Annotated in this window: 48 protein-coding genes and 2 pseudogenes (1 of these 50 running past the window's edge); 31 read left to right on the top strand and 19 right to left on the bottom strand. The window is 57.6% G+C overall.

Annotated elements, in window-relative coordinates; all coding sequences use genetic code 11:
• The 4 genes in view from SJQ66_RS11975 to SJQ66_RS11960 are tightly spaced (at most 17 nt apart) and all read right to left on the bottom strand, a layout consistent with a single transcriptional unit that may run on beyond the window.
• Window positions 1-992, bottom strand: the start of a protein-coding gene (locus tag SJQ66_RS11975; protein ID WP_320533707.1) for a Tn3 family transposase. Its footprint begins 2,095 nt before the window's first position; only the first 992 of its 3,087 coding nucleotides appear in the window; its start codon is at window positions 990-992; the stop codon falls past the left edge of the window.
• Window positions 993-1,005: 13 nt separating this feature from the next.
• The gene (locus SJQ66_RS11970) at window positions 1,006-1,647 is read right to left on the bottom strand and encodes a DUF6904 family protein (protein ID WP_320533706.1); all 642 of its coding nucleotides are present in this window, start codon (window positions 1,645-1,647) and stop codon (window positions 1,006-1,008) included.
• Window positions 1,648-1,664: 17 nt separating this feature from the next.
• Window positions 1,665-2,561 (bottom strand): J domain-containing protein, encoded by an 897-nt coding sequence (locus SJQ66_RS11965; RefSeq protein ID WP_320533705.1) that lies wholly within the window; start codon window positions 2,559-2,561, stop codon window positions 1,665-1,667.
• Entirely contained in the window at window positions 2,533-2,775 is a 243-nt protein-coding gene (locus tag SJQ66_RS11960; RefSeq protein WP_320533704.1) for a hypothetical protein, read from the bottom strand. The genes SJQ66_RS11965 and SJQ66_RS11960 overlap by 29 nt, the downstream gene beginning before the upstream one ends.
• A 225-nt stretch (window positions 2,776-3,000) precedes the next feature.
• Between SJQ66_RS11960 and SJQ66_RS11955 the strand changes: the two are divergent.
• Window positions 3,001-3,891, top strand: a pseudogene (locus SJQ66_RS11955) (phage integrase family protein); the annotation flags it as partial.
• Between the two features lie 206 nt (window positions 3,892-4,097).
• Here SJQ66_RS11955 and SJQ66_RS11950 read toward each other — a convergent pair.
• From SJQ66_RS11950 to SJQ66_RS11890, 13 genes and pseudogenes are all read right to left on the bottom strand, one after another.
• Window positions 4,098-4,163, bottom strand: coding sequence for an SEC-C metal-binding domain-containing protein (locus SJQ66_RS11950; protein ID WP_320534411.1), 66 nt, complete (start codon window positions 4,161-4,163; stop codon window positions 4,098-4,100).
• A gap of 195 nt (window positions 4,164-4,358) precedes the next feature.
• Window positions 4,359-5,369, bottom strand: coding sequence for a hypothetical protein (locus SJQ66_RS11945; RefSeq protein WP_320533906.1), 1,011 nt, complete (start codon window positions 5,367-5,369; stop codon window positions 4,359-4,361).
• A gap of 18 nt (window positions 5,370-5,387) precedes the next feature.
• On the bottom strand, window positions 5,388-8,066 hold the full coding sequence (locus SJQ66_RS11940; RefSeq protein WP_320534384.1) for a DEAD/DEAH box helicase: 2,679 nt from the start codon (window positions 8,064-8,066) through the stop codon (window positions 5,388-5,390).
• A gap of 20 nt (window positions 8,067-8,086) precedes the next feature.
• Window positions 8,087-9,748, bottom strand: coding sequence for a site-specific integrase (locus tag SJQ66_RS11935; protein WP_320533907.1), 1,662 nt, complete (start codon window positions 9,746-9,748; stop codon window positions 8,087-8,089).
• Window positions 9,749-9,856: 108 nt separating this feature from the next.
• Window positions 9,857-11,302, bottom strand: a complete 1,446-nt coding sequence (locus tag SJQ66_RS11930) for a hypothetical protein (protein ID WP_320533908.1) — start codon at window positions 11,300-11,302, stop codon at window positions 9,857-9,859.
• Between the two features lie 10 nt (window positions 11,303-11,312).
• Entirely contained in the window at window positions 11,313-12,299 is a 987-nt protein-coding gene (locus tag SJQ66_RS11925) for an ATP-binding protein (protein ID WP_320533909.1), read from the bottom strand.
• A 14-nt stretch (window positions 12,300-12,313) separates the two neighbouring features.
• Window positions 12,314-14,209 carry an integrase gene (locus SJQ66_RS11920; protein WP_320533910.1) on the bottom strand — a complete coding sequence of 632 codons (1,896 nt, stop codon included), beginning with the start codon at window positions 14,207-14,209 and terminating at the stop codon, window positions 12,314-12,316.
• Entirely contained in the window at window positions 14,184-14,831 is a 648-nt protein-coding gene (locus SJQ66_RS11915; protein WP_320533911.1) for a hypothetical protein, read from the bottom strand. Before SJQ66_RS11915 ends, SJQ66_RS11920 begins: the two co-directional genes overlap by 26 nt.
• Window positions 14,832-14,984: 153 nt before the next feature.
• On the bottom strand, window positions 14,985-15,398 hold the full coding sequence (locus SJQ66_RS11910; RefSeq protein ID WP_320534383.1) for a hypothetical protein: 414 nt from the start codon (window positions 15,396-15,398) through the stop codon (window positions 14,985-14,987).
• 111 nt (window positions 15,399-15,509) lie between these two features.
• Window positions 15,510-16,064, bottom strand: a pseudogene (locus tag SJQ66_RS11905) (YagU family protein).
• A 97-nt stretch (window positions 16,065-16,161) separates the two neighbouring features.
• On the bottom strand, window positions 16,162-18,060 hold the full coding sequence (locus SJQ66_RS11900; protein WP_320534382.1) for a site-specific integrase: 1,899 nt from the start codon (window positions 18,058-18,060) through the stop codon (window positions 16,162-16,164).
• Window positions 18,057-19,109, bottom strand: coding sequence for a PDDEXK nuclease domain-containing protein (locus SJQ66_RS11895; protein ID WP_046154652.1), 1,053 nt, complete (start codon window positions 19,107-19,109; stop codon window positions 18,057-18,059). The genes SJQ66_RS11900 and SJQ66_RS11895 overlap by 4 nt, the downstream gene beginning before the upstream one ends.
• A 667-nt stretch (window positions 19,110-19,776) precedes the next feature.
• The gene (locus SJQ66_RS11890; RefSeq protein ID WP_253466516.1) at window positions 19,777-21,129 is read right to left on the bottom strand and encodes a replication initiation protein; all 1,353 of its coding nucleotides are present in this window, start codon (window positions 21,127-21,129) and stop codon (window positions 19,777-19,779) included.
• Window positions 21,130-21,598: 469 nt separating this feature from the next.
• On the opposite strand from SJQ66_RS11890, the gene SJQ66_RS11885 reads away from it, so the two are divergent.
• From SJQ66_RS11885 to SJQ66_RS11870, 4 genes are all read left to right on the top strand, one after another.
• Window positions 21,599-22,396, top strand: coding sequence for a ParA family protein (locus SJQ66_RS11885; protein ID WP_253466514.1), 798 nt, complete (start codon window positions 21,599-21,601; stop codon window positions 22,394-22,396).
• A gap of 2 nt (window positions 22,397-22,398) precedes the next feature.
• Entirely contained in the window at window positions 22,399-23,472 is a 1,074-nt protein-coding gene (locus tag SJQ66_RS11880; RefSeq protein ID WP_320534381.1) for a ParB/RepB/Spo0J family partition protein, read from the top strand.
• Between the two features lie 642 nt (window positions 23,473-24,114).
• Window positions 24,115-24,534 carry an acyl-CoA thioesterase gene (locus SJQ66_RS11875; protein WP_253466510.1) on the top strand — a complete coding sequence of 140 codons (420 nt, stop codon included), beginning with the start codon at window positions 24,115-24,117 and terminating at the stop codon, window positions 24,532-24,534.
• A 9-nt stretch (window positions 24,535-24,543) separates the two neighbouring features.
• Window positions 24,544-26,523: a sensor histidine kinase gene (locus SJQ66_RS11870; protein WP_253466508.1), complete on the top strand. Its 1,980-nt coding sequence runs from the start codon at window positions 24,544-24,546 to the stop codon at window positions 26,521-26,523.
• A 14-nt stretch (window positions 26,524-26,537) separates the two neighbouring features.
• Here SJQ66_RS11870 and SJQ66_RS11865 read toward each other — a convergent pair whose 3' ends face one another.
• Entirely contained in the window at window positions 26,538-27,356 is an 819-nt protein-coding gene (locus SJQ66_RS11865; protein WP_253466506.1) for a helix-turn-helix domain-containing protein, read from the bottom strand.
• 551 nt (window positions 27,357-27,907) lie between these two features.
• On the opposite strand from SJQ66_RS11865, the gene SJQ66_RS11860 reads away from it, so the two are divergent.
• The 25 genes from SJQ66_RS11860 to SJQ66_RS11740 all read left to right on the top strand — a co-directional run bounded on the left by SJQ66_RS11860 (window position 27,908) and on the right by SJQ66_RS11740 (window position 52,881).
• The gene (locus tag SJQ66_RS11860) at window positions 27,908-28,048 is read left to right on the top strand and encodes a hypothetical protein (RefSeq protein ID WP_157685220.1); all 141 of its coding nucleotides are present in this window, start codon (window positions 27,908-27,910) and stop codon (window positions 28,046-28,048) included.
• 331 nt (window positions 28,049-28,379) lie between these two features.
• Window positions 28,380-29,018: a lytic transglycosylase domain-containing protein gene (locus SJQ66_RS11855; RefSeq protein ID WP_320534380.1), complete on the top strand. Its 639-nt coding sequence runs from the start codon at window positions 28,380-28,382 to the stop codon at window positions 29,016-29,018.
• Between the two features lie 11 nt (window positions 29,019-29,029).
• Window positions 29,030-29,368 (top strand): hypothetical protein, encoded by a 339-nt coding sequence (locus SJQ66_RS11850; RefSeq protein WP_320534379.1) that lies wholly within the window; start codon window positions 29,030-29,032, stop codon window positions 29,366-29,368.
• Window positions 29,365-29,802: a VirB3 family type IV secretion system protein gene (locus tag SJQ66_RS11845; RefSeq protein ID WP_244141725.1), complete on the top strand. Its 438-nt coding sequence runs from the start codon at window positions 29,365-29,367 to the stop codon at window positions 29,800-29,802. Before SJQ66_RS11850 ends, SJQ66_RS11845 begins: the two co-directional genes overlap by 4 nt.
• Entirely contained in the window at window positions 29,795-32,236 is a 2,442-nt protein-coding gene (locus tag SJQ66_RS11840) for a VirB4 family type IV secretion/conjugal transfer ATPase (protein ID WP_320534378.1), read from the top strand. The genes SJQ66_RS11845 and SJQ66_RS11840 overlap by 8 nt, the downstream gene beginning before the upstream one ends.
• Window positions 32,193-32,483 carry a hypothetical protein gene (locus SJQ66_RS11835; protein WP_320534377.1) on the top strand — a complete coding sequence of 97 codons (291 nt, stop codon included), beginning with the start codon at window positions 32,193-32,195 and terminating at the stop codon, window positions 32,481-32,483. Before SJQ66_RS11840 ends, SJQ66_RS11835 begins: the two co-directional genes overlap by 44 nt.
• Window positions 32,484-32,511: 28 nt before the next feature.
• Window positions 32,512-33,156 carry a TrbJ/VirB5 family protein gene (locus SJQ66_RS11830; protein WP_320534376.1) on the top strand — a complete coding sequence of 215 codons (645 nt, stop codon included), beginning with the start codon at window positions 32,512-32,514 and terminating at the stop codon, window positions 33,154-33,156.
• Between the two features lie 17 nt (window positions 33,157-33,173).
• Window positions 33,174-34,100 (top strand): TrbL/VirB6 family protein, encoded by a 927-nt coding sequence (locus tag SJQ66_RS11825; RefSeq protein ID WP_320534375.1) that lies wholly within the window; start codon window positions 33,174-33,176, stop codon window positions 34,098-34,100.
• A 26-nt stretch (window positions 34,101-34,126) separates the two neighbouring features.
• Window positions 34,127-34,483, top strand: coding sequence for a hypothetical protein (locus SJQ66_RS11820; RefSeq protein ID WP_320534374.1), 357 nt, complete (start codon window positions 34,127-34,129; stop codon window positions 34,481-34,483).
• Window positions 34,484-34,657: 174 nt separating this feature from the next.
• Window positions 34,658-35,536, top strand: a complete 879-nt coding sequence (locus SJQ66_RS11815; protein WP_320534373.1) for a VirB8 family type IV secretion system protein — start codon at window positions 34,658-34,660, stop codon at window positions 35,534-35,536.
• On the top strand, window positions 35,533-36,372 hold the full coding sequence (locus SJQ66_RS11810; protein ID WP_320534372.1) for a TrbG/VirB9 family P-type conjugative transfer protein: 840 nt from the start codon (window positions 35,533-35,535) through the stop codon (window positions 36,370-36,372). Before SJQ66_RS11815 ends, SJQ66_RS11810 begins: the two co-directional genes overlap by 4 nt.
• On the top strand, window positions 36,362-37,564 hold the full coding sequence (gene virB10, locus SJQ66_RS11805) for a type IV secretion system protein VirB10 (RefSeq protein ID WP_320534371.1): 1,203 nt from the start codon (window positions 36,362-36,364) through the stop codon (window positions 37,562-37,564). The genes SJQ66_RS11810 and virB10 overlap by 11 nt, the downstream gene beginning before the upstream one ends.
• Window positions 37,565-37,591: 27 nt before the next feature.
• A complete protein-coding gene (locus SJQ66_RS11800; protein ID WP_320534370.1) occupies window positions 37,592-38,731 on the top strand; it encodes an ATPase, T2SS/T4P/T4SS family in 1,140 nt (379 codons plus the stop codon).
• The gene (locus tag SJQ66_RS11795; RefSeq protein ID WP_320533853.1) at window positions 38,728-39,417 is read left to right on the top strand and encodes a FadR/GntR family transcriptional regulator; all 690 of its coding nucleotides are present in this window, start codon (window positions 38,728-38,730) and stop codon (window positions 39,415-39,417) included. The genes SJQ66_RS11800 and SJQ66_RS11795 overlap by 4 nt, the downstream gene beginning before the upstream one ends.
• The gene (locus SJQ66_RS11790; protein WP_320533854.1) at window positions 39,414-41,714 is read left to right on the top strand and encodes a type IV secretory system conjugative DNA transfer family protein; all 2,301 of its coding nucleotides are present in this window, start codon (window positions 39,414-39,416) and stop codon (window positions 41,712-41,714) included. The genes SJQ66_RS11795 and SJQ66_RS11790 overlap by 4 nt, the downstream gene beginning before the upstream one ends.
• Window positions 41,707-44,514, top strand: a complete 2,808-nt coding sequence (locus SJQ66_RS11785) for a DUF5710 domain-containing protein (protein ID WP_320534369.1) — start codon at window positions 41,707-41,709, stop codon at window positions 44,512-44,514. Before SJQ66_RS11790 ends, SJQ66_RS11785 begins: the two co-directional genes overlap by 8 nt.
• A gap of 41 nt (window positions 44,515-44,555) precedes the next feature.
• Window positions 44,556-45,290 carry a StbB family protein gene (gene stbB, locus SJQ66_RS11780; protein WP_320534368.1) on the top strand — a complete coding sequence of 245 codons (735 nt, stop codon included), beginning with the start codon at window positions 44,556-44,558 and terminating at the stop codon, window positions 45,288-45,290.
• A complete protein-coding gene (locus tag SJQ66_RS11775; RefSeq protein WP_320534367.1) occupies window positions 45,287-45,787 on the top strand; it encodes a hypothetical protein in 501 nt (166 codons plus the stop codon). The genes stbB and SJQ66_RS11775 overlap by 4 nt, the downstream gene beginning before the upstream one ends.
• A gap of 40 nt (window positions 45,788-45,827) precedes the next feature.
• A complete protein-coding gene (locus SJQ66_RS11770) occupies window positions 45,828-46,460 on the top strand; it encodes a phospholipase D family nuclease (protein ID WP_320533858.1) in 633 nt (210 codons plus the stop codon).
• Between the two features lie 60 nt (window positions 46,461-46,520).
• Entirely contained in the window at window positions 46,521-46,889 is a 369-nt protein-coding gene (locus SJQ66_RS11765; RefSeq protein ID WP_320533859.1) for a hypothetical protein, read from the top strand.
• Between the two features lie 44 nt (window positions 46,890-46,933).
• Window positions 46,934-47,248: a TrbM/KikA/MpfK family conjugal transfer protein gene (locus tag SJQ66_RS11760; protein ID WP_320534366.1), complete on the top strand. Its 315-nt coding sequence runs from the start codon at window positions 46,934-46,936 to the stop codon at window positions 47,246-47,248.
• A gap of 9 nt (window positions 47,249-47,257) precedes the next feature.
• Window positions 47,258-47,659, top strand: coding sequence for a plasmid mobilization protein (locus SJQ66_RS11755; RefSeq protein WP_320533861.1), 402 nt, complete (start codon window positions 47,258-47,260; stop codon window positions 47,657-47,659).
• Window positions 47,649-50,927 carry an LPD7 domain-containing protein gene (locus tag SJQ66_RS11750; protein ID WP_320534365.1) on the top strand — a complete coding sequence of 1,093 codons (3,279 nt, stop codon included), beginning with the start codon at window positions 47,649-47,651 and terminating at the stop codon, window positions 50,925-50,927. The genes SJQ66_RS11755 and SJQ66_RS11750 overlap by 11 nt, the downstream gene beginning before the upstream one ends.
• On the top strand, window positions 50,924-51,676 hold the full coding sequence (locus SJQ66_RS11745; RefSeq protein WP_320534364.1) for a hypothetical protein: 753 nt from the start codon (window positions 50,924-50,926) through the stop codon (window positions 51,674-51,676). Before SJQ66_RS11750 ends, SJQ66_RS11745 begins: the two co-directional genes overlap by 4 nt.
• Before the next feature lie 674 nt (window positions 51,677-52,350).
• Entirely contained in the window at window positions 52,351-52,881 is a 531-nt protein-coding gene (locus tag SJQ66_RS11740) for a hypothetical protein (protein ID WP_320533864.1), read from the top strand.
• Window positions 52,882-52,916: 35 nt separating this feature from the next.
• Here SJQ66_RS11740 and SJQ66_RS11735 read toward each other — a convergent pair whose 3' ends face one another.
• Entirely contained in the window at window positions 52,917-54,893 is a 1,977-nt protein-coding gene (locus tag SJQ66_RS11735; RefSeq protein ID WP_320534363.1) for a ParB/RepB/Spo0J family partition protein, read from the bottom strand.
• Window positions 54,894-56,111: 1,218 nt separating this feature from the next.
• Between SJQ66_RS11735 and SJQ66_RS11725 the strand changes: the two genes are divergently transcribed.
• Window positions 56,112-57,662, top strand: a complete 1,551-nt coding sequence (locus SJQ66_RS11725) for a methyl-accepting chemotaxis protein (protein WP_320534362.1) — start codon at window positions 56,112-56,114, stop codon at window positions 57,660-57,662.
• Window positions 57,663-57,671 lie beyond the last annotated feature (9 nt).

The following is a 57,671-nucleotide window of genomic DNA, read 5'->3' as shown; positions in this document are numbered from 1 at the left end:
CCCGCATCAGACTGCGCCTTGAGCATGGCCTCCTGGGCTGCAGCGCGAGCCCACTTCTCGTACTGGCGAACAAGATGGATGAATGCATCGATCAGGTTGTCGTTGATCTGCCGGAACCGGTGAAACGCAAAGCACAGCAGATAAAGTCTCGCGACCCGCGCCGGCATGCGTCCGAGCTTGTAGACGGTGTAGTACCGGACGAGCGACGCGTAATACCGGCCACTCTCGGTTGAGATGCCGGCGAGCTCGAGAAAGCTTCGGGCAAATTCGTGCAGGCAGGCGAAGGACTGTCGGCGGGCCACTTCCTCGCGCAGTTCACGCCAGCTGAAATCCCGCGGTTCGCGCTTCAGAAGCGTGATCCGGTAGGCGGATTCGTCGGCCTGCAGCAGCGCGTCAATCTGGTGTGCGATGTCTGGCGTGAGCGCCTCATCCAGCAGTGCAGTGATGCGCTGGCGCTCGCTGGTCACGACCCGACCGGTCATGTCCTGCAGGATGGCGTAGGCCGGGGCGACGATGTGTTGCTGGCTCAGGTACTGCAACATCTCGCGCAGGAGGTAGACAGGTTGCGTCGAGCGCATGGCGATACGCTGTGCGCGACGTTCAAGGTCCTCGCGCGCTACGCTGTCGCACAGGCGATATCCGGACAGATCGAGAATGGTGTCCCTCAGGGCTCGCCGTGTGGGACGGGACGGCAGACTGATAGTAGCCGGATCTACCTCGGGAAAGTGCCGCCGCACGACATAGTCCAGATCCTCCCGCACCGCCTCCAGGCTGTAATCGAAGAACTGCCGCTTCGCCCGGAAGTACCCAAGCTGCAGCGTCAGGTGAACGGCAACAGGTGTCGTGCGGGAGTGGACCGCACGCGACTCCGGTTCGTCGAGTTCAAAATACGTCTGACGCTCCTCGCCGGTAAAGCGCGGCACGCCATAGAGATCGTCGATCTCCTGCCGGGTGAGGATCGACAGACGGTGCGAGCGCTCCGGTGCATGCATGGGCGGTTTCTGGTTACCAGTTCGGGTCAGGCCATTCAACGCCTTCCCATCGCTTTAGTTCGCGAGGTGATATCGATTCCGGGGTGTGCCGTCCGTTCGCAGGCGTGGAATAACGGTCGTACATAAAGTCGAAGCTCAGCAGCAGCGAAGCCAGGCGACCCGCCCGCTCGGCCTTCGACCAGGAACAGAACATGGCGCCCCGGCTGTCGAGTTTTTCGAAGATGTCCGCAGTGGGATCGATTCGTAGCCAGTGATCGACCATCGCTTGCCCCTGCGCACCAAAGTCTTCCCGCAATGCCGCCTCGATGACCGCTTCCAGCGAGTAGGTGATGGCCTGATGCCGCCTGGAATGGTCAAGGTATCCGAGTGAGACCCGAAGCATCCGATGCTGCACGAGGAGAACGGGCCAGAGAATCTCCACACCGTAGCGCACGCCCATTTCCTCGTAGCCTTCGGGCGGTTGCAGGATTTCCCGCTGCTGCTCATAAACCTTGCGCACATCATACGCGAGGCCTAGAAATGGCCCTTCTTCCTGCGGGATCAAGGGAGAGCGTTCATTGACGTCATGGACGACCTCGTGCAGCTCGATGAGCGAATGGTAGTCGCCGACGAGCAAAATGCCGGCATGATTTTTCAGCAACTGATAGTCAAGCACAGGCGTCTCCTTCCACATCAAAACGGTGCAAATTCGAACTCTGGCCTGGCGCGTACGAGCTTGCAGCGTTTCAGGTTCCTGACATCTTCGAACGCTGCAAGGTCCTGCTCGAGAGTCCAGATGTTGTTCTGGAATTCCCCGATCTCGCTGGCAAGATCACGCAGGACCGTATCGGGTGATATCGGGCCGAACGGATCCATCCCATACGCATCCCGGAAGGCCGATTCGACGTGAAGGATTTCCTGATCGAGTTCGCGCACCTGACCCCGCAGGATCGTGTTGTAGTGCTTCAGCCGCTCCTCACTCAGGCCGTTGAGCGCGTGCTGGTCAATGTGCTCGAGTTCAAGCTGCAGTTCCAGTAACTGCAGCAGATTGTTTTTCTGGTAGACCTCGTTCACACGCTGCATCAGACAGGTCTTGCGCTCCCGCTCCTGAGGGTCGGTTTCACGATCAGGATGCAACGCGCTGGCCAGTTTGCGGTAAACCTCGCGCAGGGACAGGTTGACCTGCGCCTGCTGCTCCTGTGCCCGCGCCTCGGCGGCCTGCTGTCTGGATGATTTTTTCCGTTTCGCACGCCGGGTATCGCGTTGCACATTCTCGCTTTCCCATTGCGCCTGGGCCTGCTGGAGATGGACCTGCGCACGCTGCAGCAGATCTTCCGGGGAATTCAGGTCTTCATCGTCTCCCAGGTCAACGCCGAACATCGTCTCGATCATGCTCTTCATCCCGTCGACCTCAGCGGCCACCTGACTGTCGTAGCTCTCTGGACTGTATCTGTCGTGGATGATCTTCATCTGCCCTTCGTCGTCTTCGCCGCCTATCAGCTCGCCCGCCAGATCGACAATCACGAGCGCCACCTTGCGGCGTTCAGCCTGGGTCAACTGGTCATGGGCCTGGTCGAGACGGCGCGCCATCCGGTGCCTGCAACTGTGCCGACGTTTTATCGAGGGGCAGAATTTCATCGACATATTGCTTCTGGAAGACTGGCGTCACCGTTTCCCAGTCGCGCAGGCGCTTGCGTCGTTTGCCTATCTGCCCGATCAGTGAGTTGAATGTCTTCCGGGCTTTTGACAGTGCTGACGGAGTGTGGTCGTGCGCAATGCTGATGGACCGCGATGTGCTGGTCATGAGGAGATTTTCGCTGAAGACAATGGAAGGCAATCGCTGCGCACATTTTACCCGACGGCACAGCGTCTGAATCGGTCCGTCGGTCACATGGAGGTGAGCGCTCTCGAATGTCTATCGCTAAGGCTTATTAGCGATAGACTTCTGTTTTATACTAAAACTTCCGTTTTGCAAAACGCGTCTCACCTGGCTGGCACACCATCGCGCTGTCGTATCTATAATCGAAAGATGCCGAACATAGACCCATCCTTCACATTTCCCGATACCCCGTCGTTATCCGTGCTGCGCGCGTGGTACGCTGGCATGGGTTCGCGTGAGGCTGTCGAGCGCTATCAACCTGAAGCGCTCGGGGACGGTACGTCAGCACGCGGCGTAATCGGCCGCATTCGCCGGCAGATCGTCGAATTTGCCCTCAGTCGGCATCGCGAGGATGTGGCCAGACTCTTCCAGTGTCCCGCGGATGAACGTGAGTCTTATCGCAAGGCGGCCAGCCGGGCGCTTGATATACTGCCATCGCTGCAGATCCCACAACCTCAGGTCTCTGACCAGGTCGACGTCTGGCTACCGGCACGGGTTGTAGCAGTCCTGCATCGGCACGGTATCCATACGCTCGCCGATCTGACCGTACGCATCCCCCGCCGGCGGCGCTGGTGGCTTCCGGTGGCCGGACTCGGCGAGCGCAGCGCACGCTGTATCGAAGCATTCTTTGCGGCTCATCCCGCGCTCACCGAGCGGGCGCGCGCACTGGTTGCCGTTACATCCCCCGAGGGTGTGGTGCCGTGGGAAAACATCCTCGTACCACGCGAAGTCGATGGTTCGCGCGGCCTTTTTCGTGCGCCGAAATCCATGTGCGCGCTCGAGGCCGATAACGACTGGCAGGCCATCAACGCGTGGCTCGAACGGCACGAAGCCCGTGACACGCAGCGCGCCTACCGCCGCGAGGCAGAACGGCTGCTGTTGTGGGGCATTGTCGAACGCGGCAAGGCGTTATCGTCACTGACCAGCGAGGATGCGGCGGCCTGGCGTGCCTTCCTGCGCCACCCCGCGCCCCGCGCTCGCTGGGTTGCACCCGCGCGGCCACGATCGTCGCCCGAATGGCGGCCGTTTACGGGGGCACTGTTGTCAAACGAACTAAAGTTGGTACGAAATTGTACTAAAGTCGAGACTTTTTCGATTCGGCAACGCAATCGGAGGGAGTGAGCCTTATGTCACAACGGTTTTCGGTCAATTGACGTAAAGATGAAACTCTTCGGAACAATCGATGATCGCACGGAGCTCGTATGACTTCACTCCACGAGCCACTGGGATTCACTGGGTTCAGTTGGTCACGAGCCACAGCACTTCTTGTACTTCCTCCCCGATCCACATGGGCATGGATCGTTTCTGCCCATCTTCGGTTCGTTCTTCACGGGCACAAGGATGTGCTCGCCCGCCGTCTTCATGAACGTGTCGCGATGCGCGAAACACTCGAAACATCGCGGATGCTGCTGACAGAATGCGGCCCAGAGTTGGGCGAGATGCATAGCGGACGAAGTTCGAAGGCCGAGGAAAGATCATCATATTTGACGGTGACCATGACTTTGTCTTCATCTGGATGCTTTTGCTTTTTGCGGGGACCGCTGCGTCGCAGGCGAGCGTGTGGGCGATTTTTGCGAGGCGGTTGAGCGGATCGCTTTCGGCGTATCTCCACGCGCTTTGCCAGCCGGTTTTGTGGCAGCGATGGATTTGACTACCGCCCTGGGCGTCGCCTCTTTGCCTTTCGAGGTCGATTTTGCGCTCGATGCCGGTTTCTCTGGCGGCGATGGTTTGGCAACCCGGTCCGTTCGCGGGGCGGACTGCCTGCCTGTCCGTTTGCGGGTGACAGGTGGTGCGGCGAGCGGCCCGGTGTCAATCTCGATACCGAAGACGTCGCCCAGGGCCGCGTCCTTGAGGACCTTGCCCGACGCGGGCGCGGTTCCCGCTGCGGACAATCCGGCCCCCGTGCTGCTGATGAGATCGGTGGCATCCACACCCCGCAGCGTGAAGAGCAGTTCGGGCTGCTGGTCGAGCCGTGCGCCTACGCCATACAGCACTGCGGCAACATGCTTGCACATCGACGCCCAGTCCGGGCAGCCGCAATCGAACCGGATTTCTTTCGGTGTCGGAAACAGTCCCGTGCCTAGCTTGCAAATCCGTTCCATTACCGCACCCGAGAGCTTGCCCTGCAGCAGCTCGACCATGGAATCGATCGATGACGTACAGCCGTCGACCAGCGTACGCCAGTGTTGAGGGGTGCACGCGGCGACGTCGACATTGACCGTGTAGAGGCTCGAGCCCATGACCTGCGCATGGACTTTTCCTGAAGTGATCTGCAAATCGACCACCGATCCGTTGCGCACGTAGGTGCGCCCGCGCGGCAAGCGGTTACCGTAGTCGCTGTAGCCCTCCAGATTATCGCACCACGTCTTGCCCCAGAAGGTTTTCGCGATGGCGCCGCGATACGGCGGGATCGGCGACAGTGTCTTGCCGGCCTTGACGGTTTTCGCGACCAGCTTTGCAGCTTTTCGTCGGCGCTCAGCCACCGGAACGTAAGGTTTCCACCCACCGTAATAACCCATTGGACTCACTCTTTGTGATCAGTTTTCCTGAGCGGAATGTATATCGAGCCTGACGAGATCCAGCAACTCCCGATCGCTCATTTCAGTGAGCAGCAGCTCCGCTCCGCCTTCGAGCACATCCGTCACCAACTGTTGTTTCGTTTCGATCAACTGGTCGATCCGATCCTCAACGGTGCCCCGGCAGACGAACTTGTGCACCAGCACGTTGCGGCGCTGGCCGATGCGAAAGGCCCGGTCTGTCGCCTGATTTTCTACGGCCGGATTCCACCAGCGATCGAAATGAATCACGTGGGAAGCCGCAGTCAGATTCAGCCCCGCTCCCCCTGCCTTGAGCGACAGCACAAAGAAGGGCGTCAATTCGTCTTCCTGAAATTGCCTGACCAGTTCGCGCCGCTTGCCGACAGGGGTGCCGCCATGCAGGATCAAACCTTCGCGGCCAAACAGTGATCCCAAAAATGCGGCCAGGGGCTCGGTGGTTTCGCGAAACTGAGTGAATACCAGTACCTTCTCCTGCTTCGCGGCAATCACCTCGACCAGTTCCCGCAGACGCGCAAATTTACCACTGGCCTCAGGCTTCCATGCCGCATCGCCGAGCCACTGGGACGGATGGTTGCATATCTGCTTGAAACGCATCAGGTAGCTCAATACGAGCCCTTTGCGCTCAATGCCTTCTGCCCCGTCGAGCGCAGCGGCCAGGTCATTGACCGCGCGCTCGTACAGCGCGGCCTGAAACGGGCTCAGGTGGCACCAGGCCTTAAGCTCGGTTTTTTCAGGGAGATCGGCAATGACGTTCCTGTCCGTCTTCAGGCGGCGCAGGATGTATGGTCGCACAAGCGAGCGAAGCGGACCGAAGTGTCCGGCTTTCGCGAGACGCTTGCTGAATCCGGCAAAATCCTTCGCCGAGCCCAGCAGGCCCGGATGCGTGAAATCGAAGATGGACCACAAGTCCGAGAGGCGGTTTTCGACAGGGGTGCCGGTCAGGGCGATGCGCGCCTGAGCCTGAAGCTTCTTGACCTGCCGGGTTTGCCTAGCCGCGGGGTTCTTGATGGCCTGTGCTTCGTCGATGATCGCAAGACGCCAACGGATCCTCTCGAGCGCAGGCTGGCGAAGCAGCGCGCCGAAACTGGTGATGACGAGGTCGGTTTGGGCGAGCTTCGCCTCATCGAGGTCGCGCAGGACCTCGGTGGGCGTGACGGAGGGGTGGGCGACTAAGACACGCAGACCGGGCGCAAACCGTTCGGCTTCCCAGGCCCAGTTGGCCAGCAGGGAGGCCGGCGCGACGAGCAGGCTTGGCTGCGGAGCGGGCTGTTCGCGCTTCAGGATCAGGAGCAGCGCGAGGACCTGGATCGTTTTGCCGAGCCCCATGTCGTCTGCCAGACACGCGCCCAGTTCGAGGCGGCTGAGCAGGTAGAGCCACTGCACGCCCGCCTGCTGGTAAGGCCGAAGCTGCGTGCGCAGCCCGGGGCCGGGTTCGACGTGCGCCAGGCCTTGCGGCTGACGCAGGTTCTGAAGGGTTTCGGCCAGCCAGGATCCGGCGACGACTTGTGCCCAGTCGTGCTCTTCCTGCACATCGGCCTCATCGCCCGATACGCCGGCCAGCAGGCGTAGCGCGTCGTTGAATGGCAGCCCCGATTGTGCGGCCCGCCCGAGATCTTCGAAGCGTTGCAGAAGACGGCCGAGCCTATGGGTATCCACCTCGATCCAGCGTCCTCGGATCCACTGTAGACCGTCGGCACCCTTCAGCAGTGTCCGTACTTCGGCGGGGCTTAATAGTTCGCCCTCGAGCGAGACCGCGACGTTGAAATCAAGCAAGGCATCCTTGCCGACGAGCGACGGCGGTTTCGTGCCCACGCTGGCCGTGACGCCCGGCCTCGCGGGACGACCCGTCGTCCACGTACCGGGTAGCCGGACAATGATGCCGGCGGCCTCGAGTGCCGGCAAATCCTGGAGCAGGTGCCAGGCCTCGGTGGGCGTCCAGCGCAACGGATGATAGATCTCGCGCGACTCAAGCAACGCGCGCACCCAGTCGCAGCGTTCGGCCGCCTGCTGAACAGGACCCAGCAGCGAAAGAAGCTGTGCCTTGTTGCGCGCGCCGGAGAATTCCTCGAGCGAGCGCGACAGGGGCTGATGCTGGGTCTTGCCATGCGCCGAGACGCGCGTCGTATAGGTGGCCAGAAAGGCGAAGGGGGCGTCCGGGTCTTTCCGGTTCTCGGCAAGATTGAAGTGAACCCGGCCCACCAGATTCCAGGTGGGGTGACGCGATTTGAGAAATGCCTGAAGCGAGCCACCCGCGCTGGCCAGCTCCTGGCGCAGGGCGTTGCCGATCTCGCGCCACAGTGCCGCGAGCACTTCCGGCGTGAGATATTCGGCGCCCGTCATGGGCGGCGCATCCTCGATCATCTTTCCGATGTCCTTGGCGTTCGGTTCGATGACTGCGATGTTCCCGTCGGTGAGCGTCGTGCATAACACGGTGACGTAACGCATGGCAAAGTCCCGCCACCAGCCCCAGGCGGGGGGCAATGCCCGCCCGATTACTGTGCTGCCGAGATGGAGCAGGCCGTGGCCTGCTCCGGCCTGGAAAGCGCGGTCGAGCGCGATGTCTTCCGGCACGGGGGGCGCATCGGTTTGCGGCATAGCAAGAAGATGACCTGCGGGCGTAACGGTGGGAGCAAGATGATCCGTATTGATCGAAGACATGATGATCGAAGGGGCAGGTTTCACTGCAAATCAGACTGTGTCCGCGGTTTCCCGATGCAACGCCCGAAGGCCTCAGCGAACTGCCGGGAGCGCCTGAGGTCGTCTGCGCGCAGGTACATCGAGGTCGTTGAGATGGACGAATGGCGCAGGTTCTCACGTACGCTCGTCAGCTCCGCGCCGCGACCGAGTGCGTGAGTCGCATGCGTGTGGCGCATCCAGTGCGGACTCGCGCGGCGCAGTTTTTCTGCCAGGAGCGGATGCTCTCCCTCAAGTACGCCAGCGGCTTCCCTAAAAAACCGGCGCATGACGCGCCACAGATGCGCGCCCGTAATACCTGCGTCCTCATGCTCGCCAAGGCCGGCGAGGATTGGAGTGGCCGGGTTCCAGCGCTCCCGTGAGACCGGCAGGCTTCGTTCAAGCAGATATTGATCAAGCGCATCGGTGGCCAGCGGCGGTAACGTCACCCTGCCGGGTTTGCTGCCTTTGCCAATGAGGTGAAGCCAGGGGTCGCCGTGCCCGTCAGGACGGATGTCGCGCAGCACGGCACCGACGAGTTCGCTTGCTCGCAGGCCCGTCGCGTAGCCGAAGTCGAGCAGGAAGCGCAGCCTCCGTGCAGCAGGCGCGGACCAGCCATACGACCATTCGAGACCGTCTGCAATGGCCCGCAGCAGCAGCCACTCGCCTTCGGTGAAGCCGCGCGCAGTGTCGAGCTCGGGGCGCAGGGCTGTACCGCGCACCTTGATGCCGGCAAAGGGGTTGGCCAGTACGTAGCGCTGCTCGATGAGCCATCGATACAGCGCCGAGAGGACCGTGAGTGCGTAGGCGGTCGAGCGCGCCGACAGGCCGCCCGTGAAGGGGCGCCATTCGACAGAATCGCGCGGGCGCGGCGGACCAACCCACCGCTCACGTGGCGAGGGGCGCCGTACAAACGTCCGGTATGCAATCGCGTCATCAGTTGTTAGCGACGAGAACGCGCGGCCCCGCTCAACGAGGGCCCAGAGAATCAGGCGCTCGGCTTCCTTGCGGTAGGCGCGCTGCGTCGTGACGGTCTCGTGCAGCGCGAGCCACGCCTGCACGGCTTCGTAGTCGTTCGTGGCATTGAGCGTGCAGGTCTCGCGCGGGGCGCCGCGCAACGTGCCCTGCGAACCGTCGACTTCATGCGGCAGCCGTAGCTGCTCCCACGGCGCGATACCGGCTGGGTGCGTAAGCGTGATCAATGCGCGGGCACGCTCAGTCAAGGCTGGGCGCGCCGCGAAAAACGCTTCGATGGCCCGAGCGCTGCTCGCTCCGAGCCCCCTGATCCTGGTCCACCACTGGCGCCGGCGGGGAATGCGTACCGTCAGATCCGTGAGTGTGCGGATGCCGTGAGCATGCAGCGCCCGCACTGTGCGCGGCGCAAACCACAGCGCGACGTCGTCAGTCACTTGCGGTTGCGGCAAAGGCAACGAGCCAAGCATCCTGATCGTGCGCTCGACCGTGTCCGCCCGAGCGTGTCGTTGTGTGGTCGTATGCTCGAAGACGGCTGCCAGATCGGGGCGATGCCGGCTATGCGCAAAGGCAATCAGTTGCCGGCGGATGTCGCCTATGAGACCCCTCGACGATTCCCCTGCCGCCCTGCGCCCGCCCAGGTAGCGGGCCATGGCTGCGCGCGAGGACAGGCCTGCGTACCAGGCGCGAAGCATGGCGAGCTCGTCGACATCGGGGAAACCCTGCCCTGCGGGCTCCTGGGGGTGACGCGTTTCGATGGTGTTAACTTTTCATCCAAAAAATGAATAACGCGATAACGTGAATTATCTCACTACATCGATTTCTTCGAAATTTTTTCGAGTGTAACAGGATGGTGTACCGTCCTGAAAAGGCGAGTGCAGGCGCGCCAGTTCTGCCGGTCGCATGAGTAGCGCGTGAAACAGATATTTTTCTCGGGCACGCATGAACCGCACGATGCGCGTCCACGCGCGGGCGGATCTGGCCAGATCGTGCGCCAGCCACGCGGACATCTGCTCCCTCCACTGCTCAGGAGGACATTCAGCGGGACGGTGTGGTGCATGGGCCAGCCACCCGGTCAGGCCCATGGCCGGCATGTGGGGCTCGCGTTCTGGTGCGAATGTGCGCGAGAAGCCGTACCAACTGATTGACCAGCCCAGCGCCGTGGCCAGATCGGCATTCACGTCCTGGGTGTGGATGACCATCGCGCCGTAGCGGTCTGGCAGGGGTAGACGCGTCAGGGCAATCCGGCAGGTATCCCCAAAGAGGTCGCGACCGACATGCTTCAGAACCCGCTCGTATTCCCGAAAATCGTTATCAAAATGCGGCCAGTCGGCGCTGGCCCAGGCAATCACTTCCGCTCCGCTGCCTTCGCCTGGTGACGGAGCAGGTCGGATTTTTTCAACCATGTCGAGCTCGACGCGATACCGCCCGGATAGCTCCACAAGTGAGGGGGGCGGTACATCGTAAAGCCGGTTCAGCATCTGGATGCAGCGGGCTAGTCCTGTCATCCGGATCTCGATGCCTGCAGCCCGTTGACGCGCGACTTTTCCGGTGGCGGGAGCACATGACGGAAACGGCGTGGCGATGACCGGCATCATCGCATCGGCGAGATGGATCTGCCAACGTTTGAAGATTCGGGCCAGTCGGCCTTTGACGGGTACGCAGCGGCCGGCGGGACGATTGAGTTGCCGCACCCAGAACGTGCCGCAGTGGGAGCACGATAAAGGGTGCCTTGTCAGACTGCTGTCGAGCGCATACGGTATGACCGCCGCGCATTTGTGGCAGCCACTGCGCAAGCGGGACCCATGTGTCGGGCATCGTTCGACGAATCGCCACTGAAACCACGCCGCGTGAAACCCCTGTTCAAGACACCCGGGACAATAGCGCAATTCGGTGGCCGCCCATGTCAGTGCCGGGTGGGCCGAGGGCAGACAGAATCCGTTCGGCACGGCCGCCTCCGCAATCTCAAGCAGGCTACAAAGTCGGGAGGGAACAAACCGGTCGGCACGCCGAAAATCCACGCCCCCACTACTGGCTTCACTGGCGCGTACGGCAACGAGGCTTGCCAGCGCGTGCAGCGGCAGCCGGTTGAACAGCGAGAATTTCGACACCCGCATCCACATGGATTCGCCATCGCTGCTCCAGTCGGGACGGGTCGTATAGCGCGCCTGGTCAATATGCGTAGGCAACACCAGCGGTTGCCAGGCGTGATCGCTCCAGTCGGGCGGTATAGCGACCGTGGTAGTCATGACGCGAGGCTCAGCGCGGTGTGATGGCGGACAGTATCGGCCGACCTGCCTTTTGCCCCAGCACATAACGACTTTGTTCGACCATCTCGTTCCAGAAGAGCGTGTCGAACTTCAGGGTTTCGCTGTCGCGGGATGAACCGAGCAGGAGCGCGGCTTCGACCGAGGCGGTGAAGTATTTCATGGGCACATCCACCGGGCCTTCCAGATTCGCCTTGATGTGTGCGTCCTCGAATGCATCCCACAAACGGGTTGCAGATTCTGCCAGACGCAGCCCCGCTGCGTACGCCCTGGGAACGAAGAATCGCGCATAGCTCCAGCCCGAGTTCGCGGGACATTCGCCGCTGTCATAGGTCGCGAGAACGGCCGCACATTCGGCTGCACTGACAATACCCCGAAACGCGAGCTCCTCGACCATGAATCGCGCTACAATCTGCTGCTTGTCCTGCGCCTGGAAGACAGACTTCTGTGCGAGCAACTGCGGTTGCCCCACTAGAAAAGTGAACAGCCGCAACGCGTTGCTCTCCATCTCATCGTGCAGGTCACGCAGCCATTCGTATTCGATTTCACGCAGGTTCTGCGCTTCGTCTGCGAACAGGATGACACGATCGTCCCCCTTGTTCTCGGCCACCTGTCGCAGCTTGTGCAGCAGACGCCCACGCAGTGCCGCCCGGGACGCACCGCTTTGCGCGGGATGCTTGACGGCATGCAACAGTGCCGAAAAGAAGTTGTTCTCGGAGGCCGTTTGTGAGCGCGGGCAGCGCAACACATACACGGAGGTTTTCGGATATCGCCGTTCAAGATCCTGGCGCAGGAATTCGATGGCGTAAGTCTTCCCGATACGGGGGCGACCGTGAATCAGAGCCCCGGTGATGTAGAGAAACAGACATTCATCGATGAGCTTGCGAAAGGCAGCGATGGAGGGCGTGGGAACCCGATACTTGCGCCGGAAAAGCGGATGTTCGTCGTAGGCGATGGGACGGCGAATGTCGTCGGACATGCAGGTTCTCCCTGTCAGCGGTTTTGTACCTTCAGATCCCCCAGATCAACGGGCATTACCACGACATCTGCCTGGCGACAACGCGTGGGCGTCTGGGACGCAACCGCCGACGCGCTATCCGGCCCGTCATCTGCGGGCTGCTGCGAAAGTTGCATGATGGCAGTGGCCTGTTTGCGGCCGCGTTTTCTGATGTTACGCTGGGCTTCGGAGAACACCTGTACCGGATTCTGCTCGCCGGCAAACTTGAGCTTGCCCAGCCGCCGCTGTCGCAGGATATGCTTGCGCACCCGCATGGTATGCCGGCTGTAGCGCCAGCCCTCAAGAACGCTGAGATGGCCGAGCTCGGCACCGTTGGGCAAATAGGCCCACGCCTCGCGCATGTCGGCAGGATTCGGATAGACGCGAATTTTTTCACCGCTGAGCCCGGCCGTGCGCTGCAGGACCTCGTTGCTGTACCTCGCGCCGTAAAGGCTGATATAGGGCGCGACGCCACGTGCCACGCTGCCTCGTACCGCGCACAGATGAACCGGTTGCAATTGGTGCAGCCGGGCGCGCAGCAACTGGGGCAACGTACGCACGGCAGTCTGCTGATAGTCGATGGCCAGTTGCAGCGCTTCCAGCGGCGTGCGTCCGTTCAGGCCGTCGTGTGGCGTTGCGTGATAGTTCGCGATGGTCACATCCAGCAACTCCTCGAGCTCGGGCAGGGTGATCAGCTGTTCCACGGTTACGCGTCTGCCGCGCTTGCCCGCCGGATCCTCCGAGTTGCGACCGGTGGTGCCAACCACCTGTCTGGACATGCGGTCCGTCAGCGTCAGGAAAAAACGCTCGATGAAGGGTCGTGTCGTTGGTTGCCCGACAGGCCCGGCTTCCAGCCGGCAACCGATGAACCTGCAGGCCGGAAGGAAAGTTTCCTCGCTCAAGTGTGCCGCCGCGTTATCGACTTTCAGGACATCCCAGCATGCGCCGGCGACTTCCGGGCAGGCTTCCGACGCGAAACCGGCCCCCGGACGATAGGTCAGCCCGGTAATGAGTAGCTGGTCACGTTTGCGGCGTGGACGCAGTGCGTCCTGCATCGCCGCAAGTACATCGTGGTGGTTGTATTCGGGCGCGGGCACGACCTGCCAGCCTAGCACGATGCGGGTGCAGACATCGATCAGCGTAACTACAAACAAACGCTCCGTTTCAAGATCGACGCTGATGCCGGAGGGTTCAGTAAAACGAACCCTCAGCCGCAGGTCCAGCTTGTGGCCATCCAGTTCAACCACGGAAAACGGACGGATGGTGGTTTCCCAGGCGCACTCGCGACTGTCCATGCGTCGTACCGGTACCCTCGCTTCGAGGCGGCGTTTCACCCAGCGCGCCAATGACCGGTATCCCATCTCATCCTGGCTGAAGGGATAGGCCTGTGTGCCCAGACCGGCTTCCCGGCAGGCGGCGATCAGCTTTGACTGAATATTTCGTAGCCCATAGAGCCTTCCGTTCTTTGCAATACCTAGCGTACCAGCACCGACTTCGCGCTCCAGAATCTGGGCCAGTTGAGGCAGCCGTTCGAACAACTGCCCCAAGGCGCCAGTAAGACCCCCGCGCTGTGAGCGCCGAATCGCTGGCGCAATACGGCGGTAGCTTTTCGTTCGGGAATGCGGAATGAGCGCGCGAAAGCCCTGGATCCTGCCATCGGGATGGGGCGCAAGACACCGCTTCAGAAGCCGCGTCAGTGTGCTCCGGTTGATGTCGAACTGCCGCTTCAGCTCGGCAGGCGGCGTGCCACGCAGGTACGCCTGGATGGCACCTTCGCGTTTCTGGTAGACCAGTAGGCGAGCAGGATCAATTGCCGATGGATCGACCCCGGGCCACGCGCTGCAATCTGCCAGTTGTTCGGGAATGTCACTGCGCATCATGCGTTTGCTCACGATGATATCGGTTCACCCGTGTGTGCCGGCTGAACGCAAGCGTGACCAGATCTGGACTGATGAGCTGACCGCCATGCAGTCCGGCGATGACCGCCGTTCGGACAAGCACCGGGTCGATACGGGGAAAGCCCTGTTCCGCTTCATCCACTGTCGCGGAACGTTCAAAAAACTCGACGACGTTCGCGAGCAATGTAGGTTCGATCAAATGTGCACCTGTCGCCAGATAGGGAAGCAATAGCATCCAGTTTTGGATCCAGATGCGATGACGTTCGATTTCCTTCGTGGAAATGATTTCGACATCTGGCGCGGACCGGCCGGTTAGCGCGGCGGGTTGCGGTTTGTGTGCTTCGTCCTGTGCGTCGGCACTATCATCAACGCTCAGCCACCGCTCCCTGCCGTCACGCATGATCCAGAAGTCAGCTAACGGCTCCGTCACGGCCTCGACGGATAGTGCAGGCCGCTCACAGTAGCTCGATACCCCGGGATTTGCCTCAAGAATGATCCACAGGCGAAGCTGCATTACCGAGGAGAAAAGAATCGGACGTCGCAGTTTTGGTGCCCAGGCATGATGGAGGGTCTGTCTGGGAAGGCGCCGAATGGGCAAGGGAATCGGGCTGGTCATGACATAAAGTTGGAACGTCCAGAATGCTTCAACTTTAGTTCAATTTCATGCGAAGTTCCAACTTTAAGTCAATCAAAATTGACACAAAATTGGAACTCAGACCGGAGAGTTGCCTGTCTGGCGCGGGTTTCAGTCCAGATCAAGGTTCCATGTTTAGTTCGTTTGACAACAGCGGCGTTCATCGTTGTGGGGTACCAGTACGAAATCGTAGATCAGTTGTTCCTGCAGGTTGTACAAGCCGCTCACCATGCCGCAAGGGTAATGCCGGGTCGTCTCCCGCGGAGTTTTATAGACGTATTCCAGCAGGCTGCGGGGCGCATTGATTTTCGAGCCGTCTATGGCGAAAACGCGATGCCCTTTCCAGGTCGGGGTATCCCGGTGAGCATGCCACAGTGAAATCAGTTCGTTGTTGAGCGTTTTAAAAATGGCTTCTGGAAGCTTTTGCCGGGCCTCACACAGCGACGAAGCCGCAACAGCATCGGTACGGGGCAGAGTGATCCCTTTGTCCGAACAGGACTCCCAGAGTGCGCACAGACTGCTGCCATATCCCTGCCTGTTGATTTGCACGGAAATCTGACCCCAGGGGTCAGATTTCCGTGCAAATCAACACCCTTGAGTGCAAAATGCTGTCGAATCGGGCCGGAGTTCGAGAGGAAGCGCTGGTGGTTCTGGTGTCAATCAGTCAGCGCGTGTCCATCCGCCGCTGACCGGTTTTCCGGAAATCGCGAGCACGCAAATTAGGCAAACCTCGATAGATACCGACCAGCAGACATGACCGATAAGTTCGCTTCAAAACTCGTACCCATTGAGTTTCCACAGCCATCCTATGGCGCCGTGATCATAAACAGGATGCCTGAATCCGAGCACGGGAATCAGAAAACCGTGCATCACCAAAGTGATGAGGATGCCGTACCCCGCCCCGAATCCCATTCGGATTTTAGGCCAGTACCGAGCCCCGGCAACGTAGATAAAGGCAAAGGCGAAACTGAACAGCCAGTGATAGAGCATGACAGCACCGGGAATTGTCACGCTCTGGTAAGCATAATCCAGGGAATGTGCGTTGATGCCGAGGCCACCTAACCAGCCGTCTATATTCGCTGCGGGCGGCGACAATTCGCCCGGTACCCGGGGCGGCATATTCGCTTCCGTACCCGATTTCACTAGAGAACTGAAAAAGCCTCCCAGCAACGTGCCCCATACGATGATTTTACGATTACCCAGATTGTTCACCATGCTGAATTTCTCTCCATAAAAGGCCACAGCGCTATAAAAGATTCTGGTGCAAAATAGGTAAGAGTGTTGGGAATGTTCTTACATATAGGATATCTTATCAAAACGCCTCCTCGAGCGCCCGAATGCGGCGATCCAATTCCGTTGTGACATAGATGGAGGTCGTCGCCGGCGAGACATGGCCAAGGTTTTCCTGCACGATGTCTAGTGGCGTGCCCGCTTCGATGGCCCGCGTGCCAAATGTGTGCCGCAGCCAATGCGTCGACGCTTTTGCCAAGCGTGCGGCCGCGTGCGGATCTTCAAGCAGCAACGCCCCGGCGGCACGGGTAAATATCAGCTTGAACGCCAGCGCCAATGAGCGCGGTTCGAGCGGCCGCAAATCCTCGCCCGAGACACGGCCGATCAGCGGCGTGGTTGGATCACTGCGCGTCGGATCCTCCGGCAAACCTCTTGCCCGCAAGTATCGCTGCAAGGCCGCAAACGTTTTGCGGGGGATCGGGATCGTACGGGCTTTGCTGCGCTTGCCGATCACATCAAGTGTCCAGGCGGTGCCGATCTCGTCGTCAATCCACTTGGTGTTCAATCCTCCGAGGGTGGCGGTGGCTATTTCGGCAAGCCGCAATCCCGTCGAGCAACCCAGGATGAACATGAAGCGCGCACGCTCGGCGATCGCGTCTCCCGCATCCCGTTCGATGTGGCCGAGCACGTAAGCGCATTGGGCGCGCGTCAAGGCGTGATCAGCCTTGATGCGCACCGCCTCTCGCTCCACCGCGCTCGCTTTGACACCCGTCCACGGATTGAAGTCGAGATAGCGCATCTCGACGAGCCACTGAAACAAGGCTTTTAAAACAGCACAAGCGGTCGCCCGGCTCGCCGGCGACAACGGCCCGGCGAACGGCCGCCAATGCGGTGACCACCGCTGTGTTTTGCGTGGGCCGATCCAGTTTTCGGGCGGCGCCAACAAAAATGTCCGATAGGCGGTGATGTCCGCGACATCCAAGGACGATAGCGGCTTACCACGCTCGACAATGGCCCACAGCAGCAAGCGCTCGGCCTGCGTGCGGTAAGAGCGCCACGTATGAGAATCCGGCTCGTGTAGCGCGAGCCAGGCGCGAATCGCGGCCAGATCGTTCTGCGCCCCTGTCTGATTGCGGCCTTGCGCGGCGCGGTTCGTCCCGCTCCCCCCTGAAAGCGCCTGCGGCACATCCAGCAACTCAAGCGGCGCGAAAGGGCTTGCCGCGACGCGCTCGGCAATCAATGCGGCGCGTGGCACCTGCCGCAATGGTTGTATCGCACGAATGCTCAACGCACCCAGCGTGGCGCGGTTCGCTTCAATCCAGCGCACCACGCGCCCTGCCCCCTCGGCGCCGATTCCGGGCACTTTCACGAACCAACGGTGGCCAAGACTGTTGATGGCGTCGATCAACTGCTGCAAGCGCGTGAGGCCCACCGCCTCGAGGCGCGCGGCGGTGGTGGGCTCAAGCCATCCTGAAATGGCGTGATGCAGGGCCGGCGCCTCGGCCACGGATAGTTCGAGGCGCCGCAGGGCGTCAAGACGCCTGGCGTGAAGACTGCGCCCGCGGCGTAGCTGGCGAGAAGGGTGGGCTTCGGGATACTGCTCGCGAAACAAAGCCAGCAATTCGGCTTCATCGAAGACTTCCTGGGGGTCGACCTGCTCGCGAAACTCAGCCAGCGATGGTGTGCCCGACTCCGAGTGGCCCTCCTGCCCCAGACTCTTGGGCAAACGCAGCAGCCGCATCGCCGCTCGATCGCCGGTGCGGCGTGCGGCAGCGGCGAGCTCGTCCTGCAGCCAGCGCACCAGGCTGCGGACACGCCGCGGATCGCGGCCGCAATCCAGATAGGTATCGGCAAGCGTTGGCAGGTCGATCGCGCTCGGGCCCTCCAAATAAGCACGATAGAACGCGAAGTGCGCCAAGCTCAGTCGGCGGTCGGCTTGGCGAGTTGATGTCCGAATAGATGACTTCGCAGAGGTCGTCACGGTATTGGCGCGCCCGATTCGTCCGAGGTGTCGTCCGCGCCAAACTCCAGTTCGATCTCTTCGATGCTCGGGAGATTCGTTTTGAGGCGCTCTGGTAGAGAATTGACTAACTGATATTCTGCGACGCCGATCGGCTTGCTCGTGTTACGTAAGGCATATTCGGCAACAACCCGATTCTTACTTTTGCACAGCAACAAGCCGATGGTTGGCTCATCGGCCGGATGCTTGACCAGCTCGTCGACAGCGCTCATGTAAAAATTTAACTGGCCGACATGTTCGGGTTTGAACGCCCCGGCCTTGAGCTCGATGACCACGTAGCACCGCAGCTTGAGGTGATAAAAGAGTAGATCAATAAAAAAATCGTCGCCGCCAACCTCGATGGGTACTTGCCGGCCGACGAAGGCGAACCCTGCGCCCAACTCGATCAAAAACGCGGTGACGTGTTGCACCAACGCTTGCTCGATGGCCCGCTCTTGCGCATCAACGCCCAAACCGAGGAAATCAAAGCGATACGGGTCTTTCAATGACTCACGGGCGAGATCGGATTGGGGCGCGGGAAGTCGCTGCGCGAAATTGGTCACAGCGCGGCCTTGCCGCTCCAGAGTCTGCGCTTCGATGTACAAGGTCAACACACTGCGTGACCAACCATGTTCCACCGCGCCGTTAGCGTAGGCGAGGCGCCACTGCGGGTCTTTAAGACGGGAGAGCAAGACCAGATTATGGCCCCAGGGCAATTGTCCAACAGCCTGTTGGACAATTGCCGCTTCTGGCCAGGCATCTGCAAACGCGCGCATGTACATCAAGTTTGCGCGGGAGAAACCTTTCATATCCGGGAAAGCAGCCCGCAAGTCTCGCGCAAGACGCTCGATCACCTTGCTACCCCACCCCTGCTCGGCTTGCTGCCTGCGAATGTCTCGACCGATCTGCCAGTACAGCAAAACGAGCTCGCGGTTGACGGCGAGTGAGGCGCGTTGCTGTGCCGTGTGGATCTGTGTCTTGAGCGCCGCAAGCCACTGGCGATAATGATCGGAGATGAGATCGTGATCCATAGTGATGGCGCCGTGCGGCGTGTGATTATTCATATGCGTTGATTTCACCAGATCACCGCCCACCGAGGGGCGTGCTTGCGTCGAGCGAGCACCCGCGGGAAGCACGGTGTGGCGCATCGAGGGCGAACTCGAATAATAGCACCGCCCGCTTGGCCGAGAAACGATCTGCTACTAATGATTATTATCATAATCAGAAGTGGCAGATTTTTAGCCCTTCTCCCCACCTTACCCGCTCGCCTTGCCATAAGCACCGTGTTGACAAGCACTTAGGCGCCGATCCCACCCATGAATTGGGCAGCATTGTCCGTTAGTTGCATTACTGCCTCTCCATCCCGTCCTGGTCGATCAGCGTGTGCCCAAGCAGCTGCGAGCGCCGGTCAACCTCCCAGCAACGCGATCGATAGTTATTGCATTCCGTTAATACTGAAAGGAAAGTCATAGCCATCTAGCCCCCCTGAAGTTGAAGTCAATGAAGGTAGGGAACTTCCGCCGCTACAAGAGCCCTCTCATGGTGACGTTCGACGATTTCACGGTGGTGTGGGAGGGCTGAGAGGATAGCCCTCACCCTACCCGATTCCCCCACCCTCTCCTCCCTTCACGCGCACCCCGCTGGCCGCATTCTCTGTCATTGAACGCTCGTTGCGAGGCCAGAAGCGCTTGAAACGCGTCAGGCGGAACCGCTTTCCTTGTTTATGTCGGCTTTCATCGCAAAAGCAAGAAGCTCGTCCGTAGACGGCTCAGCCCCCCAAACCTTTGCGCTGAACCACTCTGTGAACGCAGTTTCCGCGGTCTTTTGCGTCAACTTGTTCCTTTTTATCGCGTCTGCAATCATCGGTGCCGGGTTCGTCGCAAGAAATGCGTCTAGTTCGCTCAACATATCCTGAGCAGGCATCTCTCGCCACAAGAGCAAGGCTTCGCGACGTCGATGCGCCAAAAACCTTGCGCGAAGTTTTTCGCGTGTGTCCTCTTCACTTTCGAGCGGCAGCGACTGTTGTTGCTGATGTTTCTGGGGCGGTTTTTTTTCTCGATATCCCTCTTTCAGGGCTGAGCGAAAATACGCCGCTACGCTGTCCAAAGGTGGGGACTTCGCCGCCCGCTTTTCTGTGAAGTCGATTGCAGCAAGAATCTCTGCCGAGTCGTTTTTTTCACAAATCCGTCTCGCCGCCTCTTGCCCGATACCTAAACGAATCACCCGCTCCAACAGCGCCCCGTCGTATGGGGGAGACTCTTCGTCCGTCACGCGATTCACCGGTTTTTTCTGCACGACAAACTGTAGCTCAGCGACCTTGTTGCCAATCTTGTGCTCGACTAGCTCGACTGTGAAATCCGCGTGAGTATTCACTTCCGCGATCGCTGGTCTCAGCACATCCCTCTTGAAATATTTGTACGGAGACGGCACTTCGCTTCGGTCGCCGATGATCGCCGGCATCCACCACTCAACGGGCTTTCGGGCTGTGCGGCCCCCCGGGCTGGTCAGATAGCGAGAGCAAATCTCGTACAACCCGATCGAAGCCCCCGTCTTCAACTTCGTGTGCATCACAAGCTTCAGCTGCGTCCACTGAGCGGGCTGCAGCAAACGTGCTCGGACGGGGCTGGAAAAAGACCATTCGACGATTGCTGCCACCCCCCTGCTCTTGGGTTGAATCACTGAGGCATGAGCAATCAACGCCGCCGCGGTCCAGATCTCGTCATCGTCCGTGCTGGTGTTCCACGTGATAGGAATAGACGCCATCGCTTCCAGATGCGCTTTCAAACGAGCGGTGTCGTTCGAGTTGTAATCGATGTAGCGCATAATCTCGCGAAGCGGCTTGCGATAAACGTCCCTCTCGCCCTCTTTCACAGTGAAGTGTACGAGCACGTTGAACAGACGCCGCACGATGAGCGTCAGCCCCCCCCCATGACTAGGGCTAATGCCGATGGTCTCGTTAGGGCGCTTAACGAGCTCGTTATCGATTAGAGAAGTGGTGTCTGTATGTTTCACAGACGAACGATATCCGACTGCGGTGAGAAAAAGCAACATCTTTTCTCACCGGATTAGCCCCTATTTTTCTCACCATCCCATATCCACTCACCTAGCATCCCTTCAATTCTCACCGGCCCCGGTCGTGGAGCCCATGTCAACCCACCAACGTCCCCATTAGTTCTCACCCAAGTGCCTACAGAACCTCACCTTAAATTCAATAACGTATTGAAAATAATAGAAAATATAGAACTTCAATGTTTTAATGTTTACAAAGGTGTGTCTTCAAGGTTTACTCAAATACGATAGGGCATTGTAAAAATACGCAGAAATAACTAGCACTGCGATCGTAAAACGAGAAGCAACATGTCGAAGATCGCGTCAAAAACGTGATCAATGTCGGTGAGGAAAAATAGGAAACTCCTCAAGTTGATTCTCGCTCTTGCCAGACCCGCCCCTTAAAACGCTTTGCTTTTCCCCGATATCCCACCCATAATTCCCCGCATAAAAGGTAAACTTTGAGGGAAAAATGGCAAAGGTGATCTCGTTTTCAAATCACAAGGGCGGTGTGTCGAAAACTACGCTGGTCGTCAATATAAGCGATGCATTAGCTAGAGAGGGCTATGACGTCCTCATCGTTGACATGGACCCACAGGCCAATGCGACGAGCATGGTGTACTCATTTGACGAGCCGCCATCGGTACCAGTGGAGCTCGTACTGGACAACAAAGCTTCGACGGCCCAGGCTGTAATTCAAAACACGCGCATCGATGGCGTGCATCTCATAGGGTCATCTCTGTTATTGGGCAGGGTCGCACGCATGATGCAGGTGTCCTCGTTTGCTGCGACCTCGGTGCTTGCAGAAAAGCTCGCTCCACTACAGAACACATACGACGTCATTATTATTGATACACCTCCAAGCCTAGAGTTTCTCCCGGCGAATGCTTTGGCCGCATCAGACTACGTCTTTGTACCCGTCCAATCAGGCTCGAAGTTGTCTTTAATCGGAACGGAGGACATGCTCAGCTTTATCGAGCAGGGGAAAAAAGCCAACCCAAGATTAAACTTTGGCGGTGCCATTCTGACGCGTCACGACGCGAGAAAGCGCATGCACATGCTCACAGCCGAAGCTATCAAGGAGTATTACGGTAAGTGTTTAACCACGACCATTCCGCTCACCACCGAAATTGAAAAAGCTGAGGCGCTCGGGTTGACAATCATCCAGCATAACCCGGATCTCAGCGCTTCTGATCAGATGCGCAAGTTGGCCAGAGAGATTGTGGAAATCACGGGTTTGACGAAGCGCGCTGAAGAAATCGAGGAATAACGATGGCCACCAAGCAAGACAAAGCATTGCAAGAGTCGATGTCGCGGCGGCGCGATCCTGCGCTGTCCCGCGCCCAAATGGAAGGAACCCCCTTCGGAGAGTTCGCAGCGCAGGTCAAGGACACGCTGCTCATCCCTATTGAATCAATTTATGTCTCCCCGTTTCAATCGCGAATTGAGCGGACGGAGGAAACGACGGAGGACGATGATAGGATCGCGGATTTGGTCGCCACGATCGAGAGAGAGGGGTTGTTAAACCCGGTGCTCGTTCGCATTGTTCTTCCTGGGTCTGAGACAGCTGCCACTGGCCGACGGTTGCTCGACATAGTTAAAAGCGAAGGAAAAAGGCTGCCACAGTGTGGCACTTCAGACGAGAGCGCAGAGTGCCACACTGTGGCCCCCAATTGTGGCGACCCTGCATCGCCACAGTACGAACTAATCGCAGGCGAAGGACGAACCCGTGCGCACATCATTTTGGGCAGGAAGACTATCCCTGCAAAAGTCTTGAGAATGACGGATATCGAGGCCGCGCGCGCCCTAACTGTCGACAACTTGGTTCGTCGTTCGATGACCGATTGGGAACTCTATCGGCACATTCAGATGCTTCGTTCTACCGGTGCGGCCACGACGCAAAAAGAATTGGGGTCAATGCTAGGTTGCTCACGAGCGATGGTCTACAAACTCGAAGCGTTTGGTCGTTTGCCTGCCGCCGTTCACGCCATTTTAAACAAACGCCCTGCATTGTTGGGAGCGTCTCAGATCACCGATTTGCACACGAAGGGATTGATAGATGCAAATCCGGATGCTGTTATCGAAGCCGTGGAAAAGGTAGCTGAAGGAAAAATACTGCAATCCGGGATGGTGAGCTATATTGAGCGAAAATTGTCGCCACCAACGAAAACGGTTCGACGCGAATTCCAACTGACCCAAGGAAAAGCGAAGATAAAGATCGTTTTGCAAGACGGCGAAGCTCGAATCACGGGTGACGTGGACGAGGATGAGTTGCACGCGCTGCTACAACAAAACATCAATAGGTTACTGCCAAAGAACATAACGAACAGTGAAGGCACTTCCTAAGCCGTTGTGTTGCCGGGCGCAATAATCGGCTGGCAAGTGGCGCAGAAAACGCGATCGAAACTCATTGATTGGATCACCCGTTTGTAATGCGCACCGACCGGTGGTAGAGGATTCCCACCGAGCCTTGTCGCGACTCAAACACAAAAACCGCCCTTGTGACAGATGCTTTGAACTTGATAAACGGCTTCAACTTAACTAATAAGCGGTCCGTACTCCTTTCGTCAAAGTCTACGCGGCGAATCGGTGATAAGCGAAAGCGACGTCCGCATGTTCACCAACAAACAAGTGTCTATAGCATCCGAAACCAATACCTAAATTTCAAAAAATATTTTTAAATTTAGGATGTGACAGAAATGATTGTAAGGATCGCTCACTATTCTACGATCTTATGGATACCTTGCCACTCTGAACCCAATGGGGCTTGCCAAAACGACCAGTTGTGACTCTTACCTTGTGCCCCTAAGCCTAGATTGAGTATCCATGCTGTTGCGTTCACCATCCCTACGTGCAGTAACGCCTGGAGACCGGTAGCAAAACAAGGTATTACTGGGAGCCCTTGCGAGTAAGTATTCGAATACAATAGAACCAATGTATAGGAAGTGATACCGCACTGAACTAACCACTAGCAATGAGAGGAACGTTATGAACGAAGCATTCAAGTCAGAATACAAAGTCCGGGAGTACGAAATAGACGCAGGCGGCGGCGTCCCTCACGCAGTATTCCTGAATTATTATCAGCAAGCTCGTCACGAACTACTTCTAGCATTAAAGTTTCCGTTTCAAGACTTAAAAGAAGCGGGTATCGGATTTGTTGTTATTCGGATAGAAACCGATTATCTTCAGTCATTGTTTCCAGATGAAGATTTCGTCATTTACACAAAAATGTCCCGGCCGTCCAAGCTCCGTTTTCGATTCGATCAAACGATGCACCGTAAAGGTGACGAGACGCTGGTAAGTACTAGTGTAAACATCGGAACTATTGTCGACTCTAAGAATCGTCCAGTATTACCGCCGATGTTAGAGTCTTGCTTGACAAGTTATCCTGTAATCAAGGCGAATTAAGAAAAATTGATGCTCTCAAAGGCTAAACTACGTTTCATTACTATAGTCGCTTTGTGGTTGCTGCTATTTAATTCTAGTTGTGGTTTTGCTTCGACTAAGAATTGGGTGCCTGCCTCCGATGTCCATTCTATTGTACCTTTGCGAGCATCGCTAGAATATCTGATTGATCCAACTGGCAGAATGTCAATAAATGATGTGATCGAGAAAAAAGAACGTTTCGCAAAAATCGTAAAAGAGGATTTGAACTTTCCAACTGTCAATGGCGCTGTTTGGGTGAAGTTCAGTGCGGATTTTTCGAATTATAAGGAGGCATATTGGTACCTAATCCAAAATTATGAGCATGTTGGAATGATGCAAGTTTATTATTGGGATCGTAACAAATATCAAGTACAAGATTTATCCGAAAATACCGCAATGAACGATCGTATCTATGCGGTGCATAATTACATCTTCAAATTGCCAGTTAAAGATTTAAACGTAGATTATTACTTAAGATACCTGCCTCAAGGACATAATGTCGTTGTTGATCTTGCATGGTCGAACGAGTATGGATTGATCGCTTCTATCGCTAAAAATCATTTAGAAGAAGGTTTGTTTTTCGGTCCTCTTGGTGTCATGTGGGTCTATAACTTATTTTTGTATCTCTATCTTAGAGATAAGAACTATTTATACTATATATATTATCTTGGCGCATTTATTGCAACCTTCATATATATTGACGGTTTCATGCCATATATTTTTGGATTCAGCAAATTTAAAGAAAAAATATTTTCAATGTTTCCGTTTTTTGCTCTTCACGGGATGGTGGTTTTTGGTAGAAATTTGATAGATATAAAAAACGACAAAACATTACTGAGTAAGTATTTACTATTTTTTCAATACGTTTCTCTCGGTTGTGCCTTAACGCCTTTTGTGTTGCCCAGGGGGCACTCATTCAATGTTGCCAACATATTGATCATCAGTATTTTGCCCGCGCTCTTTGTTGCTGGAGGCTGGCGAGCAATGAAGCAATATAAGCCGGCATTTTTTTATTTCATCGGATGGTCGATTTTTGCACTCGCTTTGTGTTTGTTAGCTTTGAAATCGTTATTAGTAATACCTGAGAGTTGGTTGACTGATTACTCTATCAAGTTTGCCGCAGTCTGGGAGGCGATCATTTTTTCTTTCGCATTAGGATATCGACTTCGTTTGCAAGAAAGAGTGGTTCGTGATGAAATTGAAGGAATTGTGAATAAGCTTCGGATAGCTCTTGAGCGAGAGAAAATAGCTGTTAAGAAAAACGTTCAATTCATCGCCGCCGTGAACCATGAACTCCGTTCGCCAATTCAACGTCTTATCAACGGGTACGATATGATTGCGCTCGAATGTGGGTTGGAAGAATCTGATCATAGAATATTAGGACTTAGGCGTGTAGCGAACCAGATAATCAGTCAGATGAAAGATATCGGTGATTTCTCAAGGCTTGAAGCGGCTGTTTTACTGCCTCGTATGGAGGAATTCGCTTTGAATGACTTGTTAAGTGACATCTCGGAAGATTTTACAGAATGTATTCGATCAAAAAATGTAAAGATTAAGGTTGTAGGAAAATCAAACGGAGAAGTTATTTATGCTGATTTTGATAGAGTGCGTCAAGTGGTGGCGAACTTAATTCAAAATTCCATAAAATTTACCGATGAAGGTGAGATATCCGTATTGGGTGAGGTGTTAGTTTCGAATAAAGTTGAATTGCCGTGTGATGGCATATTAAAATTTACTATCGACGATAGTGGTCGTGGAATTCCCGCTGAAGACTTGGAAAATATATTTGAACCTTTTTGGCAGGGGAGGGCTCGAGACGACGCAGCAGGATCTGGTTTGGGCTTGGCGATAGTGAAAAGATTAGTAGATTTACTCCATGGTTCCGTAAGCGTTCAAAGTATCGCGGGTTCCGGAACCACCTTCGTTGTGGAGTTTCCTACCAAGATAATTGAAACTAACCAATCCTGTTGAGTTGGGGGTTTTTCTTAAGGAGAAATATTCTTACCACGAAAGAATAGCTTCTTATAGATCGTATTAGCCATAACAAGATTCAATACTGGTTTTTCTAACACCGATATTTCGTCGAACCGGCTCACTAGATCAGCGATCTCAGACTCAAGATGATGGGTCCGTAAATTCCCAGTTAGAATAATTATTGGTGCCTGAGTAGATATCTCAGTACGTATTTTTTCGATTACGTAATTAGCCGTTCGATTGTCGTTCAGTGTCCAGTCCAAGATGTAGTATTCGAAAATCCCTTCGCTGGCAGTCTCCAAGAGCAAGTCAGGGTCTACAAAGCTTTTTACCGCAATGCCCTTCTTGGCAAAAGATCGCGTGATTCCTTCGGAAATATCCGGTATGTCGTCGAGTGATGCAACAACAGGAGACGGGACGGGATGAATTTGGATTACCCGTAGATAACTTTGTCCCGCTTCCGCAGTGGCACCGGTGGTGACGATATAGGTGTCTCCTTCTTGTCTGGCGACGAAGGATTCAGAACGCGGATCTACAAGAACTTCGCCGACCTCGCAGATGCACCGTTGTGGGATGTCTGATATTAGCAATATTCCATTAGACACTGGTGCTCGGAAAGGGATCGCTAGCTCCTCTATTGGTTCGTGAAAATGTCTCGCGATCTGTGCCAGTTGCTCGTTTGACCAGTTGCGGTCGCCGGCGAATTTCTGTCTTGCGCTCACATATGCGATGTTGAGGATCGACGCTACTTTCTTGATCTGTTGTCGCTCCCCTATGCCATGCTTATGTAATAGAGCTTTGACTTTGTCGGTTGTACTTGATGTTGGCATCTAAACTAATGAATAAAAATACAGAGATATCGAGCCTGACCGGCATCCTGGGGCCTGAAAAGTTCACGTGAGGACAGATCCCGACAGAACTGACCTGAAGCATGCCGTGTGTGCATCGCAACAAACAAAAAGAAAGCGTTTGACTGTCGAATACTTTCGAATAATAATATGAACCATATCGCATATGTACGACTAGATACAGTTTAGACTGTAGCACCGTACTCTACGCTCCTGGTGCTAGACGCTCTCATTATAAAGTCCAGCGTTAGGTGCACTGCATTTTGTAAGAATGCACCGGTATAGCGATCGACCTCAATAAAGTGCCTGCCATTCAACGAAGTCCATAGCTTCGTTACGGGTGCAGTCCGGAATTTGAGGACGCCGGCAACGAAATTGTGGAAATAAAAACAGGTTATTGAATAGTCATGCTTATTAATTGATTAAGCAGTTTGTTAATCCAAGCATAGGGGAACATCGTGCTAGGTAAAATTTTCGATTTGATTTGCAAGGCCATTCGCGCATTGCTCTTGTTCATAGTCACGACATCTTTGATGGGTTTTGTGTTTTGGTTGATCAAAAGACATTCCACGCTGCCTGAACTGATCGAAGTCGCGATTGTCGGTTCCGGCTGGTTGTCTATCGCTTACTTCCTCTACAAGTGCGGCTGGCCCCGCGATAGCCGGGACTGGTGAATCATGCGCAAAGTGTTCCGTCATGTCATCTCGGAGTCGGTCATTATTGGCTTTAGTGAATTAGTAATACTAATATTTTGGAGCTTTTGTGGACTACGTCTAATCATTGATCGTTTTTTCACTTGGGCAACCAATCAGGTTGAATATGCGTCTTTTGGGGTCATGGAGCCGCGTGTGCTTTGTGTAGCCCTGCTGATGGCAGCGACTGTTTTGTACACTTTTCAAATGCCTACTGTAATCGCTTACACCATTAAGAGCATTACCGAGTGGTCCAAGTCACGCCGGTCCGGCGTGTGAGCATCAATCATTCATTATCGTCTGAGCCATAGTGATGCCAATCGACTTTGCGATGCTCGCTCAGCAGTGCGCGCCTTCGGTCCACCCGACCACGCTGCGCGCGCTTGTCAAGACAGAGTCCGGATTTAACCCATATGCGATCGGCGTGGTGGGTGGGAAGCTAATGCGGCAGCCCCGTAATCGTGATGAAGCGATCGCGACGGTACGGGCGCTGGACGCTTCGGGGTGGAATTACAGCATGGGTCTGACACAGATCAACCGAGCGAATCTGCGCGCCTACGATCTGTCGCACGAAACGGCTTTCGATCCGTGCGCGAATCTGCGTGCAGGTGGCGCAATTCTCTCCGGCTGCTATGACCGCGCACTTGCAGGGGGCCGAACGCCCCAGGCCGCTTTGCGGGCCGCGTTGAGTTGTTATTACAGTGGCAATTTCACGCGGGGTTTCGTCCCCGATAGTCACGCAACGAGTTATGTCGAGCGCGTGGTTGCAAACGCGGCGCGGATGAATGGTGGTGCTGCGAGTGTTCCGCCGATCGATGTCGTGCCGATTCGCGAATCGCCCGCACCGATCGCGCGCCTGCGGCGTGAGCCAGTGCCGCGCGATAGCGCCGGGCCTGGCCAGGATAAGCCTATTGATCAACACCCTGCTTGGGACGCCCTAGGGGATTTCTGATGGAGTGCAAGATGCGTAACACGTCTATTGATAATAGATTCATTCGTCCGGCTCGTTCGCTGGGCGTGATCATGTGGCGCGTGGGGGTCCTTGCCATCCTCTCGGTATTGGCCGGGCCAAGTTGGGCGGGTGGAGGGCTCACTGCCGGTACCCAAGCAGTGAGTAATTTCACGCTATGGTTCTATGGGTTCGTCGGCGTTCTAGCGGGTTCATACCTGCTGTGGGTGGGCATTCAGTGCTGGTCCAACAAGGCAGACTGGATTCATGACTTCGGCGGCGCTATCGCGAAGACGGCGGCGGTGGGCGGTTCGCTTGTCCTTGCCGGCTGGGCGTTTGGACTGTTCGCATGATGACCGTTGAGGAGGAGCGCATCCTGCATCCGTCGTACGCCGGGCTCAATCGTACGGCGATGATCGGTGGCGTGCCGATGTTCGCGGCACTGATCATCGCCTGCACATCCTTGATCAGTAGTTTGATTGGTGGCTTCGCGCTTGGGCCGGGCGGGCTTTTGATCGGCTCGGCGGGCGTGCCGGTATTCATGTTCTTTCGTTCAGTCTGTCTCACCGACGATCGGGCGCTCCATTTGATGTGGCTGGAATTTTGCTGCTGGATCAATCGCCGACGTGTGTCTGTTTTCGGCAAGACCTACACGCTCGCACCAATGCGTTATGGACGTGACCTCGACCTGTATACCCGTTCGTTTTCGGGGGGAAGAGATCTCGTGCGATTCGAAATACTTCGTCAAAGCTTGCTGTCGCCAAACTTGGAGAATATCGATGAATGATAGTTTGACCCGGCTTGTCTCAGCAGTCGAAGATCATTTGCCTAAGATTGGCCGTCCCGTTTCTGAAACGGCGACGAGCCTGGATTCGGGTGGTGCCTTCATCGTGATCCGCGTGAACGGCGTGCCGTTTGAATCGGTGAGCCGTGCAGAGATAGAGGCGCGATACGATGGTTGGAATCGCCAACTCGCCGCCATGACCTTGGAAAAGGGCAATCGTCTCGCATTGTGGACGACGTTTCGTCGTCGGCGCGTGTCCTTTGGCGACGAATACCGCTTCACTAGCCCTTTCGTTCAACGCACGGTTGACAAATACCTTGAGCGTTTTCGCAAACACGACCATTTCGAGAATAGCTTTTATATCACCGCGATCCTCACCGGTGACGATCTGGACGAGACCTTGCGTGAGCTTGAGGAGTTGGGCGAGGGCTTAACCAAGGCCCTTGTCGCCTATGATCCGCAACTGCTGCAAACATATGGACACAATGGTGTCGTGTTTTCGGAGACGTACCAATTCATTGGTGAGCTGCTTAATGGGATCGATGAGCGCGTGCCCGTCACGCAGGCGACCGGCCGCGACCTGATTCCGACCGCCCACCTGCATTTCCACTATGACACCGTCGAATTGCGCACCGACACGTCGACGCGATTTGCCGTCTGTTATGACCTCAAGGACTTTCCGAATGCGGGATGGGGGCAGACGAACCCGCTGCTCACGCTGCCTGTCGAATTCACCTTCACGCAAAGTTTCGGCTGCTTGAGCACGGCGCAGGCAATGAAGACGATCGAAGATCAAATCAATCACCTGAAATCGGTCGGCGACAAGGCGCACCATCAAATCAAGGAGCTGAATCAGGCCGTGGCGCTCATCGCCGGTCGCGATCTGGCGTTTGGCGATTATCACGGCGCATTGGTTGTGTATGGCGAAACCGCCGCGAAGGCGATAAGCAATGGTGCGTACGTTACGAGCCGCGCGTTAAATGATTGTGGGTTCAAGTTCGTCAAGGCAACCGCATCGGCACCCTACACCTATTTGAGTCAGGTACCGGGTTTCCGCAAAAAGCCGCGTCCGATGCCGAAGTCCACCCGCAACCTCGCCTCGTCGTTCTCGATGCACACGTATTCGGCGGGCAAGGCTCGGGGTAATCCACTGGGTGACGGTTCCGCGCTGATGCCGGTGCATACGGTAGCAAAAAGCCTGTTTAGTTTGAATTGCCACGCCTCTCGCCTCGATGAGGATAGCGTGGGTGAGAAGGTCGCTGGCCACACTTTGATCATGGGTGCGACCGGCACGGGTAAAACCACCCTTGAGACCATGCTGCTGGCCTTTTTGGAACGGTTCGACCCAAAGATATTCGCCTTGGATCTGGATCAAGGTCTCAGAATCTTCCTTGAGGAAATCGGTGCTGAATATTACACGCTGCGTGAAGGGGAGCCGACGGGCCTTGCACCGTTCGCGCTGCCGTACACCAAACGACACCTCGCGCACCTGTATGACTTAGTCGGTGCGTGTTGCCGAGATGAAAACGGCAAGCTCAGTGCCGAGGATCAACGCCATATCAAGCACGCGGTAGACACCGTGATGAAGCTCGAAAATATCGAGCACCGCACCTTCAGCCGTCTGCTGGAATCCATCCCGGATACGGGTGAGCACAATAGCCTGTGGCTGCGCTTGAGTCAGTGGTGCGGGGCGACGGACGGTCGTTTTGCATGGGCCTTGGACAATGTGCCCCGGGCGTTGACGAATATTGCCGAGGTCCGTCGTATTGGCTTCGATGTAAGCGATTTCTTGAAGAAGGATTATCCGGCAACGGAGCCGGTGCTTGCGCATTTGCTCTACCTCAAGGAGCAGATGCAAAGAAAGGGCGGCTTGCTTGCCACGGTGATAGCGGAATTCTGGCTTCCGGCGAGCTATCCGACCACACAGGCCTTGATTCGCAAGTCGCTCAAGACTGGCCGCAAGGCCGACGAGTTTCTAATTCTGGATTCGCAATCACCAGAGGATGCGATTCAATGCCCGGTCTTTGCGGAAATACGTGATCTCACCGCGACGAAATGCTATTTGCCGAATCCGGAGGCCAAACGGGAAAGCGCCAAGCTTCTGAACATGACCGACCGCGAGTTTGATGCGTATAAGCAGCTTCCGAAGGAAGCGCGGACGTTTTTAATCAAGCAAAGCAATCAGTCGGCGTTTGCCACGCTCGACCTGGGCGGCATGGACGACGAGATTGCGGTGCTCTCCAGCAGCTTGGATAACGTCGCGATTTGGGAGGCCTGTACGCGGGAGGCACATGGTGACACGGACCTGCGCATGCAATTGTTCCAAGCGCGTCGTAAAGGCAAGCGCGGCGCTAAAGGACGGGCCGCGGCAGATCGTTCCATGGAGCAAACCGATGAAAGCAGTCAGGCAGAGCACGACGATGATGCGCATGTTTAAAGTCACGGCAATCGCCGCATTGCTCATTGTAGGAACTTCGGCACATGCGCAGGAGGGCGTTGATAGCGCTGCTCTCGCGAAGCAGGCGCAGGCGGGTGTGCTCACACAACCCGACGCGTACCATTGCACGCCACGCCCGGAAAACGACATCAACCAACGAATGCTCGTGCAGTTGATTTCAATCGATACGACGCTCAAGCAGTTGCTTGAGCTTGACCAGCACCAATACATGACAACGCATCCTTGAAATAGATCTTTGAGAATTGGATAGGACGATGAAAACAATGCGAATCCTCGGCGCGGCCGCGTTAATGACATTGACCTGCACGTTGCCCATGGCCCATGCGCAGGGCGTGCCGGTGCTCGATATTCAGGCAATTGCCCAAGCCATCGCAACGGTCAAACAGTTGCAGCAGGAATACGGACTATTAACGAACCAGTACCAGTCGATGACTGGCAACCGGGGACTTGGCGAGATCTATAACGATGCTTCCTTGCGCAATTACCTGCCTGATCAGTGGCAGTCGGTGTACGACCAGGTCAAAAGCGGGCAATTGAACGGCATTAGCGGGCTGGCGAGCAGTATCGAAGCTCAGGAGGGTATGACGGCGTACACCCCTGGCCAGCAGCGCTTGAACGATACGGTTGCGGCGAATAAGGCAATGACGATGCGTTCCTACCAGGCATCGATCGACAGGCTTAACAATATTCAGCAACTGATGCAGCAGACCAATATGACGCAGGACCCCGCTGCTAAAGCCGATCTGCAAAACCGATGGTCAGCAGAGGTGTCGTCGATCAACGCGGAGAAGACCCGCCTTGATTTGATGGTACGGCTCCAGGACGCGGAAAAGGAATTGGCACAGCAGGAAGCTCACCAGGATATGCAGCAGCGGTTGGATGGTGACGATACCAAATGATACGGGAGTAATGCATCATGGAATTACACGTTTTTTCTGACATGTTCAGCTGGTTCGATGAGACCGTCCTCAACACCATTAACACGGGTTCGGCCAAGATGATCTCGCTGATCAGTCCGTTGGTCGCGGCCTGCTTCAGTCTGTATGTGTTGCTCGTGCTGGTGTCGTATTGGCGTGGCCATAACGACAGTCCGATCGTGGACTTTCTGCTGAGGATGGCAGGGTGGGCGGCGGTCCTGACCTTCGGGATGAACATCAGTTACTACAGCGAATACGTGGTCCCGTTCTTTAATGGCCTCGGCGACGACCTAAGCAGCGCCATCATGAACGGCGACAGTTTGAGCAACGGACTTGACTCCTTGTTGAACCTGTATATCTCGGCAATTAAGAGTATGTACGACAGCATCAAGGCCTATCAGATCGGATTGTCCATTGAGGTATCGGTACTGGCTGTGTGCGTCCTCTTGGTGGGGTTGCCATTTCTGGCGATCGCGGCCGCCTTCATTATTCTTGCCAAGTTCGCCCTCGGACTGCTGCTGGCTTTGGGGCCCGCGTTTATCGTCACAGCGCTTTTCCCGGCGACTCGGCAGTACTTTCAGAATTGGGTGGGTCAGTGCCTGAACTACGGCATTCTCGTTGCCCTTTTCGGTGCGGCGGGTGCGTTGGAAATCAGCTATATGACCTGGGTGCTTCCAACTAAGTTTGACGTGTCAGACGTGATCCTGACATACGCAACCGAAGGAAAAATTGTTAGCTGCGGGATTGTGTTCATCGTTATCTCGCTGAACCTGCCGTCCCTGGCATCGCAACTGGCAGGTGGAGTTGGTATCTCATCGATGGTGGGTCAGCTCAGCAACGTTGCCGGCGCGGCAATGCGTGCCATGCGGCTTTCTGGCGGCGGTGGAGGGTCGGGGGCGAGTAACAACGCGATGAAAGCCTTTTGATATTGATTACTTTCAAGGAGCCGTAGATGAAAACGACACGACTTTTACTAACCGCTTTCATTGTTGTCTTAGGGATCACGCTGTTTGGATGCGGCAAGAAGGGTGGGGATGAATTTATAGGCAAATGGGAAAAAGTCAGCGGTAGCGGGTCTAACGAAATCGTCATTACCCGCAACGGCGATGGGAACGATTTTTATATGATTTCCGTTAAGCCGAATCTTTCAGCGCAAAGTAAGGCGGACGCCACGACAACGGAACGAGTACCAGCTACGTACTCGGATGGCAAACTCATGCTGTTGGTAGGTATGACATACGTTTTGACGATTGATAAGGCATCTGGCCATCTTGTAATGCCGGATGCGGAGTATCAGAGACCCAAGTAATCAGACTTTTTTGCCGGATGTTTCCGGCAAACCGCATGAATCGGGAGTGACCATGAGAATAATCGTCGTGCTTTGTAGCGTCGCGTTGCTCGGGGCGTGTTCGTCGGTGCCAAAGCCGACGCAGCCAAAAGGGCCGTGGATGCCGGTGAACCATGCGACACAGGAGGGTGTGCGATGAAATGGGTTCCAAGGAAATTGGCGGCAACAACGTCTGCGCCGGGCACCCTTGCGGCAAATGCTTACGCTACCGCGCTACGCGATGCCTCAGCCGCGCTTGCGGATGCCGATCCACGCGATATGGCTCGCATGTATTTCAAGCAAGCGCTCGTGTTTGAGCAATCTCGTCAGCAGTTGCAAGAGAATGCTAGGAAAATCGCATGGCGCGTGGCAGGCGGTGCGCTGTTCATCGCATTGGCTTCCATTATTGGCTCAGCAGTGTTAGTACAACTAAAGAGACCTTCTCCTCCGGTCATCATCAGAGACAACACCGCCACGGGTAATGTCGAGGTCATTGATGTCGCGCGCAGTGGTTCGGTCAGCTTTGGTGAACTGGAGGTGCGCGCTGCGCTTCGCCAGTACGTGGAGCTACGGGAGAGTTACGACTGGTACACGATACAAGATGCCTATGACACCGTGAGTCTGATGAATTCGGAACGCGAGCAAGGGCAATATGCATCGCTTTACGACCATAAGAATTCGCCGCAGAACATATTGACCGATAAATACCGTGTGATCGCCCACATTGGGGCGATTACTTTTATCGGATCGACGGCGCAGGTGTTTTTCTCCAAGACGATGGTGCCCCTGTCGTCGCAGGGTAGCGGTGCCGTTGTGGTGCCGAAGACCGAATATTGGGTCGCGACCATCACTTATGAAATCGGCGAGCTGCCCACACGCAGCAACGACCAGACACGCAATCCGACAGGCTTTCGCGTGACGAGCTATTCGGTCGACCGCGACTGGACGCGCAGCACGACCGATAGCGTGGTACCGATGCCCTCGGCGGCAACGGCAGCGCAGTCCGCGCCCTCGGGCGGAGGTGCCAGGCCATGACGCTTTTTTCTCGTAAAAGGCAGGCGAGCGCGGTACTGATCGCCGCGCTGGCCGCAACGCCCATGAGCGTCTTTGCCGAAGTCGTGCCCGGCGCGTGCGGCAGTGACGCGCATATTGCCTGCGCGCTCTATGACCCGAATGAGACCTACCAAGTGGCGTATCGGGCCGGGGAGGCGACTGTCCTGATTTTTGAGAAAGGCGAAAAAATCGATGGTGGTGGCATGGGCGATGGCAAGGCGTGGTCTGCGGGTCCGGCGGGCAATGGCTTTTTCTTCAAGCCCAAGGCCGCCCATGCGGCAACCAATCTGATTTTACTGACGAATAGACGGCGCTATGTACTCAAGCTCGTGCCTGTGGCACGGCACGAAGACGCGATTTGGTCATTGAGTTTCGCGTATCCGGACACGCAGGCAAAACAAAGCGCCGCGGCGGCCGTGCGCTCGGCCGAAGCACGCGCACTGCTGGCGCAGACGGTTGACACGCGTGGTACGGGCAACGCCGACTACGACATGCACGGCGACACGGTGTTGGCACCCACGGCCTTGTGGGATGACGGGCGCTTTACCTACTTCGAGTTTCGCACCAATCGGGATCTGCCTCAGATCTACCGGGTATATGGCGATAACAAGGAGGCGTTGGTCAATCCCGATGATGTACGCGGCCCGGTGCTCGTCGTGCATGACACGGCGCAGCGTTTCAATCTACGCCTGGGGGACGCCGTGCTCGGTATCCGTAATAACGCATACCGGCCCGATGGGCAGCTCAACCCCGCGGGTACGACCGTTCCCGGCACGGTGCGTCTGGTGAAGCACAAGGAGGCGGGCGATGATCAATGAGAACAATACGACATCTTCTTCGGTACCGGCATCGCCCGAGGCTAGCTTGGGTGAGAGAGGTGTGCCGGGTATCACGCGCACGAAGCGCAAGAGCCCATTGCGGATGTTGCCGGTCGTGATCGGGCTTGTGTTGGTGTTGCTGTTTGGCGCGGTTGCAGTGGGTCTCGCGATCAAGCGCTGGAGTGCGCAGCAGCATGCGCAAACCCTCGCGGCACGAGTGGATGCGGCGAAGGACAAGCCATCGGATGCGCATCACGACTTCGGCCGGGATCAGGCGAAAATCGAAAGGCAGCGCGCCGCCGACGCGGCCATGGCCTCGGAGGTCGCGGCGGCCAACGCGGCGCTGCCTAAACCAGCGCATGCGGATGGCGCCACCGCATCGAATGTGAGCGGCGCCACGGCCGCCAATGCCGCGAGCGCGGTGCAAACACCGCAGGAGCGCAAGCTTGATGGCGACGTGTTACTGAGCTTCAACGACCAGACGCCGCGCTCGTCGGGGCCAGGTGCCGCGTCTGCCATCGGCACTGCGCGTGGTGAATTTGCGAAAGATGGCCTGGACGGCAAGTTGCAGCCCTCGAAGCTGGAGAGCGTCAAGGCCGAATTGATGCCCTCGCTCGACTTCCTGTTGATTGCTGGAACGACGATTCCTTGCGTGCAGGGTGCGGAGATCGTCACCGACTATCCCGGCATGACCACCTGCCATGTGGCCAAGGATGTCTATTCGGCAAACGGCAAGGTGCTGCTCGTTGAACGGGGCTCCGAGGTGGTGGGCGAACAACGGCAGGCACTGATGCAAGGGCAGGCCCGCATCTTCGTGATCTGGACGCGGCTCACCACCCCGGCCGGGGTGAAGGTTCAACTGGATTCGCCCGCTGCCGATGCGCTCGGCGGCAGTGGTTTGCCCGCGTACGTGGATACCCATTTCTGGACACGGTTCGGCGGGGCGATGATGGTCAGCCTTATCAGCGACGCAGGTCAGGCGCTGTCGAGCATTGCGGCGAACGCGGGCACCAGTAGCAATGGCGTGCAATTCAACAACACGACGAATTCGGCGGGACAGGTTGCCTCCGAGACGCTGCGTAACACGATCAACGTGCCGCCGACGGCGTATTCGAAGTACGGCTCGATGACGACGATTTTCGTTGCGCGAGATGTCGATTTCTCCGATGTCTACGAGCTTGCGAAACCGTGAAACGATCGAATCCGCAGGAGTAAACACATGCCATACGACGACAGTGTGACGGTGCGCAGCCACCTCAAAACGCTTGGTATCGCTGCATTGCTGGCAACACCTGGGGTGACCGAGTTCGCGATTAATCGCCCCCATGAAGGCTGGACGGAGACGAGTGAGGGCTGGCAACGGCACGACTTACCGAACGCCTCGCTCGAAGCGCTCAACCAGTTCGCACCGGCCCTCGCTATCTACAACAAGGCTAAACCGCCACTGTCGGCGTCGGAACCGGAAAAGCCAGTGCGGCTGCCCGATGGTGAGCGCGGGCAAATCGTCATTGCGCCGGCGTGCGAGCCTGGAACGGTCTCGCTCACGATACGCGTGCCGAGCGCCACGCGCTTCTCGGTCAATGAGTGGGCGCAGGCGGGCAAGTTTGATCGGTTCCGGGATGTGGTTCGTGAAGGCACCGCGGCACGCATGACGCAAGATGTCATTGAGGCGGCGGCTTCACGCGCAGGCACCCAAGGGCTCGATGTGAGCCGTGCCACCCCGGTTTTTAACCCCGCTCGTGCGTTGGGTGCCGGTGGTCTTTCGCGCGATCAGCAAGACATGCTCGACGCGCTACGTCAACGCGACGTGGTGCGTTTCTTGACGCTTGCCATATTGAACCGGTTGAACATCGTGCTCGTTGGCGGCACCGGCTCGGGTAAGACGACCTTGATGAAGGCGCTGGCCGACTTGATTCCGATCATCCCTCGCGAGGCGCGCATCGCGACGATCGAGGACACGCACGAATTGCCCCTGCCGCTGCATCGCAATCACGTTCATTTGTTCTATAGCGAGGCGATTCCCGCACGACGCATCGTCAAGGCGACGTTACGCATGAAGTTCGATCGGGTGTTACTGGCCGAATTGCGGGGCGATGAGACCTGGGACTATCTCACGCTGCTCAATACTGGCCATGACGGCGGATTGACGACGGTGCACGCCAACGATTCGATCGCAGCGCTTTCGCGCATCGCGACGTTGGTGAAACAAAGCCCCGTGGGGCAGACGCTGCCACTGGACTACTTGATGCGCGAGATTCGCACCACAGTCGACGTCGTGCTCTTCCTGGAAAACCGTGAGCTAACGGAAATCTACTTTGATCCAGTCACGAAAATGCAACTACTTAGAGGAGAAGCATGAGTTACAGCAAGGGTTCATCTGATGAGAGGCGGGCCTGGTTGGCCGAGAAGATACTGCTGCTGTGCGATGCGACCCGGGCGTTACCCTCGCATGAGGCGATTGCCGGGAAGTTGGGCGTGAGCGGGACGCGACTTCACGAAGCAATGAGCCGATTGCTGGCGTGCGGGGCAATCAAGGTGCGCACACGGTTGGGTATGCGTGTCCTTCAAGAAGATCAATGGCAAATTGTTGATGGCGATGTGGTGCGCTGGCGTCTCTCGTTCGACACGGACGGTGCTTTCAGGGCCGCTATTGTGGCCTTGCGTCGCGCCTTCGAACCGATCGCCGCCGGCGATGCGGCGCAGGGCGCGACTGCCGAGGAGCGCGCTCGGGTTATCTCAGCGTGCGCGAATCGGATGCACGCCAAGACACTTGGCGCGTATGTGCAAGCGCACGTCGAACTCCATGCCGCCGTTATGGCGGCGAGCCCCAACCGGATCATGCGGCAAATGGCCTGCCTGGTCAGTCCTTTGTATCACTCGACAGCGGCGGACAATACCGTGCCCATACGGGTGGAGGGTGACTGGCCCGCGCTGGCCATGCTGACCTTGGCAATGCGGGATCGCGATCCGATCGCCGCACGCGAGGCCATGGAGCAGATCAACACGTTTGATTTGCCGCATATACCGAGCAAGAGATGCGTATGAAAAAGCGCATCCTCCTGGACATATTACTCGCAGCGCTTGCGGGTGCAGTGCTCTTTCTTGGTGCGCGGCCATTGCACCTTGAAGGCCTCGTAACGGATGCCGTTGAACGGGCCTTGCTGATCGGGGCCTTGTGCGGTACATGTGTTGTGTGGGGAATCTGCGCGAGTGCGGTCCTGCTAAAGCGCGCCACGATGCTTGATCGGGTTGTCGCCGGCGGGCTGGTCGCGCTGTTGGCGATAACGGCACTGGTTGTGGCCGGCCAATTCGCGGGCGCTGCGCTCTTCGCCAAATTAGAAAAACTCCCCGATTCGGTGATTGGCTTGTGGACGCTTCGCGATTATTGGCAAGCGTTCGGCGATGAGAAGGCGGTCAAGCGCTCCTTGTTTATCGCGAGCGTGGTGTCGGCTGCGATACCGTTGCTGCCGATCGTGGCGGTGGCCGCCGCGCTGGTCGCCAAGCCTAAGCGCGAACTACACGGCGATGCACGCTTTGCGCGGGCGCACGAGATTCGGCGTTACGGTTTGATGGACGAGGCGAATGGGCGTACGCGGGGCAAGGAGGGCGCGCGCGACCCTTCCATCATCGTCGGACGGTACAAGGGCAAGTATTTGACGTTTCGCGGCACGCAGTTCGTGATGGTGGCTGCCCGGACGCGTTCCTTCAAGGGCGTGGCCATCGTCATTCCGAATCTGCTTACGTTTTCGGATTCGGTCGTGGTGCTCGATGTCAAAGGCGAGAACTTCGATCTGACATCGCGGTATCGGCAGGCTTGCGGCCAAAAGGTGTTCCGCTGGGCGCCGTTCGATGAAGGGGGTTATACCCACCGGTGGAATCCGCTGTTCAAGATTGCCAGAAGCCCCGCCTTCGTGCGCGTGGGTCGCTTGCAAAGGATCGCCGCGCGCCTGTATCACACGAGTGATGCGCGCAATAAATTCTTTTACGAGCAGGCAAGCGACCTGTTCTTGGGTTTGGCCCTCTATTTAATGGAAATGACAGCCGATTGCACGTTCGGGCAAGTGTTGCGGCTTGCGACCAAGCCCGACAAGACGGTCCGGGAACACCTCTCAGAGCTGATGCAGCACGAGACCAAAGAGGGCGAGCCGCTTTCGGGTGACTGCCTGGGCGCGCTCTCCCGGGTGCTGGCCTCCCCCGATGAAACGATGCTCAATATCGTCTCGACCTTCAATTCAGGGCTGCGTCTGTTCAGTAATGCGATTGTGGACCAAGCCACGAGCGCATGCGATTTCGATCTAGATCGGGTGCGGCGTGAACCGATATCCATCTATGTGGTCCTGCCGGTGCGTGACCTGTCAGTCGCCAGCTTGCTTGCCAACCTGTTTTTTACGCAATGCATCGAAGACAACCTCGATGTGCTACCTGGCGAGGACCCGACAATTGGGTATCAGTGTTTGCTGGTCCTCGATGAGTTCCCCGCGATTGGGCGCATTGACGTCATCGATAAGGGTAACGCGTTCATCGCGGGCTACTGGATACGTCTTTTGACGATCCTGCAATCGAAGACGCAGACTGAGCCAAACGAATTGTATGGCGTGGCCGGCACTCGTACGCTCTTCACCAACCACGCGGTGCTCGTCGCTTACGCGCCTGGCAATCAGCAGGATGCGAAGGAATTATCCGAAACACTCGGTACATTCACGCAAAAAGCGACCTCGACCAGTCGCAGTCGCGGGCGCAACACCTCCACGGGAACGAATACGTCGGACCAGGGACGCGCCTTGATGTTGGATCAGGAGCTCAAGCGCATGGAGCCCTATCAGGAGATCGTGCTGGGTTTCCAACGCCCCATCCTGTGCGAGAAGGCCACGTATTTCGAGGATGCGCTTTTCATCGACCGCATGCGTGCGGTGAGTCCGACGCTTGCGGCGGTAGCCGATGACTTGCCGTGCGAGGACGACATCAAGGCCGCCTGGCAAGCGGGTGAACTGCGTGCCACCGGTATTCCAATTAACAACCCACGGCAATACCACGCCGCGCTGTCCGCCAAGGCGGCAGGAGAGATTCGCCTAGCGCGACAAGCCGGTGCAAAGGCGCTTACAGCGGCCGAGCTATTGGCGCTGGATCAACGCGAGCCCGGACCCGTCGCCACGAACGTGGCGCTCACCGGATTTGCTGATGACCTGGTCGAACTGGGTCTGGTGATGCGCGATGACGTACGCGCACTGTTGGCCGGCATCCGACTGGATATCGGTGCTGCGCATGGCGTGGGTCTCGATTCCCTGAGTGAACCGGTCAACGTGCCGGCGGATTACGACATGACGGAGGCAGCGAATGGCTGATGCAAATAAGCCCAAAGGCGAGCGGACGTATCTTGATGTGCCGTTCAAGGAAAAGCAGAGCGCGCGGGAACTGGGGGCGAAGTTCGATCGCCGCGAGAAGAAGTGGTATGTGCCAGCCGGAAGCGACCCGAGTCTGTTCGCGCGCTGGATGCCATCAGGTCCGAAGGAGCGGCCACTGAGCGAGGGGCAATCTGATGACTTCGAATCGGATATCGAGCGCGAGGCACAGCGTCTGAGCGGCTTGACGGATCAGCCCATCGACGAGTCACGGCAGTTTGTGCGCGAAGCGTTGCGTCTCGCGGAGGAAAAAGCGGCGCTGGCCGCGCGAGACCGCGTCCAGGAGCAGGGCGGATCGGCATTCGAGAGTATCGATGCGATACGGAGTGCGATCATCGAGGCGCGGCGTGCGTATTTTGCCCAGCGGCAGCATCTATACGAGCAAGGTAACGCCGAAGCCGAGCCGCGTGCCCTGCCTGAAGCGGATGCGCGGGTTGTGCTGGACGATGTAACGCTGGGCCGCCGCTACCGCGACATGATTCAGTCGATCGCCACGTCTTCGACGCTACGCGGCGCGGAGGTCACGGCGACGCTGGCGTTGGAAGAGCGTTTGGAGACGATTCATCGCGAGGCGTGGCGCAAGTCGGGCTCGCCCGAGAACGGTGAGCGTGCGATAGGAGAGCATATCCGAGCTGGCAGCGACTTCGCGGCGCAGGCCCTGCCGCCGCGCGCAGCACGGGCATTGAACACCCTTCGGCAAGAGGCGGGACTGAGCCCTATCGGCATCGAGGCAGACCAAGCGGTCGATGACCGGGATTTGCGGCAGGTGCCGGAATCGCTCGCACCGTCTGACCAGGCCGATGCGCCACCGATGTCCGACATTGCCGGGCCTTCGGAGAGCGAGACGGCCAACACGCCGTCCGCGCTGCAAGAGCAAAACCAGCAAGAGCAAAACCATTCCGAGGGCCGAGCGGCGGCAAACGATGCAACCGCGCCGCTCGTCTCACCCGCGCCCGCGAGCAACGAGCCGGATGCAAAAAATCCGGCCAACGATGCGGCCCCGCCCGTGCTGGGCACGGTGTCCGAGGCGGATCTCAACCGCGTTCGCAAGGTCCGCGAGGCCGATCGTGTCGCTGCGCAAACCCTGCTGCGCGAGCGCGGCCAAGCGCTGCCGCGGCCCGAAGACGCATCGCCCGAGGTGGGTGCGCCGCACGACGAGCGCGGTACAGACATCGAGGACAACCAGATCGACATCGATGCGGCCTTGCGCAAACCGATCACCACGAGTGACGGCTATACGGTCCCCGCGCATATCGCATCGCGCTACATGATCAAGGAGGGGCGATATTGGCGACTTGATTCTATGCAGCCAGGTGCGCAACCCACACCTGCGACCAAGCCCCATTTTGAGGATGTGGGTAAGCGCTTAATAACCCAGCAAAACGATCGGGGCACGATCGCGGACATGCTGGCCGTGATGAAGGCCAAGAACATCGACGCGATCACGGTCAAGGGCAGTGAGACGTTTAGGCGTAACGCCTGGCTTGAAGCGGCGCTCGATGGCGGCATTGAGGTCAAGAATTTCACGCCCAAGGAATCCGATCTTGCCTTGCTGGAAGCGGCTAAGCGCGAGCGCGATGCGCTGACGATCAAAGCCGGTAGTGCTCCTGCTCCGGTGCCTTATCGCGACGCTGCCAAGGGCGATGTGCAGCGAACCCGGGCCGCCACGCAATCGGCGATTGACAAACCGGTACCCGGCGTTGCCGCGAAGCCTGCCGATACGCTTAGCGGCGTATTGCTCGAGCATGGCGCCGCGCGCTTCCAGCATCAAGCCGATGCGTCGTATTCGTACTTTGTGCATTACCGCGATGCCACAGGGCATGAGCAGACCGTGTGGGGCGTGGACCTCAAAAGAGCGATGCAGGCCAGCGAAGCGAAGCCGGGCGACACGATCTCACTGAAAAATATAGGCGAGACGCCGGTGACCGTACAGGAGCCGGTGCGTGACGCGGCGGGTCGCGTGACCGGAATGCAAGATAAGGAGGTGCTTCGCAATACCTGGGAAGTCACACGGGAGGCCGCGCCGCAACCGGCGACGCAAGCCCTACCCGAGAAGGTTGCCACGCGGGTGCAGGCCGCCACGCCATCGGCGATTGACGAGCCGGTACCCGGCGTTGCCGCGAAGCCCGCCGATACGCTTAGCGGCGTATTGCTCGCGCATGGCGCCGCGCGCTTCCAGCATCAGCCCGATGCGTCGTATTCGTACTTTGTGCAGTACCGCGATGCCACAGGGCATGAGCAAACCGTGTGGGGCGTGGACCTCAAAAGAGCGATGCAGGCCAGCGAAGCGAAGCCGGGCGACACGATCTCACTGAAAAATATGGGCGAGACGCAGGTGACCGTGCAGGAGCCGGTGCGCGACGCGGCGGGTCGCGTGACGGGAATGCAAGACAAAGAGGCGTTTCGCAATACCTGGGAAGTCACCCGTGAGTCCTCGCCGCAACCGGCCACCCAAGCGCCACCCGTGACGGTGGCGCAGATTCGCGAACGGTTAATCGAGGCCATGGAAGGCATGCCATTGCGCGCGCGTAACGAGGTGCTAAACCGCTTCGATGCGCGGATGAAGGCGGGTGTCGAGGTCGAAGGAATGATGAATCAAGGCGGTTTGAACTGGGAGGCGGCGGTGTCCGAACTCGATAAACGCCACGCCGCGTTGCGGGCCGGGTGGAGCGCCCCGAAGGCCGCTCCTGTCGCACAGGCCTCGCCATCCCTCCAACCGGTAAGCAACAAGCCCGCTATGTAACGCAGGTCGCGATCTGTCTGCCTGGATAAAAGGAATGTGAAATGAGTATTGCCATTGTGAATTGCTCGGGCAACGTCGGTAAGACCACCGTGACGCGCGAGTTGCTTGCTCCCCGTCTTGCGCATATGAGCATGCGACAAGTCGAATCGATCAACACCGACGATTCGGCGGGAGCGCCGGTCGAGGTGATGATTGCCGCCCGTTTTGATGAGCTGCATGCCGATCTGATGCGCGGAACCGACTTCCTGGTCGACATCGGCGCCTCGAATGTGGAGGAATATTTAAATCGATTGGGTGCGTCCACCGGCTCACAAGAAGACTATACCTGCTTCGTCGTGCCGGTCGAGCCGGAAAGCAAGCAGATGAAGGACACGATCAAGACGATCAACTTGCTTGCCGACTTGGATGTTGAGCCCGAACGTATCCGCGTGCTTCTAAACAAGGCGGATCTCGTTAAGAGCGAAGTACGCGAGGTGACACTGCGCCGCCAATTTGGCCAGCTTCTCGAACTGCAACAGCGTGCGGCGACATTTACGTTAAACCTGGATGCCTTAGTGCCCAGGAGCGATGTGTTCGCGCTCGCCGCTGCCGCTGGGCGCACGATTCACGATATCGCGACCGATGGAATCGACTACAAGGCGCAACTGCGCGATGCGACAAGTGAAGCGGAGAAAGACCGGCTTGTGCGGTTAGTGGCGCTCAAGCGCAAGGCGCTATCGATCGAGCCATTGTTGGATCAGGCCTTTGATGCCTTGATGGACGGAGTGCGGCCGTGAACGATCGCGCCCCTGAATCGGACAGTGCAGAGAAAGCATCGGTACGCCTGGGTAAGGTGATCGCCACGATGCCCGCATCGAACGAATTAGCGGTGCTCGCCGAAATCCTGATCGAGCAGATGAAAGTGGTGGATGCGCAGCACCATGTCGCCATGCTCATGGACGCTACCGACCAACGGCTTACCGCAACAGTGCAGGCACTGCGCGAGGAAACCACGCAGTGGTCAAAGCTCGTTGGCCAAGCGCGGCAGAGCTTCGTTGGCGAACTCGCGGCGAAGGCTGCGGACCAGGCGCGCCAAGCCGCGACGGCGGAAGTGGCCGACGAACTGGCACGGCTGCGCCTGGCGCTAGAGCGGCGCGACCCGATCAAGATCCGCTGGCCAGGAACGGCGCCGCTCTCGCCGCGCTTTGCGAGCATCCCTGTCGCAATTGCCTTTTGCGCGGGCGCCGTCGCTTTATGGGGCGCGTTGCACCTCTCGCACCTGCTCGGGCTATAACGCGGTGCAAATCAATATCGAATGAGTATGGAGAGATAAGATGCTCGAACAACAGCCAAAGCATGAACGGGTGAGCCGGGCTCGGAACGCCCTTCGCTGGAGCGCAGTCACGGGTGCAAGCGCGGCGCTCCTGGCGATGATGGTTATCAAGTGGCCGACGCTTTCCCAACGCGCCGCGCGCTGGACGAGTACGGCGAGCAGTGTCTGCGAGCTGAAATCGGGATTCTCGCCAGAGGGCAGCGCCGCGGTGCTGGTTGACGACGTGATCGACCAGGCGCATTCACGTGTGCAATTGGCTGCCTACACCTTCACCTCGCCTGATGTGGTGCGCCGGCTCATCGCAGCAAAGGAACGTGGCGTCGATGTGGCGGTAATCGCGGATGCCACCGAAAACGAACCTGGCGCAAGGATGGGGCCGAGCGCATTGGCGCAACTCGTCGAAGCGGGCATTGCGGTTCGCACCATCTCTTCGTATGCAATACATCACGATAAATACATTATCGCCGACGGTGAAACCGTGCAAACGGGGTCATTCAATTACAGCTTGTCCGCGGCGAGGCGCAATAGTGAAAACGTCATCGTGATCGCCAGTTGCCCTGCGATCGGGCGCAGCTATGAAACGCACTGGCAAAGCAGGTGGGAGCAGGGCGTGCCCTACAAGCCCGTGCGTTAAGGGCGTATTCAGGTCCCCAAGAACGATACCCCATGAGCCCGTAACGGGAGGTGATAAGACATGTCAGAAGATAAGAAACCGGTTTATGTGGTGGCCGATGCCGATCCACTCGCGCGCTACCTTGCTCGATTCAACGCCACGGGAGACTTCGCGCTGGCCGTTCGGCGCTTGATGGCAGCGGGCGTCGCGGTCTATCGCGTGGGCGATGTTTATCAGGTAGATGATGACGGTCGACCATTAAGCCAAGCCGAACGCGCGCAGTGGTTTATTTCGATTACCAACGAGATCGACCAACTCATACCGGAAGACCTGCTACCGAGAGCTGATACCGAGCGCGAGGCATGGGAAATTGCGGTGAAGAAGATTTTATTCTTGTTCGATCCTGATGATGAAGCCTGGATCGGTAGGAAAGGCGCGGCAGACAGATAGATAGCGCGGCGGTCACGGTCTCTAGCAATCGGGAATGGGAAGCGATGAAAAAGTCAATGATCACAGCGGCGGTAGTGAGCGCGGCGCTCATAGCGAGCCAGGCACACGCGGACGACAATCAGGATGCGTGCGGCGCGGTGTTGTGCCTTGCCGGTTTGATGACGGGTAGCGACGGGGGAGAGTCGTGCAGAAAATACGATGCGGATTACTTCTCCATCGTGCGCTTTCATCATGGTCACTTCGATCTGAGCGGCACGGCGACTGCACGTGGCAACTTCTTGGACCAGTGTCAATCCGCGGGAAGCGATGTAAAAGGCACCGTAAATTCGAAATACGGAACCGTCCAGCACGGACCTTGACGCTTTGCGATGAGCACCCACGATCGCAATACGAGCGCTGAGCCGACGCGCCGGGGCCGAAAAAAGCTTGCCGTGTCGCTTGGCAAGCCAATCAGCACGCGCTTGAATCATGAGCAATGGCGCACATTCAGCGAGAAGGTGAAGCACTCGGGTATGAGTTCTTCCGAGTTCTTGCGCGATTGCATTCTGACGAACCGCACCGAAGTGGTGGCGCGGCCGCCGGTCACGGCCGAGCGCCGCCGCATCATGTATGTGATCAATAAGACGGGCAACAACTTGAACCAACTCGCGCACGTGGCGAACACCGCGCGCTTGTCCGGCAAGCTTTCCGAAACGACTTTCGCGGCGGTGGCCGACGAGCTTGAAATGATCACGCAGTTGCTCAAGGCGCATTTGTATCGTGTTGATTAGGCCCTCCGGCCGTCATGACGGCGTCAAGCAGTACCTCGAGGACGGTCAGAAGATAGGTCGGTCGCTTAGCCGCGACGAGCTTGACGAGCGGGTGGTGCTCGCAGGTGACCTCGATCTGACCGACGCGGTGATTCAATCGATCGATGCGCCACCGCGCGTCTCGCGCTATCTGAGCATCACGCTCTCGTTCAAGGAGGATCACATCGATCGTCAAACGTTATTGCAAATTGCGCGTGATTTTGAGTCGTTCGCCATGCATGCGTATCGTTCGGACGAATATTGCTTCTACGCCGAGGCGCATTTGCCGCGTGTGAAGAGCTACATCGACCAGTCGAGCGGCGAGCTCGTGGAACGCAAGCCGCATATTCATATTGTTATACCGAAGACCAATCTTATTTCTGGACAGTCATTGCGGCCATTGGGTTTTGAAAAATACAACATCCAATACATCGACGCTTTCCAGGAGCACACGAATGCACAGTATGGGCTGGCCAGCCCAAAAGATAACCGCCGCACGGTGCTTAGCGATGCGTCGGAGATGATCAGCCGCTATCGCGGCGATCTGTTTCGCGCGAATGGTCGTGCCCTCAAAGAGCAAATCCTGGATGCGATGCTGGATCGCAATATCGTCAATTACGATGACTTCATGGGGCTGCTGGCCGAGCACGGTGCGGTGCGCATGCGTAACGCGGGGCACGAGGATGCCTATCCGAACGTCAAGCCCCACGATGCACCCAAAGGCACGAATCTGAAGGAATACGTCTTCACACCGGCTTTTATCGCATTGCCCACCCAGGAAAAGCTTCGCGCCTTATCCGCCGATGCAGCCGATCGGTACGAGGTGGGTGCCGCGCCGCGCGACACGCCGCAAGCGGCAACGGCGATACTCGATGAGTGGTACGCCACGCGTTCGCGCGAGGTCAAATATCTCAATAGCGGCAGCAGGCAGTATCAGCGTTACCAGGAATCTTCTCCTTACGACCGCGCGCTCATGCTCGCGGAACTTGAACGCGGTTTTTACGCACAACATGTAAAGGCATACCATGATGGATCAGACGACACCTTCTGGACAGTGGGATGGCGAGGCGCACGAGCCGATGACGGATTTGCACTCGATGCCGAGCCGTTCGATCCCGCAGATGGACGAGGCGAACGAGAGTTTGGCGTCGCAGGCCCCGGGTGGCACGACGGGTGGGAAAGGCGCGAAGAGCCCGAATGGCAAGACCAGCCAGCGCGCAGCGCCGATGGATACCTCGGTCTCGATGCACAGTTTGACGTTGTCGCAGGTGGGCCGCAGCCGTCGGCCGAGCCCTTCGACCTTATGCGAAACCTGCCCGGGAGCGCTCTGGACCGCCTCGGCGATCGATCTTCAGTGCTTCTGTCGCGTGATGCGGTTCACGAGCTGGAGCCAGAGTTCGCCGTACCCGAGGACAGCGTGCGATGGGGTGCAGATCGCGCTGGAGAGTTTGCAGCGCAACGAGTAGCGCCCCATAGTCCCGACGCGCTCCAAGCGTATCATCGTGCGCTTGAAGCGCGTTACGCCTTTGGAGATCCTTTTGTGGATCTACCAGCGATGCCGGCGGCGGATATGCCAGCAGCGGTGCCATTCCCGGATCACGAACAGACTGCGTATCTCGATCACTTCGAGGCCCGCGAGGCCGCCTTTGACTTTGGCGCGTGGTGGCCCGCTGCGCCACCTGATGACCAGCATAATCCCGCGTCGGACGCGGACGGCTCACGTCCATCATGGGTAGGCGATAACACTCGCCCCGAGGCGCTCCAAGCGTATCATCGTGCGCTTGAAGCGCGTTATGCCTTTGGAGATCCTTTCGTGGATCTACCGGCGATGCCGCCGGCGGATATGCCACCATCGGTGCCATTCCCGGATCACCAAGAGACTGGTTATCTCGATCACTTCGAGGCCCGCGAGGCCGCCTTTGATTTCGGCGCATGGCGCGCCCCTGCACCACCCGATGACCAGGGCCTTCCTGAGTCGACCCCGTATGGCTCGCGTCGATCACGAGAGGGCGACGATGCCTTTTTGCAGCACAGACGCACCGGCAGGGTATCGGACAACGTTGTGTCACAGCTCACCTACGATATTCGTGAGCGCAATCGCATCCGAGCGCAGAACAGCGAATTCACCGAGATACGGCGCACCCTAAGCGCGCAACGTGTGCTTGCAGAACTGTCTTATTCCCATGGCGTGCGTCCAGCCAAATATACCGTTGTCATGGGGCGCGACGGCAGTGAGCGCATTCGCGCTGGGCGGCGCGCGTTGAACGTCTCGGACTTTTTAACCAAGGAACTAAACCTTTCCTGGACCGATGCCGCGCCCATGCTGCGCGCGATGTACGCACGCCAACAGGCGGGGGAGCCGATTCCGGCGGTTCGCGAGTTGCCGCGCGCGGCGCTTTGGCGGCAATATGCACATTCACGTGAGGCGCATGTCACCGCCCGGCGCGAGGCGTGGCTGACGCAGCGAACCGACGAGCAGCAACGTCGCGCCGTGGTGCGTGGCCAGTTCGATGCCCAGCGCTTAGCCATCAAGCAAGACCCAAGCCTCACGCCGGCGGCAAGACGCGCGGCGCAGTCTCTCGCACGAGCCGATTATCTTGCCCGCAACGACGCGCTTGGCGAGGCCATCGCACAGGAGCGGGCCGCGCTCAAGGAACGGTTTCCCAGTGCGCAAGGGCCGAGCTTCGCGCAATTCTTACGCACCCGTGCCGATCAAGGCGATGAACAGGCACTCGGAGAGCTGCGCCGTACCACACCTGTGGTGCAACCGGAGGCCGATGCGGCTTTCAATGTGATTCGGGCCGATCAGGGTCACCCGCCCGAATACAACGCCATTATCTTCCGCGCTCCGGACCTTACCTGGTCAGTCGACGAGCGCGGCCACGTCACTTATTGCCAGGACGGTTTGGACGTCGTGCGCGATCGTGGTGCCGATGTCCAGGTTTTGCAAGTCAACCGCGGCGCGATCGAAGCCGGGCTGCGCCTGGCGCAGAGCAAGTTCGGCCACACGCTCGCGCTCTGCGGCAACGAGGCGTACCAACTGGCCGCTGCCCAAGTCGCGGTCGAAGCGGGCCTGCGAGTGCGGTTCAGCGATACACGATTAAATCAGGCGATGGACCAACATCGCAGCGCGCGCATCGAGCGTCATGTGCAAGACGTGCTCGGGACACCCGGACAAAGCGGACAGCGCACCGTGCAGCAAAGCCACGATCGGCCGATGCCGTTCGATGACACGAAACCAGCCCTATGACCCCGCGTAGCCCATACGCCGATGGCCGCCCACGGATTCTGACGGAACTCAGGGAGCGCCTGCAAGCGTATCTTGACCAGCCCGATCGTCACCTGCCCACGCTCAATGCGGCAAACGGCAGTGTCCGGCAACAACGTGTTGAGCGCCGCATCGCGTGCGTGCAAATGCTGCGCGCGATGCTCAAATACCTCGACTTGGCCAGCTTACGCATCGGCATCCCGCTGCATGAGGGGCGCTTCATGAGCTTGACAGTTCCGTTCTTGGCCAAACACGCGGGCCTGTCCCTTCGGCGTGCCGAACGGGCGATGCGAGACTTGTTGCGCGCGGGGCTGATCACCTCGCAGCAGCGCGTAGAGCATGGCCAGGACGGTGGATACCGTGGCCTGGCCGCCCTTCGTCAAATGCCCCCGGCGCTCTTTGCGGCCTTCGGTCTGGCGAAGTGGTTACGCCACGAACGCGGCAAAGCCGTTTTGCGCCGTTATCGGGCCGTCGCGCGCCAGGCCAAGGTACGACGCCAGCAAGCTACTGACAGCCGTGCAGCGGCGCGTTCCGCTCTGCCGCTGGCCGTCGCAGCACAGGGGCTCAAGCGTGCTTCCAAGGCCAAGGAGAGGCACGACCCAAGGCAAGATCATGGCGAAGCTGTCGCGCGGCGCGTCGGCTTGTTAAAACTGCGCCATCCGGAGTGGGACCGCGAGCGCTGTTACCAAGTCGCCTACGATGAAATCGGCCAGGGTGAACAGCTATGGTAATGGTGTACCTCTGCTGCGGCCTACCCATCTAACAATCTAACGACCGCTCGTCCTCGCCCACGCACGGCTTCGCGTCTCACATTGCGTCCCTGATGCCCATCGTTTGGCATCGCGTCACTTCCCGCTACCACTTATCCACAAAACCACCTCGCTCACGGCGAGGTTTGCGCGTGCGCCAATCTTTAGGTGTCGGTATGCCTGGCCGTTATGTGGCGGATGTTAATCAGGGCGTTTTTATCAGTACGCACGGAGGTAAGCAATCCGGTGCCAACGCGAACCTCATTGCACTGCCGAGCGCCTGTCGCCCAACTCAGACGCCTCAGACGTCATAAGGTCGGCATGGTACAGCGCGCATTCGTCGCGTATAGACAACGCGCTGTCGCGCACCGTCGGCCAAGCCGACCGGGTTCTCCAAGGGGTATCCCCTTGGAGCACGGGATATGGAAATGGAAATGCGTTAGCATTTCCGTTTACATATCTATCGTGCCTCCCGACGCTGCATTTTCTTTCTTAAGGTACCTCCACTTAACAACCTTGGTACAACTACGCAACGCCGATAGGTCAGCAGGGAGCGGGATCGCACAGCGCCGATACATCGATCAAGCGCAGATAGTGCAAAAGTGACAGTTTTTGGCTACCCTAGCCCTATGTCGACTCTTTGCCTTCGCACGACCATGGATACCGTTGCTCTCTTCGCTCGCTTTGATCAGGCCGCCGCGTCAGCCGAGCGGCCAAAGGCCGCTCAGTTGCGCGATATCTTCGAGCGCGTCGAGGCGCTGATCCGCTCCGGTGTCCGATACGCCACCATCATTGGCATACTCGCTGAGTTCGGATTGACATTCAGTTACAACACCTTTGCCGTCACCCTCAAACGCATTCGGCGGCAACGACGCAACCTGACATCTCAGAGAACGCAAACACAGGCCAGCACGCGCCCCACTGTCGATCAAACGCAAGCAGCACCTCGCCCCGCGCAAACCGTGCCATCCGCGACCGCCGTCGCGCCTGCTTCCGAGTCCGCCGGTCATGAACGGCGCACCATTGCTCGTGTGGGCATCACACTCCCTGAGGACTGGCGTACCGCCGCGCTCACGCGCGAGCAGTTGCGCGCCTTGACGTTTAAACAGAAAGTCGAGAGGGCGGAAGCGCAGACCAAACAGTATTTCCCTAACCCGTTCGACCCTGTGACGCCTGAAAAAAAATAACCCCGCATATGCGGGGTTATTAGGGCAGGGAGGGATTATTCTTCGACCATATCAGCCGATAGATCGGCGGTTGCGTCATCAGGGGTTTTCCAAACCGGCTTTACTTCCCGATTGCGCAGTACTTCCGGCAACCAGCCGCTATCGGCGAGGCGGATTTCCGCCGCTTGCGCTGCCTGCGTCTTTTTCATACTCGCCAGCGGGGCGGCGACTTCGGGCGATACGGCATGTGAAACCACGTCAATAATGCGCTGTTTGGTCACATGATTGAAATAGCTCGCGCTGGTTGCTTTCCAGTACACGCTCATGTCGAGTTCGAGCGCATCGGCCAGCAAATTGATATTGTGTGGCACATCGAACCGGCTCAAGCCATTGATGTTCGCTGAGACACAAAAGGCGAAGAGGTTCGCAAGGACATCGTCTGAGCATGAAAGCAGCCATGGCAGTAAATCGCTTACCTTGCTTGGCAACATCGCGCGCCACTTTTGGCGTTCGCCGTCGATGAACAGCCAAGCCTTGCTCGCGGCCATGTCGTCGGCTACTTGCAAAAGCCGGTCATGCGTGGGGCGAAACTCAACGTCCAAGGCATGTTGCCCTGCTGCGTGGTAATGTTCGCAAAAGACACGCGGCACCATGGCTGACATCAGGTAGGCGAGGGCGATGGTGGGCTGTGCCATCAGTTCCGCTTGCACTGCGGCAGTGCGATGGGCGCTCAGACGCTCGCAGAGTGTTTCTCCATGTAGCGGCTTGACCTTCGTGGGTGCAGTGGTTTGGGCTTCTGCGATACCTTGTCCTTCGGTGCTTGCATTGTCAGTTGGTTTGACAAGTCCGCGCTCGATCTGAAGTTCGCCGTATTGATCGACATAGACGTAAACTCCGGCACGGGATTTTTGATCCTCGGTCCAGACATCGAGACGCTGTGCATAGGCGTGGATAGCCGCACTGGCCTCGCGCAAGGCTTTTTCCAGATCGTCGCATTTCGCCTCGTCTGCTTCCACCTCGTCATCGTCGTAATAAGCGTCCAGTTGGGCGCGTGCTTCCTCGCGTACCTTTTCGAGCCTACGCGCCTCGGTTTTCTCCTTACGCGTGGCTTCTCGCTGCTCGGCCCGTAATCGACCGTAGCGCATGAGCGTCATTGCGTTGCGCTGGATATCGGTTTCCACCCAGGACCAGCCCTCGCGTTCCATATCACTGGCAATCGTAGTGAGTTTTTCAGCGGCGAGGCGATGAAGAAGGGCGATATCGCTAATATAACCCTTATGATTGGCATAACTAAACAAGTCACGACGCACAAAACCGCCTGCTGCCTCGTACTGATCAAGTCCGACAAATGCGGCGATGGGGTTGTCACTCGCATCGGTTTCTTCGGCGGTAATGACGCGACGGATTTCGTTGGGGGTGCGTTGCCAAGATTGCGCCGCGTCAAACCAAATACGCTCTTGTTGTTCGTGGTCGTCGCTTAAGGCAAGCGCGCTGACTTGCTCATAGGACATTGCATCGTCGCGGAAAATCTCTAGCAAAGCGGGCGCAACGCTGGCGAGTTTCAAGGCGCGTCGGACATCCCTTTCGGTGACGCTAAAACGCCCCGCAATATCCGCAATAGACCGGCCTTCAATGACAAGTTGATGATAGGCTTGGCATTGATCGGCGATATGCATGCCTTCCCGTTGGGCATTCTCGATGAGCGAAACGCTCAGGGCTTCGCCCAGGGTGACAACGCGAACGGGTACGGGCGTACTATCGTTGGCGCGGCCTTCGCTTTTTAGCAAGTTGAGCGCGGCTAATCGGCGCTGGCCAGCACACACGCCGTACGAGCCTTGCGCATCTTCGATGTCATGCACGACGAGGTTTTGTAAAAGACCTGTTATGGCGATGTCGTCAGCGAGTTCTCGAATACGGGAGGGCGATTTTTTGCGGACATTACGCGGTGAAATGCGTAGCGATCCAAGGGGAACATATTGCAAAGGTGAAGATAATTCAAAATTAGTAGTACCAATAGATGAAAGATCACTCATGATTTCTCTCGGTTAAAGACCACTGCGATGCGCTGAGGCCATGTGTTTATAGTAATAAAAAATAGCCTTTAAATCAACGATATTGCCGATGAAATAATTTAATGCGCCCTTTCATTTAATATGAAAATAAAATCAGAAAATCACGTAAAACCCTCTTTTAAAATAAGGCAAAAGAGATATCATCATGTCCTGTTCTGCAAGCAGCGGGACTTGTGCAAAGATATCGTCTCGCGCGTGCCGTCGCGCCCGAATCGAGGGCCACGGGGACCCATGCGTAGCATGGGGAGAGGCCCGGCCCGTAGCGTCAGCGCAGGGACGATTCGGAGCAGCCTTCGCACGTCACACGGGGTCGTCAAGCTTGGTCGGCGATCGCGTAGCGATCGTCGGGCAAGCGTGTTACCCCCGCGGCTTAGCCGTGGGGGGTGGAATAGGATGTGTGGATAATTAAAAAAGGCGCCGTCGTGCGATGTCGTTTTACAGTGTAAATGTCATTACGATATTGCGCGTACGGTTCATTTTTAAACCTGGAAGAAAACAATGGATAGCATCGTTCATATTGAAATTCGGCCGGAATGTTTGCAAGTCGCGCTCGAATGGATATCGCCGCGCGGTGCCGAGGTTCAAGAAGTCCTTCGTCGCGCCGGCATGACCCCACGCAGGGCGGCGCGTTTTTTGGGTCTTTCTGACCTAAATGGTCGGCAGGTGCGTCGATGGATTACTGAGGACACGACGATTCCGTATTCGGCGTGGGCCTTGCTTTGCGATGCTGCGGGATTGGGCCAGATATGGCGTGCAGGAAAGGAATGCTGAGCGTTTTGTAGGGTTAAGACGGCCGAAACATGCGTCAGTGCGTCACAAGCAAGCGGCCCCGATAGCTCGAGTAAAGGTGAAGGTGGAACCAACGCAATTGACGTCCATCCGCGACAAGAAGAAAGCAACTAACGGTCGAGATCAGTAACACTACCTAAATCGCTATCGATTGCGATGGCTCCGGGTGAATCATCACACAAACCGAGCGCATTGTCAGCAGTACCGCGTAGTGTACATCGCAAAAAAATGCATAACAAAGCGCAGAAAAAAAATAAAGTTCCGCCGTGAAACGGACGTTAAGCAGTATGACCCGTCTCGCGATATGCGACACGATGGGTTCACGCTAGGCGCCGGACCCGTCCGCGCGCTACCGGGGTTAGGGAAAAACAATTTCGTACGAGAGCCACCATGCGTTCCCTCACGTTGCGCAAGAAACTGCTTCTTCCTTTGCTCATTTGCTGTCTCGCGTTGACCCTGCAGGCTGTCATCAGTTCACTTCAGTTGCGCAATAGCCAGCTCGCCTCGCGAAAGCTGGATCTCGCACACGTCGTCGACACAGCGGCAAGCATTGCCAAGTTTTATGCCGACGAGGTGAGCAGCGGCAAGCTTACAGAAGCACAAGCCAAATCGCGTGCAATCGAGTCCATCGGTGCACAGCGATACGGTAGCACCGGTTATGTCACAACCGTTGGTACGAACTCGGTCGTCATCAACAATCCCTTGAGCCCAAAGATTAATGGCAAGGACATGTCCGGTTTCCAGGATGCACGCGGACAGTATATGTACCGATCTATCGCTGCTGCCGGCGCCATGCCTCGCGGCGAAGGTTATATCGAATACTGGTGGCCCAAGCCAGGCGCAACGGAACCGAGCCCCAAGATTGGCTATGTTGCTCGCTTTGAACCATGGCAAATGGATTTCGTCGCAGGGGAATACGTTGATGACATTAATGCCGAATTCTATAAAGGACTAGCCAAGTCGGCCGCCATGCTCGTCGTGCTTGCACTCGTGGTCGGCGCTGTCGCTTGGCGCGTATCGGCTCACGTGTATGGATCCATCGGTGGTGAGCCGGCCGCAGCGGCGCGTGTTGCACAGCGTATTGCGCAGGGCGATTTGACCGCGGACATTGACATGCGGCCGGGTGACACGAGTAGTCTGCTGTTCTCGCTCAAGGAGATGCGCGCGCAGCTGGCGCGCACGATCGCGGACATCAAGCGCTCCACGCAATCTATTGCGGTTGCATCGACAGAGATTGCATCGGGCAACGACGACCTCTCGGTGAGGACGGAGGAACAAGCTGCCGCGCTTGAGCAAACGACCGCAAGCCTGGATGCGCTGGTGAGCACGGTGGAAGTCAACGCAAAGAACGCCGAGCAGGGCGCGGTCCTGGCCAACACTGCATCGGAGGCGGCCGAGCGCGGCGGGCGTGCCGTTGGCGACGTCGTCGAAACCATGCGCGGCATCAACGAGAGTTCACGCAAAATCTCCGACATCACGAGTGTGATTGACGGCATTGCGTTCCAGACCAACATACTTGCCCTCAATGCCGCAGTGGAGGCCGCACGCGCCGGCGAAGGCGGGCGTGGATTCGCCGTGGTCGCAGGGGAGGTACGGTCCCTCGCGCAGCGCAGCGCGACAGCCGCCAAGGAAATCAAAACCTTGCTCTCCGCGTCAACCGCGCGCATCGACCAAGGCTCGGAACTAGTGGAGCGTTGCGGCACGACCATGACCGACGCCTTGCACTCGGTGGACGCGGTGACAAAGATCATGCGCGACATCGCGCAAGCCTCGTCGCATCAAACCCAAGGTATTGCAGAAATCGGCAAGGCGATTCGTCAGCTCGACAGCGTCACGCAATCGAACGCGGCGTTGGTTGAAGAGGCGGCGGCCGCCGCACAGTCGCTGGACCATCAGGCCGCGCGTTTGAGGGACGCAGTGGCGGTATTTGTTGTTGAGTAGCGGGTTGCC

Origin of the sequence: Robbsia andropogonis (assembly GCF_034047095.1) — a bacterium.
Lineage (GTDB): Bacteria > Pseudomonadota > Gammaproteobacteria > Burkholderiales > Burkholderiaceae > Robbsia > Robbsia andropogonis.
This window is presented reverse-complemented; position numbering and strand designations above follow the sequence as displayed.

Excerpts from the sequence above, each read along its gene's own strand:
- SJQ66_RS11785 (WP_320534369.1), top strand. The coding sequence starts at position 41,707 with ATGGCTGATGCAAATAAGCCCAAAGGCGAGCGGACGTATCTTGATGTG.
- SJQ66_RS11880 (WP_320534381.1), top strand. The coding sequence starts at position 22,399 with ATGGCCACCAAGCAAGACAAAGCATTGCAAGAGTCGATGTCGCGGCGG.
- SJQ66_RS11795 (WP_320533853.1), top strand. The coding sequence starts at position 38,728 with ATGAGTTACAGCAAGGGTTCATCTGATGAGAGGCGGGCCTGGTTGGCC.
- SJQ66_RS11935 (WP_320533907.1), bottom strand. The coding sequence starts at position 9,748 with ATGCTTCGCGCCTGGTACGCAGGCCTGTCCTCGCGCGCAGCCATGGCC.
- SJQ66_RS11895 (WP_046154652.1), bottom strand. The coding sequence starts at position 19,109 with ATGGATCACGATCTCATCTCCGATCATTATCGCCAGTGGCTTGCGGCG.
- SJQ66_RS11770 (WP_320533858.1), top strand. The coding sequence starts at position 45,828 with ATGCTCGAACAACAGCCAAAGCATGAACGGGTGAGCCGGGCTCGGAAC.
- SJQ66_RS11870 (WP_253466508.1), top strand. The coding sequence starts at position 24,544 with ATGCTCTCAAAGGCTAAACTACGTTTCATTACTATAGTCGCTTTGTGG.
- SJQ66_RS11735 (WP_320534363.1), bottom strand. The coding sequence starts at position 54,893 with ATGAGTGATCTTTCATCTATTGGTACTACTAATTTTGAATTATCTTCA.
- SJQ66_RS11725 (WP_320534362.1), top strand. The coding sequence starts at position 56,112 with ATGCGTTCCCTCACGTTGCGCAAGAAACTGCTTCTTCCTTTGCTCATT.
- SJQ66_RS11740 (WP_320533864.1), top strand. The coding sequence starts at position 52,351 with ATGGATACCGTTGCTCTCTTCGCTCGCTTTGATCAGGCCGCCGCGTCA.
- SJQ66_RS11835 (WP_320534377.1), top strand. The coding sequence starts at position 32,193 with ATGAAAGCAGTCAGGCAGAGCACGACGATGATGCGCATGTTTAAAGTC.
- SJQ66_RS11885 (WP_253466514.1), top strand. The coding sequence starts at position 21,599 with ATGGCAAAGGTGATCTCGTTTTCAAATCACAAGGGCGGTGTGTCGAAA.
- SJQ66_RS11840 (WP_320534378.1), top strand. The coding sequence starts at position 29,795 with ATGAATGATAGTTTGACCCGGCTTGTCTCAGCAGTCGAAGATCATTTG.
- SJQ66_RS11865 (WP_253466506.1), bottom strand. The coding sequence starts at position 27,356 with ATGCCAACATCAAGTACAACCGACAAAGTCAAAGCTCTATTACATAAG.
- SJQ66_RS11960 (WP_320533704.1), bottom strand. The coding sequence starts at position 2,775 with ATGACCAGCACATCGCGGTCCATCAGCATTGCGCACGACCACACTCCG.
- SJQ66_RS11800 (WP_320534370.1), top strand. The coding sequence starts at position 37,592 with ATGCCATACGACGACAGTGTGACGGTGCGCAGCCACCTCAAAACGCTT.
- stbB (WP_320534368.1), top strand. The coding sequence starts at position 44,556 with ATGAGTATTGCCATTGTGAATTGCTCGGGCAACGTCGGTAAGACCACC.
- virB10 (WP_320534371.1), top strand. The coding sequence starts at position 36,362 with ATGATCAATGAGAACAATACGACATCTTCTTCGGTACCGGCATCGCCC.
- SJQ66_RS11915 (WP_320533911.1), bottom strand. The coding sequence starts at position 14,831 with ATGACCAGCCCGATTCCCTTGCCCATTCGGCGCCTTCCCAGACAGACC.
- SJQ66_RS11850 (WP_320534379.1), top strand. The coding sequence starts at position 29,030 with ATGCGTAACACGTCTATTGATAATAGATTCATTCGTCCGGCTCGTTCG.
- SJQ66_RS11760 (WP_320534366.1), top strand. The coding sequence starts at position 46,934 with ATGAAAAAGTCAATGATCACAGCGGCGGTAGTGAGCGCGGCGCTCATA.
- SJQ66_RS11855 (WP_320534380.1), top strand. The coding sequence starts at position 28,380 with ATGCCAATCGACTTTGCGATGCTCGCTCAGCAGTGCGCGCCTTCGGTC.
- SJQ66_RS11815 (WP_320534373.1), top strand. The coding sequence starts at position 34,658 with ATGAAATGGGTTCCAAGGAAATTGGCGGCAACAACGTCTGCGCCGGGC.
- SJQ66_RS11845 (WP_244141725.1), top strand. The coding sequence starts at position 29,365 with ATGATGACCGTTGAGGAGGAGCGCATCCTGCATCCGTCGTACGCCGGG.
- SJQ66_RS11965 (WP_320533705.1), bottom strand. The coding sequence starts at position 2,561 with ATGGCGCGCCGTCTCGACCAGGCCCATGACCAGTTGACCCAGGCTGAA.
- SJQ66_RS11755 (WP_320533861.1), top strand. The coding sequence starts at position 47,258 with ATGAGCACCCACGATCGCAATACGAGCGCTGAGCCGACGCGCCGGGGC.
- SJQ66_RS11790 (WP_320533854.1), top strand. The coding sequence starts at position 39,414 with ATGAAAAAGCGCATCCTCCTGGACATATTACTCGCAGCGCTTGCGGGT.
- SJQ66_RS11830 (WP_320534376.1), top strand. The coding sequence starts at position 32,512 with ATGAAAACAATGCGAATCCTCGGCGCGGCCGCGTTAATGACATTGACC.
- SJQ66_RS11745 (WP_320534364.1), top strand. The coding sequence starts at position 50,924 with ATGACCCCGCGTAGCCCATACGCCGATGGCCGCCCACGGATTCTGACG.
- SJQ66_RS11810 (WP_320534372.1), top strand. The coding sequence starts at position 35,533 with ATGACGCTTTTTTCTCGTAAAAGGCAGGCGAGCGCGGTACTGATCGCC.
- SJQ66_RS11820 (WP_320534374.1), top strand. The coding sequence starts at position 34,127 with ATGAAAACGACACGACTTTTACTAACCGCTTTCATTGTTGTCTTAGGG.
- SJQ66_RS11940 (WP_320534384.1), bottom strand. The coding sequence starts at position 8,066 with ATGTCTTCGATCAATACGGATCATCTTGCTCCCACCGTTACGCCCGCA.
- SJQ66_RS11825 (WP_320534375.1), top strand. The coding sequence starts at position 33,174 with ATGGAATTACACGTTTTTTCTGACATGTTCAGCTGGTTCGATGAGACC.
- SJQ66_RS11925 (WP_320533909.1), bottom strand. The coding sequence starts at position 12,299 with ATGTCCGACGACATTCGCCGTCCCATCGCCTACGACGAACATCCGCTT.
- SJQ66_RS11890 (WP_253466516.1), bottom strand. The coding sequence starts at position 21,129 with ATGTTGCTTTTTCTCACCGCAGTCGGATATCGTTCGTCTGTGAAACAT.
- SJQ66_RS11765 (WP_320533859.1), top strand. The coding sequence starts at position 46,521 with ATGTCAGAAGATAAGAAACCGGTTTATGTGGTGGCCGATGCCGATCCA.
- SJQ66_RS11860 (WP_157685220.1), top strand. The coding sequence starts at position 27,908 with ATGGGTTTTGTGTTTTGGTTGATCAAAAGACATTCCACGCTGCCTGAA.
- SJQ66_RS11930 (WP_320533908.1), bottom strand. The coding sequence starts at position 11,302 with ATGACTACCACGGTCGCTATACCGCCCGACTGGAGCGATCACGCCTGG.
- SJQ66_RS11945 (WP_320533906.1), bottom strand. The coding sequence starts at position 5,369 with ATGGGTTATTACGGTGGGTGGAAACCTTACGTTCCGGTGGCTGAGCGC.
- SJQ66_RS11875 (WP_253466510.1), top strand. The coding sequence starts at position 24,115 with ATGAACGAAGCATTCAAGTCAGAATACAAAGTCCGGGAGTACGAAATA.